The 57,671-nt window shown below is 39.5% G+C and carries 56 protein-coding genes and 1 riboswitch; of the genes, 25 read left to right on the forward strand and 31 right to left on the reverse strand.

Annotation, left to right across the window (positions count from 1 at the left end):
- Positions 1–141: 141 nt before the first annotated feature.
- A complete protein-coding gene (locus tag HWV58_RS03205) occupies positions 142–522 on the reverse strand; it encodes a VOC family protein (protein WP_175632717.1) in 381 nt (126 codons plus the stop codon).
- Positions 523–650: 128 nt separating this feature from the next.
- On the opposite strand from HWV58_RS03205, the gene HWV58_RS03210 reads away from it, so the two are divergent.
- The 4 genes from HWV58_RS03210 to HWV58_RS03225 all read left to right on the forward strand — a co-directional run bounded on the left by HWV58_RS03210 (position 651) and on the right by HWV58_RS03225 (position 5,005).
- Entirely contained in the window at positions 651–1,931 is a 1,281-nt protein-coding gene (locus HWV58_RS03210) for a replication-associated recombination protein A (protein ID WP_175632718.1), read from the forward strand.
- A 53-nt stretch (positions 1,932–1,984) separates the two neighbouring features.
- Positions 1,985–3,457 (forward strand): DUF5687 family protein, encoded by a 1,473-nt coding sequence (locus HWV58_RS03215; protein ID WP_175632719.1) that lies wholly within the window; start codon positions 1,985–1,987, stop codon positions 3,455–3,457.
- 2 nt (positions 3,458–3,459) lie between these two features.
- Entirely contained in the window at positions 3,460–4,152 is a 693-nt protein-coding gene (locus tag HWV58_RS03220; protein WP_175632720.1) for an ABC transporter ATP-binding protein, read from the forward strand.
- 175 nt (positions 4,153–4,327) lie between these two features.
- Positions 4,328–5,005: an OmpA family protein gene (locus tag HWV58_RS03225; protein WP_175632721.1), complete on the forward strand. Its 678-nt coding sequence runs from the start codon at positions 4,328–4,330 to the stop codon at positions 5,003–5,005.
- A 168-nt stretch (positions 5,006–5,173) separates the two neighbouring features.
- On the opposite strand, the gene HWV58_RS03230 is transcribed toward HWV58_RS03225, so the two are convergent.
- Complete coding sequence (locus HWV58_RS03230) at positions 5,174–5,518, reverse strand: hypothetical protein (RefSeq protein ID WP_175632722.1); 345 nt, start codon at positions 5,516–5,518, stop codon at positions 5,174–5,176.
- Between the two features lie 150 nt (positions 5,519–5,668).
- Between HWV58_RS03230 and HWV58_RS03235 the strand changes: the two genes are divergently transcribed.
- The 3 genes from HWV58_RS03235 to HWV58_RS03245 are packed head-to-tail and all read left to right on the forward strand — an operon-like array spanning position 5,669 to position 8,391.
- Positions 5,669–6,700 carry a Gfo/Idh/MocA family oxidoreductase gene (locus HWV58_RS03235; RefSeq protein WP_175632723.1) on the forward strand — a complete coding sequence of 344 codons (1,032 nt, stop codon included), beginning with the start codon at positions 5,669–5,671 and terminating at the stop codon, positions 6,698–6,700.
- 5 nt (positions 6,701–6,705) lie between these two features.
- Positions 6,706–7,488 (forward strand): M90 family metallopeptidase, encoded by a 783-nt coding sequence (locus HWV58_RS03240; RefSeq protein ID WP_317174765.1) that lies wholly within the window; start codon positions 6,706–6,708, stop codon positions 7,486–7,488.
- 12 nt (positions 7,489–7,500) lie between these two features.
- Positions 7,501–8,391 carry a DUF6263 family protein gene (locus tag HWV58_RS03245; RefSeq protein WP_175632724.1) on the forward strand — a complete coding sequence of 297 codons (891 nt, stop codon included), beginning with the start codon at positions 7,501–7,503 and terminating at the stop codon, positions 8,389–8,391.
- A gap of 45 nt (positions 8,392–8,436) precedes the next feature.
- Here HWV58_RS03245 and HWV58_RS03250 read toward each other — a convergent pair whose 3' ends face one another.
- From HWV58_RS03250 to HWV58_RS03270, 5 genes are all read right to left on the reverse strand, one after another.
- Entirely contained in the window at positions 8,437–9,423 is a 987-nt protein-coding gene (locus tag HWV58_RS03250) for an alpha/beta fold hydrolase (RefSeq protein WP_175632725.1), read from the reverse strand.
- Positions 9,424–9,549: 126 nt separating this feature from the next.
- Positions 9,550–10,392, reverse strand: coding sequence for a GIN domain-containing protein (locus HWV58_RS03255; protein WP_175632726.1), 843 nt, complete (start codon positions 10,390–10,392; stop codon positions 9,550–9,552).
- Positions 10,393–10,396: 4 nt separating this feature from the next.
- Positions 10,397–10,771, reverse strand: a complete 375-nt coding sequence (locus HWV58_RS03260) for a GntR family transcriptional regulator (RefSeq protein WP_175632727.1) — start codon at positions 10,769–10,771, stop codon at positions 10,397–10,399.
- An 18-nt stretch (positions 10,772–10,789) separates the two neighbouring features.
- The gene (locus HWV58_RS03265; RefSeq protein WP_175632728.1) at positions 10,790–11,599 is read right to left on the reverse strand and encodes a hypothetical protein; all 810 of its coding nucleotides are present in this window, start codon (positions 11,597–11,599) and stop codon (positions 10,790–10,792) included.
- A gap of 3 nt (positions 11,600–11,602) precedes the next feature.
- Positions 11,603–12,487: an ABC transporter ATP-binding protein gene (locus HWV58_RS03270; protein ID WP_235972638.1), complete on the reverse strand. Its 885-nt coding sequence runs from the start codon at positions 12,485–12,487 to the stop codon at positions 11,603–11,605.
- A gap of 234 nt (positions 12,488–12,721) precedes the next feature.
- On the opposite strand from HWV58_RS03270, the gene namA reads away from it, so the two are divergent.
- Entirely contained in the window at positions 12,722–13,801 is a 1,080-nt protein-coding gene (gene namA, locus HWV58_RS03275) for an NADPH dehydrogenase NamA (protein ID WP_175632729.1), read from the forward strand.
- A 295-nt stretch (positions 13,802–14,096) separates the two neighbouring features.
- Here namA and HWV58_RS03280 read toward each other — a convergent pair whose 3' ends face one another.
- Both HWV58_RS03280 and HWV58_RS03285 read right to left on the reverse strand, forming a co-directional pair.
- Positions 14,097–16,415, reverse strand: a complete 2,319-nt coding sequence (locus HWV58_RS03280) for a TonB-dependent receptor (protein WP_175632730.1) — start codon at positions 16,413–16,415, stop codon at positions 14,097–14,099.
- Between the two features lie 123 nt (positions 16,416–16,538).
- A complete protein-coding gene (locus tag HWV58_RS03285; protein ID WP_175632731.1) occupies positions 16,539–16,871 on the reverse strand; it encodes a hypothetical protein in 333 nt (110 codons plus the stop codon).
- A 149-nt stretch (positions 16,872–17,020) separates the two neighbouring features.
- Here HWV58_RS03285 and HWV58_RS03290 point away from each other — a divergent pair, with 149 nt between their 5' ends.
- From HWV58_RS03290 to HWV58_RS03310, 5 genes are all read left to right on the forward strand, one after another.
- Entirely contained in the window at positions 17,021–17,449 is a 429-nt protein-coding gene (locus tag HWV58_RS03290; RefSeq protein ID WP_175632732.1) for a hypothetical protein, read from the forward strand.
- A complete protein-coding gene (locus tag HWV58_RS03295; protein WP_175632733.1) occupies positions 17,449–18,021 on the forward strand; it encodes a TlpA family protein disulfide reductase in 573 nt (190 codons plus the stop codon). Before HWV58_RS03290 ends, HWV58_RS03295 begins: the two co-directional genes overlap by 1 nt.
- A gap of 95 nt (positions 18,022–18,116) precedes the next feature.
- Positions 18,117–18,620: a GNAT family N-acetyltransferase gene (locus HWV58_RS03300; protein ID WP_175632734.1), complete on the forward strand. Its 504-nt coding sequence runs from the start codon at positions 18,117–18,119 to the stop codon at positions 18,618–18,620.
- On the forward strand, positions 18,621–19,118 hold the full coding sequence (locus HWV58_RS03305; protein ID WP_175632735.1) for a MarR family winged helix-turn-helix transcriptional regulator: 498 nt from the start codon (positions 18,621–18,623) through the stop codon (positions 19,116–19,118). It abuts the gene before it with no gap.
- A gap of 78 nt (positions 19,119–19,196) precedes the next feature.
- On the forward strand, positions 19,197–20,255 hold the full coding sequence (locus HWV58_RS03310) for a nucleoid-associated protein (RefSeq protein WP_175632736.1): 1,059 nt from the start codon (positions 19,197–19,199) through the stop codon (positions 20,253–20,255).
- Between the two features lie 169 nt (positions 20,256–20,424).
- Here HWV58_RS03310 and HWV58_RS03315 read toward each other — a convergent pair whose 3' ends face one another.
- The 6 genes from HWV58_RS03315 to HWV58_RS03340 all read right to left on the reverse strand — a co-directional run bounded on the left by HWV58_RS03315 (position 20,425) and on the right by HWV58_RS03340 (position 26,655).
- Positions 20,425–21,771: a DUF58 domain-containing protein gene (locus tag HWV58_RS03315; RefSeq protein ID WP_175632737.1), complete on the reverse strand. Its 1,347-nt coding sequence runs from the start codon at positions 21,769–21,771 to the stop codon at positions 20,425–20,427.
- A 164-nt stretch (positions 21,772–21,935) separates the two neighbouring features.
- Entirely contained in the window at positions 21,936–22,913 is a 978-nt protein-coding gene (locus HWV58_RS03320; RefSeq protein WP_175632738.1) for an AAA family ATPase, read from the reverse strand.
- Positions 22,894–24,084: a DUF4350 domain-containing protein gene (locus tag HWV58_RS03325; RefSeq protein WP_175632739.1), complete on the reverse strand. Its 1,191-nt coding sequence runs from the start codon at positions 24,082–24,084 to the stop codon at positions 22,894–22,896. Before HWV58_RS03325 ends, HWV58_RS03320 begins: the two co-directional genes overlap by 20 nt.
- A complete protein-coding gene (locus HWV58_RS03330; RefSeq protein WP_175632740.1) occupies positions 24,081–24,812 on the reverse strand; it encodes a DUF4129 domain-containing protein in 732 nt (243 codons plus the stop codon). The genes HWV58_RS03325 and HWV58_RS03330 overlap by 4 nt, the downstream gene beginning before the upstream one ends.
- A 3-nt stretch (positions 24,813–24,815) precedes the next feature.
- Entirely contained in the window at positions 24,816–25,700 is an 885-nt protein-coding gene (locus tag HWV58_RS03335; protein WP_175632741.1) for a hypothetical protein, read from the reverse strand.
- A gap of 1 nt (position 25,701) precedes the next feature.
- Positions 25,702–26,655 (reverse strand): stage II sporulation protein M, encoded by a 954-nt coding sequence (locus HWV58_RS03340; protein ID WP_175632742.1) that lies wholly within the window; start codon positions 26,653–26,655, stop codon positions 25,702–25,704.
- A 153-nt stretch (positions 26,656–26,808) separates the two neighbouring features.
- Between HWV58_RS03340 and HWV58_RS03345 the strand changes: the two genes are divergently transcribed.
- Positions 26,809–27,549, forward strand: coding sequence for an RDD family protein (locus HWV58_RS03345; protein WP_175632743.1), 741 nt, complete (start codon positions 26,809–26,811; stop codon positions 27,547–27,549).
- Positions 27,550–27,557: 8 nt separating this feature from the next.
- On the opposite strand, the gene HWV58_RS03350 is transcribed toward HWV58_RS03345, so the two are convergent.
- From HWV58_RS03350 to HWV58_RS03370, 5 genes are all read right to left on the reverse strand, one after another.
- Positions 27,558–27,884, reverse strand: a complete 327-nt coding sequence (locus HWV58_RS03350) for a DUF2752 domain-containing protein (protein ID WP_175632744.1) — start codon at positions 27,882–27,884, stop codon at positions 27,558–27,560.
- A 6-nt stretch (positions 27,885–27,890) separates the two neighbouring features.
- On the reverse strand, positions 27,891–28,379 hold the full coding sequence (locus tag HWV58_RS03355) for a DUF5684 domain-containing protein (RefSeq protein WP_175632745.1): 489 nt from the start codon (positions 28,377–28,379) through the stop codon (positions 27,891–27,893).
- A gap of 88 nt (positions 28,380–28,467) precedes the next feature.
- On the reverse strand, positions 28,468–29,190 hold the full coding sequence (locus tag HWV58_RS03360; RefSeq protein WP_175632746.1) for an SGNH/GDSL hydrolase family protein: 723 nt from the start codon (positions 29,188–29,190) through the stop codon (positions 28,468–28,470).
- A 65-nt stretch (positions 29,191–29,255) separates the two neighbouring features.
- A complete protein-coding gene (gene lipB / locus HWV58_RS03365; RefSeq protein WP_175632747.1) occupies positions 29,256–29,984 on the reverse strand; it encodes a lipoyl(octanoyl) transferase LipB in 729 nt (242 codons plus the stop codon).
- Positions 29,985–29,996: 12 nt separating this feature from the next.
- A complete protein-coding gene (locus HWV58_RS03370; RefSeq protein WP_175632748.1) occupies positions 29,997–30,644 on the reverse strand; it encodes a 4'-phosphopantetheinyl transferase family protein in 648 nt (215 codons plus the stop codon).
- A gap of 71 nt (positions 30,645–30,715) precedes the next feature.
- On the opposite strand from HWV58_RS03370, the gene dcd reads away from it, so the two are divergent.
- The 5 genes from dcd to purD all read left to right on the forward strand — a co-directional run bounded on the left by dcd (position 30,716) and on the right by purD (position 37,761).
- A complete protein-coding gene (gene dcd, locus HWV58_RS03375; RefSeq protein WP_175632749.1) occupies positions 30,716–31,252 on the forward strand; it encodes a dCTP deaminase in 537 nt (178 codons plus the stop codon).
- Between the two features lie 312 nt (positions 31,253–31,564).
- Complete coding sequence (locus tag HWV58_RS03380; protein ID WP_235972639.1) at positions 31,565–34,255, forward strand: carboxypeptidase-like regulatory domain-containing protein; 2,691 nt, start codon at positions 31,565–31,567, stop codon at positions 34,253–34,255.
- Positions 34,256–34,423: 168 nt separating this feature from the next.
- A complete protein-coding gene (locus tag HWV58_RS03385) occupies positions 34,424–35,185 on the forward strand; it encodes an enoyl-CoA hydratase/isomerase family protein (RefSeq protein WP_175632750.1) in 762 nt (253 codons plus the stop codon).
- Between the two features lie 308 nt (positions 35,186–35,493).
- Positions 35,494–36,348 (forward strand): SDR family oxidoreductase, encoded by an 855-nt coding sequence (locus HWV58_RS03390; protein ID WP_235972640.1) that lies wholly within the window; start codon positions 35,494–35,496, stop codon positions 36,346–36,348.
- A gap of 141 nt (positions 36,349–36,489) precedes the next feature.
- Positions 36,490–37,761: a phosphoribosylamine--glycine ligase gene (purD, locus tag HWV58_RS03395; protein ID WP_175632752.1), complete on the forward strand. Its 1,272-nt coding sequence runs from the start codon at positions 36,490–36,492 to the stop codon at positions 37,759–37,761.
- 125 nt (positions 37,762–37,886) lie between these two features.
- On the opposite strand, the gene HWV58_RS03400 is transcribed toward purD, so the two are convergent.
- Positions 37,887–39,041 (reverse strand): TlpA disulfide reductase family protein, encoded by a 1,155-nt coding sequence (locus HWV58_RS03400; protein WP_175632753.1) that lies wholly within the window; start codon positions 39,039–39,041, stop codon positions 37,887–37,889.
- A 91-nt stretch (positions 39,042–39,132) separates the two neighbouring features.
- Positions 39,133–40,314, reverse strand: a complete 1,182-nt coding sequence (locus HWV58_RS03405) for a formimidoylglutamase (RefSeq protein WP_175632754.1) — start codon at positions 40,312–40,314, stop codon at positions 39,133–39,135.
- A 71-nt stretch (positions 40,315–40,385) separates the two neighbouring features.
- Here HWV58_RS03405 and HWV58_RS03410 point away from each other — a divergent pair, with 71 nt between their 5' ends.
- Positions 40,386–41,348 carry an NAD-dependent epimerase/dehydratase family protein gene (locus HWV58_RS03410; protein ID WP_175632755.1) on the forward strand — a complete coding sequence of 321 codons (963 nt, stop codon included), beginning with the start codon at positions 40,386–40,388 and terminating at the stop codon, positions 41,346–41,348.
- Positions 41,348–42,649, forward strand: a complete 1,302-nt coding sequence (locus HWV58_RS03415) for an HAD-IB family phosphatase (RefSeq protein WP_175632756.1) — start codon at positions 41,348–41,350, stop codon at positions 42,647–42,649. The genes HWV58_RS03410 and HWV58_RS03415 overlap by 1 nt, the downstream gene beginning before the upstream one ends.
- 227 nt (positions 42,650–42,876) lie before the next feature.
- On the opposite strand, the gene HWV58_RS03420 is transcribed toward HWV58_RS03415, so the two are convergent.
- On the reverse strand, positions 42,877–44,166 hold the full coding sequence (locus HWV58_RS03420) for a voltage-gated chloride channel family protein (RefSeq protein WP_175632757.1): 1,290 nt from the start codon (positions 44,164–44,166) through the stop codon (positions 42,877–42,879).
- Between the two features lie 16 nt (positions 44,167–44,182).
- A riboswitch (Fluoride riboswitch) is annotated at positions 44,183–44,245 on the reverse strand.
- Positions 44,246–44,524: 279 nt separating this feature from the next.
- Between HWV58_RS03420 and HWV58_RS03425 the strand changes: the two genes are divergently transcribed.
- Positions 44,525–45,589 carry a branched-chain amino acid aminotransferase gene (locus HWV58_RS03425; RefSeq protein ID WP_175632758.1) on the forward strand — a complete coding sequence of 355 codons (1,065 nt, stop codon included), beginning with the start codon at positions 44,525–44,527 and terminating at the stop codon, positions 45,587–45,589.
- A gap of 82 nt (positions 45,590–45,671) precedes the next feature.
- Here HWV58_RS03425 and HWV58_RS03430 read toward each other — a convergent pair whose 3' ends face one another.
- From HWV58_RS03430 to HWV58_RS03455, 6 genes are all read right to left on the reverse strand, one after another.
- Positions 45,672–46,136 (reverse strand): DUF4920 domain-containing protein, encoded by a 465-nt coding sequence (locus HWV58_RS03430; protein ID WP_175632759.1) that lies wholly within the window; start codon positions 46,134–46,136, stop codon positions 45,672–45,674.
- A gap of 448 nt (positions 46,137–46,584) precedes the next feature.
- Entirely contained in the window at positions 46,585–47,922 is a 1,338-nt protein-coding gene (locus HWV58_RS03435) for a carboxypeptidase-like regulatory domain-containing protein (protein WP_175632760.1), read from the reverse strand.
- 27 nt (positions 47,923–47,949) lie between these two features.
- Entirely contained in the window at positions 47,950–49,326 is a 1,377-nt protein-coding gene (gene radA / locus HWV58_RS03440; RefSeq protein WP_175632761.1) for a DNA repair protein RadA, read from the reverse strand.
- Positions 49,327–49,489: 163 nt separating this feature from the next.
- Positions 49,490–51,040 (reverse strand): Rne/Rng family ribonuclease, encoded by a 1,551-nt coding sequence (locus HWV58_RS03445; RefSeq protein WP_124558186.1) that lies wholly within the window; start codon positions 51,038–51,040, stop codon positions 49,490–49,492.
- Positions 51,041–51,323: 283 nt separating this feature from the next.
- Positions 51,324–52,202 carry a tetratricopeptide repeat protein gene (locus HWV58_RS03450; protein ID WP_175632762.1) on the reverse strand — a complete coding sequence of 293 codons (879 nt, stop codon included), beginning with the start codon at positions 52,200–52,202 and terminating at the stop codon, positions 51,324–51,326.
- A 12-nt stretch (positions 52,203–52,214) separates the two neighbouring features.
- Positions 52,215–52,517 (reverse strand): HU family DNA-binding protein, encoded by a 303-nt coding sequence (locus HWV58_RS03455; RefSeq protein WP_025143406.1) that lies wholly within the window; start codon positions 52,515–52,517, stop codon positions 52,215–52,217.
- A gap of 170 nt (positions 52,518–52,687) precedes the next feature.
- Between HWV58_RS03455 and mutY the strand changes: the two genes are divergently transcribed.
- The gene (gene mutY / locus HWV58_RS03460; protein WP_175632763.1) at positions 52,688–53,749 is read left to right on the forward strand and encodes an A/G-specific adenine glycosylase; all 1,062 of its coding nucleotides are present in this window, start codon (positions 52,688–52,690) and stop codon (positions 53,747–53,749) included.
- A 54-nt stretch (positions 53,750–53,803) separates the two neighbouring features.
- On the forward strand, positions 53,804–54,241 hold the full coding sequence (locus HWV58_RS03465; protein WP_175632764.1) for a single-stranded DNA-binding protein: 438 nt from the start codon (positions 53,804–53,806) through the stop codon (positions 54,239–54,241).
- A gap of 120 nt (positions 54,242–54,361) precedes the next feature.
- On the opposite strand, the gene HWV58_RS03470 is transcribed toward HWV58_RS03465, so the two are convergent.
- Positions 54,362–55,732: a DUF4270 family protein gene (locus tag HWV58_RS03470; protein ID WP_175632765.1), complete on the reverse strand. Its 1,371-nt coding sequence runs from the start codon at positions 55,730–55,732 to the stop codon at positions 54,362–54,364.
- Between the two features lie 21 nt (positions 55,733–55,753).
- Positions 55,754–56,578 (reverse strand): glycogen/starch synthase, encoded by an 825-nt coding sequence (locus HWV58_RS03475; RefSeq protein ID WP_175632766.1) that lies wholly within the window; start codon positions 56,576–56,578, stop codon positions 55,754–55,756.
- Between the two features lie 149 nt (positions 56,579–56,727).
- Here HWV58_RS03475 and panC point away from each other — a divergent pair, with 149 nt between their 5' ends.
- Positions 56,728–57,573 carry a pantoate--beta-alanine ligase gene (panC, locus tag HWV58_RS03480; protein WP_175632767.1) on the forward strand — a complete coding sequence of 282 codons (846 nt, stop codon included), beginning with the start codon at positions 56,728–56,730 and terminating at the stop codon, positions 57,571–57,573.
- Positions 57,574–57,671 lie beyond the last annotated feature (98 nt).

Raw genomic sequence — 57,671 nt, forward strand, 5'->3', positions numbered from 1 at the left:
GAGGTGGAAAACGAAGTAAATTGTTAGAGCAGCCATTAAAAATGAACTGCCCTAATGAAGCTAGCTTAGAGCTGCCTTGGACTACAAAATTAAAAATTAATTTGGATATCAACACAGAATCTCCGTGGCAGCAAGATGCCGCTACAAGTAATTACTCACCTCAATCAAATTCATATCCGGATCGCGGAGGTATATCGAAATAATTTTGCCATTGGCGCCTGTTCTTTCAACCGGACCTTCTTCAATTTCGATGCATTTCTCTTTAAGCTCTTCCATCACCACGAGTAAAGGAAAATCGGTAATGAAACATAAATCGGCTGTTCCGGGTGTAGGTTTAAAGGCTTTTGGCTCAATTTCACTTCCGTGATGATGGAGATTGATTTTTTGGTTGCCAAATTTTAGCGCCTTCCTGTTCTCGCCAAATTCAATAATTTCCATCCCTAAGGCCAGGCTATAAAAGCGGCAGGTACTTTCCAGATTAGAAACGGTTAGCACCAGGTGATCTAAGTTTTTAATATCCATAACTGTCTGTTAGAACTAAAGCCCGCATCTTTTTGTTTTACTATCGTATTAAAAGATTTACGCTTTCGATATTTGGTTAATCAAGATTATCGACCAACAAAATAATCAATTTTTATATATTTACCATTATGCAAAACCTGCCTCCTTTAGCTGAACGAATGCGCCCTCAAAATCTCGATGAATATGTTGGTCAACAGCATTTGGTAGGAGAAGGAGCTGTGTTGCGCAAGGCGATTGAGAGTGGCCAGCTGCCATCCATGATTTTCTGGGGGCCGCCGGGCGTAGGTAAAACCACTTTGGCTTATATCATTTCTCAGGCTTTAGACCGCCCGTTTTTTAATTTAAGCGCCATTAACAGCGGGGTGAAAGATATCCGTGAGGTAATAGACCGTGCAGCACAACTTAAAGACAGTTTTTTAGGCCTGCCCATTTTATTTATTGACGAGATTCACCGTTTTAGTAAATCGCAGCAAGATAGTTTGCTGGGGGCAGTAGAGCGCGGACTGGTTACCTTAATTGGTGCAACAACCGAAAATCCATCTTTCGAAGTGATTTCCGCTTTGCTTTCGCGTTGTCAGGTTTACATTTTAAAATCGCTTACCGAAGATGAGTTAGCAGGTTTATTGCAAACCGCAATTAAGAACGATAGCGTTTTATCAGCGAAAAAAATTACCATAAAAGAGCACGAAGCACTGATCCGTTTATCAGGTGGTGATGCCCGCAAGCTGTTAAATGTACTCGAAATTGCCATTAACGGTATTGGTGGAAATAAAATGGTACTCACCAACGAAAATGTTTTAGCACATGCACAGCAAAACCTGGCTTTATACGATAAAGCCGGTGAGCAGCATTACGATATTATTTCTGCTTTTATCAAATCAATCCGTGGCAGCGATCCCAATGCTGCGGTTTACTGGCTGGCCCGGATGATAGAGGGAGGTGAAGATCCATTGTTTATTGCCCGCCGCTTGCTGATCCTATCATCAGAAGATATTGGCAATGCCAACCCGAATGCCTTGCTGCTGGCCAATAATTGTTTTACAGCTGTTAACGTAATCGGCTATCCCGAAGCCAGGATCATTTTATCGCAATGTGTAACCTATCTGGCCAGTTCGCCGAAAAGCAATGCCGCTTACGAAGCCATAAATAAAGCACAGGCTTTGGTTAAACAAACCGGAAACCTACCAGTGCCGCTACATATCCGCAATGCTCCAACAAAACTGATGAAAAACATTGGTTATGGTAAAGATTACCAATACTCGCATGGCTATGAAGGTAATTTCTCGCCACAGGAGTATTTCCCAGATGAATTAAGCGGAACAAAACTTTATGATCCGGGGAAAAATGCGGCCGAAGAAAAGCTGAGAGAAAAGCTAAGACAGAACTGGAAAGACAAATACAATTACTAGTGTAACATTTCTTCAATAAGTGATACTAATAAATTAATTAACCTAAACATTATATGCTGAGTACTTTTTTAAGTCACCAAAGAAAATCTTTTTGGCGTTCGCGAAATAAGGGTGGGAGTATTGCAACGCAAATCATTATTGGTTTCTTTATGCTTTATTTTCTCGTTGTTGCTGTAGGGATTGGTTTCGGTATGACGATCTTTCTTCCCAAGATTTTCCCAAATCAGGGCATCATGACGAGCTTTAACGGAATAATTTTATTTTATTTCGCTTTCGATTTTCTCATGCGTTTGCAGCTGCAGGAAATCCCGACGCTGAGCATCATTCCTTACCTGCACCTCAAAATATCAAAAGGTAAAATCATCAATTTTTTAAATGCGAAAGCACTTTTTTCTGCATTTAATGTTTGGCCATTGTTTTTGTTTTTCCCATTTATTTTTATCGAAATAGGTGGGGTAGAGGGGCCATTGGTGGCATTAATGTACGTTATCGCCATCCTTTCAATCATGGTATTTAACAACTATTTTGTGTTATACCTTAAACGTAAATCGATTACCAACATTTTATTTACGCTAATTGGTTTGGCCATAGTCGGTGTATTTGCAACTTTAGAGTATTACAAGGTTATTTCGATCATGGCTGCATCTAATTTTGTTTTTAGCCAAATGACCAATAGGCCTTACCTGGGACTGGTTTTTCCGGGAGTGGCTGCTGCTATGTTTGTAATCAATTCGAATTACCTGCGCCGAAACCTTTATGTAGAAGAGATGGGTGCCAAACAAGAGAAAAAAGTAAGCACCGATTATCCTTTTTTAAACCGCTTTGGCAAGGCAGGCGAGTTGGCTGCACTCGAGCTTAAATTAATATTGAGGCATAAACGCCCGCGTTACTCGGTAATTATGGGTGCATTTTTCCTTTTGTACGGTTTTCTCTTTTACAAGGCACCATATATTGCAAGCGATTCTTTTGCCAAAATGATTTTCGCAGCCATCTTCATGACCGGTTTTTCTATCCTGAGCTACGGCCAGTTTATGTTTGCCTGGCAGAGTTCGCATTTTGATGGCCTGCTAATTAATAAAATTGATTTCAAAGATTATATTAAAGGCAAATTCCTGCTTTTTACCATAATATGCACCATTGTAACCGTTCTGGCCAGCTTCTACGCATTTTTAAGTCCGAAGCTCTTGTTGTTACACCTGGCTGCCTACCTATATAATATTGGATTTTGCACTGTTCTGGTTTTGTACCTGGCCACATTCAATTACAAAAGGATTGATATTACCCGGAGTGCCAGCTTTAATTTTCAGGGAATGGGTGCCACACAGTGGATTTTGATGATTCCTTTTGTTTTGCTCCCTTACCTGATTTATTTACCCTTTGGTTATTTAAACAGGCCTTATTTGGGCTTAATGGCCATTGGTTTCTTTGGTTTGGTAATGCTGGCCATGAGAAGTTACTGGATAAACTACATTGCCAGGAAATTAGAATTAAAACGATATAAAATAGCCGAAGGCTTTAGAGAATAATTATGATTTTAGAAGTTAAGAATTTACAAAAAGTTTATGGCGATAAAACCGTTGTAAACATCGATGATTTACAAATCGTAGCTGGCGAAACTGTTGGTTTGGTAGGCAATAACGGTGCAGGTAAAACAACTTTCTTCAGGATGCTTTTAGATCTGATTCGCCCTACACAGGGTGAGGTGCTATCAAAAGGTGAAAACGTAATGCAAAACGGCGACTGGAAAAACTATACCGCTTCTTTTTTGGATGAAGGTTTCCTGATCGATTATTTAACCCCTGAGGAGTATTTTATATTTATCGGTAGTTTGCACAACATGAGTGTGGCTGATGTATCGGCCTACCTTACGCAATACAGCGAGTTTTTTAATGGCGAAATTTTGAGCAGCGGCAAATACATTCGCGATTTTAGCAAGGGAAACCAGGTTAAAGTGGGCATTGCCGCGGCATTGATGCAAAAGCCCGAGATTTTAATTTTAGACGAACCTTTTGCTAATCTCGATCCTACTACCCAGATCCGCCTAAAGAATCTGTTGAAAGCACAGGCCGGCAACATGACTACTTTTATTTCGAGCCACGATTTAAACCATGTTACCGATGTGTGCCACAGAATCATTTTGGTAGAAAAAGGAAGAATAATCAAAGATTTCAAAACAGACGAAAATACATTGCAGGAGCTGGAGAGTTATTTCTCAGCGTAGTTTTTGTACTAAGAATGATACAATATGAGAGCGTCCACAGTAAACTGGACGCTTTTTTTGTCTAAAAAATAGTCTATTCCGTACGATAGGTCAAAAATAAGCCGAAAATGAAGCCCCTGTAATTTTTGGCATTGTGTTTGAACACAAGCTGTAGAAATTATAAATCTAGATTATTATGAGTATTTCAAAAGTAAGAATAGCGACATTAAGTATAGGGTTAGCAGTTGGTTCGATGGCATTCCAAAGCTGTGATAGTTTAACTAAAACACAAAAAGGAGCCGGAATTGGTGCTGCAGCTGGTGGTGTTATTGGAGCCTTAATTGGTAAGAAGGCCGGTAATACAGCAGTGGGTGCCTTAATTGGTGGTGCTATTGGCGGTACGGCCGGAGCATTTATCGGACGTAGAATGGATAGACAGGCAGCCGAAATCCAAAAAGCAATTCCTAACGCTGAAGTTATTCGTGAAGGTGAAGGTATTATTGTAAAATTCGACAGTGGTATTTTATTCGATTTTGATAAAACTGCGTTAAAAGATGCTGCAAAAACCAATATTCAGAGTTTAGCTTCATCATTAAATCAATACCCAGATACCGATATCAAGATTATTGGTCATACCGATAGCAAAGGTACTGAGCAATACAACCAGGGCTTATCTGAAAGAAGAGCAGCTGCGGTTAAAGCTTATGCCGTTTCGCAAGGTGTACCTTCAAGCCGTTTGGTTACCATTGGTAAAGGTTTTTCAGAACCAATTGCTGATAACGAAACTGATGCAGGCCGTGCAGCAAACCGTCGTGTAGAAATTGTAATCGTTGCTAACGACGCATTAAAAGCTACTGCACAAAAACAAGGATAATATCGCAATTCCCCTCTACCTATGAGGTCATTATAAATCCAGCCCCGGTGTACATCCACTGGGGGTTTTTGTTTCTTGAGGTCAGCGTCATTCCCAACTTGATTGGGAATCGTAATGCATGGCTTAAGATTTACTGCGGGCAGTTCGACTTACACCATCCAAAAGCTGTTAAGAATAAATATCTTCGAAATAACTCACTACCAGCGATTTCATCAGCATTTCCTGCTCCAGCATAGTATAAGGCGGAATGGCTTTAACCAGTTTCCAGTGCGGCCATCCATCCTGGTCTAAACCTTCTAGTTCGTAAAAACCCATTTCGCTCAATAAGCGGCAAGTGGCAATGTGCATCAATTCTTCCTTCTGGCGTTTACTGTATTTTTTCGGCCCTTTGCCCAGTTCCTGTACGCCAATCAAAAAAAGCATCACTTTTAAATCAGGAAAATCCGAATCAAATTCTTGTGAAATCTTCTCCTGTAAAACTTTCCACTTGGCATTAATCTCCGAAGGTTTCATGTATTGTTTTGTTAATTATTAATTTTTCAGATTTGATTCCAAAACTTGTGCAAAGATAGTGTAAAAAGGTGTAAGCAGCAGGTAAAAAGGTTGACGGTTTTAGTGCCAAAGCTTCCATCTTAATTGTATTTTTGGTTACATTTATAACTTATGGATACAAACAAAACAATCACTGCAGGAGTATTGGCTTATGGCATGTCGGGTAAAGTTTTTCACGCCCCGTTTCTAGATGCACACGCAGGCTTTAATTTAAAAGCAATAGTAGAACGCAACAAAAAAACAGCCGTTAACGATTACCCCAATATTATAAGTTATAATAGTGTTGATGAACTTTTAGCCGATGATGAAATAGAGCTGGTGGTAATTAATACCCCAAACAACCTGCATTACGAACATGCAAAAGCAGCCTTAAATAGCCATAAACATATTTTGGTAGAGAAGCCTTTTACTGCAACAACCACGCAGGCAAAAGAACTTTTTGAACTGGCCGATAGTGTAGGCAAACAGATTTTCTTTTACCAGAACCGCCGCTGGGACAGCGATTTTACCTCGGTTCGCAAAGTGATTGATAGCGGTAAACTGGGTAAGCTGGTTGAAGTACACATGCGCTACGATCGCTACCGCAATGTAATCGGGCCAAAAGCATTTAAAGAAAACCCCATCGAAGCCAGTGGCTTGTTGTATGATTTAGGCCCTCACCTTTTAGATCAGGTAATTGGTTTATTTGGTAAGCCTTTAAGCTACCATAAAATTTTAGGTAAAAACAGAGCTGGAACCTTAGTTGATGATTACTTTTCTATCCAGTTAAGCTATCCGGACAGTGTGAATGTATTTGTTACTTCGAGCATGTTGGTGGTAAACCCGCAGGCTGGATTTGTTTTACACGGCACAAACGGAAGCTTTATTAAACATAGAACCGATATTCAGGAAGAACAGCTGCTGGCAGGCATGAAATTAAGTGATCCGGCTTATGGTATTGAATCTGAAAGTAAAGATGGTGTATTAACAACCATTGATGCAGATGGAAACAAAACTGAGGAAACCATTCCGTCAGAAAGAGGGAGCTATCTGCCACTTTTCGAAGCGGTTTATCAGGGTATAATTAACAATAAACCTTATCCGGTAACACGCGAAGATGTTTTAGCTCAAATGGAAATTATAGAAAGCCCCGCAACTGCGTAATCCCGATGATGAATTCTCTTCCATTTGTTTACCTGATCCCTATTTTTCTAATCGCCCTTTATTTCATATTAAAGAAAAAGAAAGTGGCGATAGAGCCCTTAACCGATGTCGACAAAAAAATACTCGACGAATATGTAGACTATTACCATAATCTCGACTCGACCGATAAATTGAGGTTCGAAGAGAAAGTAGCTGCTTTTTTCAGCACGGTTAAAATTGAGCCTGTTGGTCTGGAAATGACTACGCTCGATGAGCTGTTAATCGCCTCCAGTGCCGTGATCCCGATTTTTGGTTTCGACGACTGGCAATACCAGAACTTAACCAGCGTTTTATTATATCCCGATACCTTTAACAAAGATTTTCAGTTTGAAGGGGGAGAAAGGAATATTATGGGTATGGTAGGTACGGGTTATATGAACGGACAGATGATTTTATCGCGATCGGCGCTGCGCCATGGATTTTCAAAAAGTGCAGGGAAAGAGAATACCGCTATCCACGAATTTGTGCACCTTTTAGATAAATCGGATGGTGCAACCGATGGGGTGCCGGAAAATTTAATGGCGCACGAATATACCTTGCCATGGATTAAAATGATGCGTGAGGAAATTGAAAAGATTGAAGATAATAAATCGGATATTAATCCTTATGCCACCACCAACGAGGCTGAATTTTTTGCGGTAGTTTCAGAATATTTTTTCGAAAAGCCAGAGCAACTGAAAGATAAACATCCAGAATTGTACCATCAGTTAAGCCGTATTTTTGCACAGCAACCAGCCGGAAAGTTTTAACAATAAGCAAGAATGAAAATAATTATCACATTTCTGTGCAGTTTGGCATCGCTTGGCGTATGGGCGCAAAAAACCTATTCGCTTAAGCAAAATTATCCTACTGGTAATAAGTATAATTTTTCGTTCATTTCAGATCAGATTATCAACCAGAAAATTAGTGGAAGGAGCATTAATTTAACGCAAAGCATCGGTACCGACTATACTTTTGATATTACTGAAGGGCATAATGGCGATAAAGATATCAAAGTAACCTACAACAGGTTGTTTATGAAATCAACAGCAATGGGAAATACCATGAACCTGGATTCGGACGAAGCAGACAGTACAAAGAAAGGACCCTTCGCCGGCTTAAAAGGCGCTTCTTTTTATATGACAGTTGCCTCAAACGGAGGTATTAAAACTGTGGCCGGTATTGACAGGATGCTGGATAATGTGGCAGGGAAAATGACAACCGATACCACTAAGTTGAAGGCCATCAAGAACGCTTTAAGTAAGCAGTTTAGTGCCGATGCGGTTAAGCAAACCATGGAATCTTCTTTTAAAATTTACCCCGAAAAACCAATTAAGATTGGCGATAGCTGGACCGTTGATACCAAACTGCAAATGAGCATGCCAATTGAAACCATTACCCAATATACTTTAAAAGAGGTGAATGGTAATACCGCCATCTTAAGCGTAAAAGGTACCTTAATTTCGAAGGGGAATTTTGAAGCGATGGGCAACCCTATGGAAACCGATTTAAAAGGGACCAACTCTGGAGAAACTGCCGTTGATTTAAAAACAGGCATTGTATTAAACAGTCACCTGCGCATTGAGCTGTATGGCAAAATGAAATCGATGGGTCAGGATATCGATTTTGAAATGCAGGGCATTAATAAAATTGTAGGGAAAGAGATTAATTGAAATTAGACCTTATAGGTTGTTAAAACCTATAAGATCTGGTAAAGATTACAAACTACCCGTTAAGGCCACCAGAAACTCAGTAGGGATTTCGATGTGCGGAATATGTCCGCAAGCATCAAACTCAATAATTTTGGCTCCAATAATTTTAGCTGCGGTTTGTTTACCCAACAACCTGTACTGGCCGTGTATCGCTTGCTGATCGGGCGAAAGCAAACCCTTACCGACAATGGTTTTATCTTCTTTACCAATAAACAGTACTGTTGGTACTTTAAGGTTTTGAAATTCGTAAATCACCGGTTGTTCGTAAATCATCGTAAATGTCATGGCAGCCACTTTAGCCCAGCGTGGATAATCGGCACTTAGCGTAACCCCTCCGGCAACACTCACCAGGTATTCGTACTCTGGTTTCCAGTAAGTAAAATAAGAACCCTGATAATATTTACGCACACTTTCTGCAGTAGTTTTCAGTTCTGTCTGGTATTGTTGCTCAGTAGTTACGTAAGGTACAAAGGTTTTATAATCTTCGAGCCCGATCGGGTTTTCGAGTAAAAGCTTTTCCGTTTTTTCGGGAAACATTAAAGCAAAGCGTGTGGCCAGCATGCCGCCCATGCTATGGCCCAAAACAACGGTTTTCTGAACACCCAGCGTATCCAGCAACCTGCTGTTCCAGGTGGCCATCTGGTGGAAACTATAATGGATAAAAGGCTTTGACGATTTACCAAAACCAATCTGATCGGGTACAATAACGCGATAGCCAATTTGGGTTAAGGCTTTAATTACGTTAGTCCAATAGTAGCCACCAAAGTTCTTGCCATGAAAAAGGATGGCCGTTTTGCCGTTGGCAGCCTGCGTAGGCTGAATATCCATATAGGCCATTTTAATATCCTGGCCTTCGATGTTTATCGGGAAATACTTTACGGGATAGGGGTATTTAACGTTTTCTAAATTGATAGATAGCGTATCGATTTTTTGTGCTTTAACCTGGCTAAAAACGAATAGAGAGAGGGCAAATAAAAAGAAAAACTTCTTCATGGATTGGGTATTGATATAAAAACTAAACTAATTGGCCCAAGTTATACTTTTGCCAATTAGTTAGCTTAAAAATCATGCCCTTTTTACATTGTCACGAATTAGATGTTAGTGTGGTGACGATTTGAATTAATCTTTGAGCATCTGCTTTAAATATTTTACAGGCATTGCGATAGTTGTTTCATCTGATAAACTCCCTGAAATTTTATCGATTTTAACTTTGTCTATCTTAATACTAGAATTTTCAAAAGTATTAACCGTTAAATTTTCAATGTTTGTGTTTTCCTTCTCCTCTGCCTCAATGTTTACGGATGAGTTTTTACAGCTGATATTTAAATTTTTGTAATTGTTGTTGCCAGAATTAAATGCTGCACTATCCAGGTTGATGTTTAACTTTTTAATTTCAGTTTGATTAATTACCCTTGTAGCCTTTACATTTGAACTAAATGTTATAGGTGAACCAAATGTTAGCCGTCCTGAATTTTTCATGTTAATGTTTAAACTGTCTGTTTTTGCAGTTAAAGTCAGGTTTGCTGCGTTATTCAAGGTAAGTTTATCAATATTTGGACTATATATTAAAATAACTACTTCGTATCGAATACGAGCTGATTTGCTTTCTTTGTCATCAAAATTAATTTGCAATACACCATTGCTATTCACATTTATTTTGATGTTTTCTTTCAGGCCAGCAGGTACCTTTACGCCTGAAACCGTACTTTTAATAAAGTGAAGTTCAAGGGCATTTCTTTGTGCATCTGGAATATTAACAGCGGTGAATGAAGTTTTGATTGGAATCGAAATTCTATCCTGACTCACCTTGTCAAAAGGTTCTGCATTTATCTCTTGCTCCTCTACAAAATTATCACCCGTTGATGGTTTATAATTCATTTTAACATTTACGGCCACAACTAGTATTGGGATAATAATGAGCAGTGCTGCAAGTGCGATTAGTAATTTATTACTTGTTTTCATTCTTTTAAGCGTTAAAGTTTTCTTTTACAAACGTTTTGTATTGGTTTTCCAGTTCATCAAAACCAATGTTTAGCAGGTAAATATTCCTGAAAACTGTAGGCAACTCATCTGTTATAAACTGTTGTTTGCGGTAGTTTTTTACATTATCCGCTGCTGCTTCATCTACAAAAAAACCTATTCCTCTTTTGTTGTTGATGATGTTTTTATTTTGCAGCAACTCGTAGGTACGCATTACTGTATTGGGGTTTACCTCCATTTCTACAGCCAGTTCCCGTACCGAAGGAACTTTCTCGTCAGCTTTCCATTTTCCTAGCAAAATATGCTCACAAACATACTCTGCTATTTGAAGGTATATCGCCTTGTTATCTCTAAATTCCATATCTATACCTTTTTAAAATTAAACTTCTTTTTCCTTAAGGCGAACATAAGTGATTAGCCAAATGATCAGGCTGAGTGCAACCGACGACCAGAAAAATATCGTAAACACGAAGTCCCTTTCAGTGGTGTTTATACTCTGTATACGACTTTTACCCTCAGTTACCCAACTTCCAAACTTGATGGTTAAGAAAATGACGCAAGAAAATATAGCTGTCACTGATACAGCTGTTTTAATGTAATGAAAGCGATTAAAATAGACCGAACCTAAAAGAAAAATACTGGTGACAAAGAATGGCAATGCAAACAGGTATTTAAACTCCCTTTCATCTGTCATATCATCTGCTATGGTTCCGAAAGTTATTAAAGTAAGTTTGTTAGTTTTATAGTTTATTTCTTGTCGACCTTCCCATAAACCGTTTAAATGGCTTAGAAATGCCTGATCGATTAAATAAAAAATGATTAAATAACTTGCAATGCTCAGGAGGGTGAAGAGAATGGCGCAAACAAATTTTTCTGTTATAGATGCCGGTGTCATAAGCTCCATAATTGCCTTTGGTTTTTGGCCTAGTAAATTAAAATAACTGCTTGCTTCTATACTGATAAACAAAAATCCAACGAGCAAAAAGATCAGAGGTCTGAAACCTAAAGTAACGTGGTTATGATTATCCCAACGAAGGTAGGGGGAATCGGTTTTTGGCATATTGAAAAAATAAAATCCAATTATAATGCCGGCTAATACCACCAGACTCATCAGATAAATTTTTCCAAATTCCAGCCATTGTCTTTTAAGCAATAAGCCAAATCGATTTATATTAAAAGTGTTGTTCATGGTTTAGCTGAATAGAGGTTTAAATTTGTTTTTTTCGGCAAGGATGGCATTAAATAGCAATTCTATATCCAGTTTACTTTCTTCGTGATGATAGTTTGGCATTACGGCATTGTAACCTGATAAGGAAGGCTCTGAATAAAAAATGCTTTCATCTATTTCTTTTACTTTTTTAAAAGTGAGTTTAGTGGTAATTTCTTCTACCGAAGCCTTTAGCGCAACATCATTTTCATCGAGCATGATTATGGTATCGATTAAGTTATCCAAATCCCTTACTTGATGGGTTGAAATGATGATGCAACGCTCATCGGTTAATGCAGAAGCCATAATTTTCCTAAACTGTGCTTTTGATGGAATATCCAAGCCGTTGGTTGGCTCGTCCATAATAACCAGTTTGGCCTGAGTAGCTAAGCCAAAAGCGATGATAAATTTTTTCTTTTGACCATAACTCATATCAATCAGTTTATTGGTTACCGGAATATCAAACTCTTTTAAAAGCGTGGCCAGGTATTGGTGGTCGAAGTTGGGGTAAAAAGGCGCATTCGCTTTGAGGTACGAATCGATTTTTACCGGTGGTAAATAAAATTCTTCGGGGATAAAACAAATTTGCGCTAATAAGGCCGGTTGTCTCTTTGCAGGATTAAAGCCCATTACATCGAGCTTACCACTTTGGGCATAAACCAAACCCGCAAGGTTTTTGAGCAGGGTTGATTTACCCGCACCGTTTTTTCCAAGCAAACCATAAATATGACCATTGCTTAAACGCATGCTCATATTTTTAAATAATGGCTTATGCTTGCTGTAGCCAAAATTCAGGTTGTTAATTTCGATCATATCTACTGTATTAGTTAAATAATACACTAAAGTATAATTGATTTTTGAATCTGCCAAATTTTTGACGATTTTTTTATTGGGCGGCAAAATAGTACCGCACTACGCTCTGCGCTCCATACTTTATAACACCTTTGTAAAATATAGATTAATCTCTGCGGTATTAAAACATCATTCGGCTACAGATTGTATGTTTGTCGAAAACACAATGTAATCTAACAGCAAAGAAATAATTAATGGCTTGGCGATTCTTCGCGAAAGCTTTGCGCACTTTGCGGTTAACAATTTAAAACTATGTCGAAATTATTTTCTCCCTTTAAAATAAAGGATGTAACCTTAAAAAATAGAATTGTTATTTCTCCAATGTGCCAGTACTCTGCTGTTGATGGTTTTGCTAATGATTGGCACCTGGTACACCTGGGGAGTCGGGCAGTAGGCGGTGCCGGATTAATTATCCAGGAGGCTTCTGCCGTAACTGCCGATGGCCGGATTACCCATGCAGACTTGGGGATCTGGAAAGATGAACACATCGAAAAATTAAAACAGATCGTTTCCTTTATTCACGATAACGGAGCCATTGCTGGTATTCAATTGGCACATGCCGGCAGAAAAGCCAGTTGCGAACTACCCTGGAATGGTGGCGAGCAAATTGCCGAAGGCGAAAATAGCTGGCAACCTGTTGCACCATCGCCCATTTCTTTTAAACCAGGCCAGGTGGTGCCACACGAGCTGAGCATTAAAGAAATCCAGGATATTGTTTTTGCTTTCAGGGCCGCTGCAAAACGCGTATTGGCTGCAGGTTATAAAGTTGTAGAAATACATGCTGCACATGGCTATTTGTTACACGAATTTTTTAGTCCGTTAAGTAATAAACGCAGCGATGTATATGGTGGAAGCTTTGAAAACAGGATTCGTTTGGTGATTGATGTAGTAGAGGCCGTACAATCGGTTTGGCCGGCAGAGTTACCTTTATTTGTACGGATTTCGGCTACCGACTGGACCGAAGGTGGCTGGAATGAAAACGATTCGCTGCAACTGACAGCAGTTTTAAAAGACCGTGGGGTAGATTTGATCGATGTTTCTTCTGGTGGGAATGTACCCGATGCCTTTATTCCGGCCGGACCAAATTATCAGGTTCCCTTTGCCGATAAAATCCGCAATGAAATTGGCATTTACACTGGCGCAGTAGGGGTGATTGTAGATGCACATCAGGCAGAAGAAATTTTGCAGGAAGAAAAGGCTGACTTAATCTTTATTGCCCGCGAATCGTTGCGCGATGCTTATTTCCCTACACATGCAGCACAGGTGCTTGGCGATGATGTTGAATGGCCGAACCAGTACGTAAGGGCAAAAAGAGAAACGTTAAAGAAATAGTTTGATTATTAAGATTTTGAGAGGTTTAAAATAAACAGGAGGATGTCTCAAAAATATAGAATTGCTATTCTTAGGAATAATTTATTGCATAAATCAATTAAGTGACAGCTCATCCAAGGTCGTCATTTCGAGCGGAGTGCAAGGTAGCCGAGAAATCTGCTTAAAGATCTCTCCATTTCGCTGCGCTTCAGTCGAGATGACGATTCTTCTATCGGGTCTGTCAATGATAGCTTGTCGAAGGACCTGTCGAAATGCTTTTGAAAGCCCTTCGACAGGCTCAACGTGACAAATTTTATTATTTAGCTACAGTAAAAGGGATGTAAAGCCCGAAAGTAATATTCCTTCCAGGGTTGTAAACGCCAAGATTAAGGTTTTGCGAATCGATACGTCCTGGTTTTAACCTGCTTAATGCATCGTAATATTTATGATCTAACAGGTTGTTTGCAGAAACAGATAATTTAACGGGTTGTTTGCCCAGATTAAAGGTTGCACCAATACCTGCATTTAACAACGTATAGCCACTGGTTGGTGTTTCGAAAACATCATCAACACGCGTTTGTTTAAAAGCCGAATTAATACCAACTGATAAATATGCATCATTTGTACCTTTTAGTTTAGGTTCAAAACGCAATTCGTTACGCAATGTTCCGGCCGGCGTAAATGCAAGCGGCCTGTTTAAGGTGTTGTTTTGCGCGTGCACATAACCAAAAGTATTTTCGAAGTGGATAAAGGGAACCGGATGTATGGTTAGGCTGGCTTCGGTACCAAAAAGGTTGGCATTTACCTGACCATAACGGTATACCGGATAATCGTCGCCTTCGGCTGTAATTCGCTCTCCGTTAGTTGATGCATAAATAAAGTTGTGGATGTAATTGTTGTAAATACTTACACTGGCACTCACAATTTTGCCTTCATACTCTAAAGCGGCATCAACCTGGTAACTGCGCTCGGGGTTTAAATTTGGGTTACCAATTTCATACCTGAAAGTTCCTTCATGCACGCCATTCGAAGCCAGTTCGGCCGGGTTAGGTGCACGGAAAGCCGATCCTGCATTTGCTTTAAAATTCAATTCGTCGTTAAACTGGTGCGTAAAACCTAAGGCACCGCTAACGTTCGAAAATTTATTCTGGAAAGGTGCAAATTGCTCCTCGCCATCTACAAACAATTGTTTTCCGTTATTTTTTCTGTAATCGTAACGGGCACCAATGCTAAAGGTGCTGTTCTCCCAGTTTTTCTTGGCATAAGCAAAAACACCAATACCATATGTGTTATAATCCGGGATCAAAAACTCATCATTTGCTTTGTTTTCACTGTGACCGGCATCTGCACTTACTCCAAATACCGGTTGCCATCCATTGGTTTCGTGGATATAATATTTCAAATCGGCATTGTAAGTTTTAAGGTCGAAGAATAATGATGGATCTGGTCCTTCTTCCAGTTCGCGGCGCTGGTTTTGCTGAAAACCAAAATCAGCCTTTAAATTGCCGTTGCCAATAATAAAATTGTTGTTTAAGGCTACTTTAAAGTGCCTGATATCCTGACGTGGGTAATCTAAAGTACGGCTTTTGTAATCATCGTTGGTAAAAGCACCCCCGTCTTCTTTAACAAAATTTCCGTTGTCATCTAAAGCGGGCTCGTAAAAACCAATGTTGTTGCGGAAATTCGAAACGTTTAAGTGTGTATAGCCCCAGCTTTTGTTTAAACCCACCATTCCGCTTAAATCGGTTTCGTTAAAGCCCGAATTAGGGAAATATCCGGTAGGTGTTTTAAAGGAATATGCGTTTTTATAAGTACCCCTTGCTCTCCAAACAAATCCGTTTTCGTTACCGTTTAACATTAACGAGTTTGCAGTAAGACCGTTATTGGTTGAGTAATTGGTTATAAACTCTCCTTTAACCTGACCTTCGGGTGCAGTACTTGGCTCCAATAAATTAATTACACCACCAAGCGCATCAGAACCATACATTAAAGAGGCTGCACCACGTAAAATCTCCACACGGTCTGATTTGAACTGGTCGATTTCAATGCCATGTTCATCGCCCCATTGCTGACCTTGTTGTTTAATTCCGTCATCTAAAGTTACAATACGGTTGTAACCTAAACCTCTGATTACCGGTTTAGAAATAGAAGGACCGGTTGTAATCTGCGAAACACCAGGAACCTTAGCTAAGGCATCAATTAAATTGTTAGCCGGTTGCAAAAGCTGATCCTTACCCACCACAGCCGATGAGGCACTGTTTCTTTTACTGGTACTACTGATCAAGCTTCCGGTAATTACAATTTCTTTGGTTTCGATAGCGGTAGGCTGTAGCGAAAACTGCAGGCCTGCACCGGTAGAAAGGTTAACCATTTGTGTGGCCGTTTTGTAGCCTACATAATGAACCTCAACCAGATAAGTACCTTTTGTAGGAAGGTTTTTAAGTGTAAAAGCACCATCGTTGTTGGTTACCGCTGTAACCTTTAAATCGGGTATAAAAATAGTAGCACCCGGTAATGTTTGTTTGGTACTGGCATCAATAACCTGACCTGTTATATCTTTTAATGCCGTGGCAAATGCTGTATTGCCCAATAATGTATATAGAATTACCAAGCCAATTAGCTGTAATTTTTTCATGAGAATGTGTTGTAAATAAGAAGGATAGAAAAACCGAAAACATAGCACAAAAGCTGGCTAATGTTTAGTCTTTCGTATAAATAATTTAATAAGCGCACGCAAATGGTGCAGGGGAGTAAAAAATCAGGCTAGGGGTGGTCCGCGTAAGCTTGTGCGCTTTACTTCGGTAAAGGCATTTTTTAAGGTAGGCTCTGTAGGGTTAAAAATCTTGGCGCACAAAAAGATCCTGTAAATATGATGTGCAGATACATAGTTTTTTTCAAAACTTGCATTACAGATTAGACAGGTATCGCCATGCGCCTGAAGGTGACTAACGTGTTTACAGCTCACCTCTTTTTCTACAACCGGAATAGGCGTATGACTGTGGAGTACGCTCCATGGTGTTAAAGCAATAGCAAAAACAACCAGCATAAATGCCGATAAATATTTTTTGATATTTTTCCTGTGCTTTTTCAACGCTCCAAAAGTAGCAATTCCTGAGCAATTATATATATTTGAAAAGTAACATTGCTTTGATGCGGGTATAATCTGAAATTTTAGCAATCGTTTAAGATAACGCATTGAGCTACAGTCTCCATAAATTAACGCAAATCGAAATTAACAACATGTCTATATTCGAATGGTTTTTTGAACGCGATAATCCCGGGCCTACAGGTACGGTGGAAACGTATCACCATAAATTACACTGGCCACGCATCTGGATTATCATTGCAGGCACTGCCGCTTTAATGGCATTATTGTATTTTATCTATAGTGTGCCTTTTAATCGTTTGGAAAGTTTTATTTTGAGGGATGCTTGCCTGGCAACATTTTTTACATTGGCTTACCTTGTGCTATCCTTTTACGTTTATATTAAGCCCGATTACGACAATATGGGCTACCTCGGTTTTATCGATAATCCGTTTAAATACACCGATGATGTTAACCGGTTTATGATGTTTTTCCAGTTATTATTAATGCCCGGTAAAATTATTGCTATACCAATTGTAAACATGTTTTCGTTATTTATTAACAGGAAAGAACTAAACCAATAATGGCTTTTATAAAGAAAAATCTCATTAATGCATTATTCATAGCTTTGCTATTGGCCATAATATTGGTACCCGATGCCAAAGCTTTTTTAATTAAAGGTTTGATGGAGATTGGCTTTTACAAACCAAAAATTGAAGCTCCCACAGCGCCTGGCATGAGCCTGAGTGGCATCCTTTTTAAAGATGCAAAAGGTAATGTGGTTGATTTGGGCGATTTAAAAGGTAAAGTAATTTTCCTTAATTTTTGGGCCACCTGGTGCCCGCCCTGCCGTGCCGAAATGCCATCCATTAATAAATTGTACAAACAGTTTAAAGACGATAAAAATGTGGTCTTCATTTTTGCAGATGCTGATGGCGACCTTGGTAAATCTACCCGCTTTATGGCCGACCGTAAATATGAACTACCCGTTTACAAGGTAGAAAGCGATGTTCCTGAACAGATATTTGCTGGCTCACTACCTACAACCATTGTTTTCGATAAACAAGGCCTGCTTTCTTTGCACCATGAAGGTGCTGCCGATTATGCGGATAAAAAAATCGTTGATTTCCTGAATAAACTTAGCCGTTCAAACTAATCAGGCTTTGCCCGGTTAAATTCTGATGATAAGATGATACTTGTATTTTGGATATATGTAGTTGACTACATATATTTGAAGCAAATTATTATACTATGCAAAATGAACTTAAAATAGAGCGGTTAAAAAATCAAAATTGTGAACAGGTTATTGGCTTAATTTTACCCATTCAGCAGATCGAGTTTAATGTGGATATTGATTTGGCGGCACAGCCTGATTTGTTAGATATTGAAACGAATTATGATGCTACAGGTGGAGCCTTTTGGGGAGCCTGGCTGGATGGTGAGCTTATTGGTACCATTGCTTTAATTGCGGTACCCGAACACCATTCGGGAGCAATTAGAAAAATGTTTGTGAAAAAAGAATTCCGTGGTAAAGCATTGGGGCTGGCGCAGGCCTTGTTAGAAACCCTCATTGCTTATAGCCTGGAGCACAACCTGAAAGAATTATACTTAGGCACTAAAGATATTTTACAGGCCGCATGCCGTTTTTACGAGCGCAATGGATTTGCACAAGTTGACATGGAAAAGCTACCTTCGTATTTCCCACGTATGGCTGTTGATAATGTTTTCTATAGCCTGGATTTAAAACCTGCTTAAATGGAACAAAATGTAATTGATACTTCGGGCTTATTGGCTATTTCTACCCGGTTACAGCGCTTGAGTGATCAAATCCGTAAGGATGGCTTATTAATTTATAAAGCCTTTGGCATCGATTTTCAGCCCAAATGGTTTCCGGTTTTATACACTTTATATAAAAAATCGACCATGACTGTGGTAATGCTCTCAGAAGAAATCGGTTATGCACACCCATCTACCATTAGTTTATTAAAAGAGCTGGAGAAAGAAAAACTCATCCGCTCCAAAAAAGATAAAACAGATACCCGCAAACGCCTGGTAGAGCTTACGGAAAAAGGGCAAACGTTGCTCTCAACTATGGAGCCGGTGTGGGAAGTTATTATTAAAGCTACAGCCGAAATTACCAATACGCAAAATAACCTGATGGCGGCCATAAACGAAGTAGAGGCTGGCTTAAAGGAAAAAAGCTTTTTACAGCGGGCAGAAGTTTATATGAAAAACGGTAGAAAGAACCATTAAATGAATGATGGATTGAATGGGAGATGAGTGCGTGAATTTTGAACGAGGTTAATCAATCATTTTGTTATTTTTGCCGCTATGATTTCATTTTTCGAAGCTTCACTGAAGCAACTTTCCATCCATCATACAGGCAACAAACTGCTTGAAGAATATTACAAGCTTTCTGATGCACCCTTAAAAATTGAGGATGAGGTGTTGGGCAATCTGTTGATGCAGTATTTTCTAAAGCCTTTCGAAAAGGTAAATGAGGTTTATCATTTTTACCATCCTAACGATAACCTGGAATTAAACGAAGTATTCCACTTTGTGCACGAAATTTTCGAAAACAATGAACTTTTTCATGAAGATTCGCAGCAGCTGGCAAAACATTTATATGATGTAGCCAATCACCCCAAAATTAAATCGGGCGAGTTATATGTGGCTTATTTTGAAAAGGTGCAGATTGAAGGTGAGCAGCTGGATGTAGTGGGAATATTTAAATCGGAGAACAAAGATACCTACCTGAAAGTTTACCCTGAACTGGATGGCTTTAATGTAAGTTATGAGCAGGAAGCCATTAGCATTAATAAACTGGATAAAGGTTGTTTGATTTTTAATGTTGAACGCGAACAGGGCTACAAAGTGGTGGTATTGGACCAGTCGAAAAGCAGCAACGACTCTGCCGTGTACTGGAAAGATGAATTTTTGAAGCTGAAAATCCGTAACGATAGCTATAACCAAACCAATAATGTTTTGGGCGTATATAAAAACTTTGTAACCCAAAAGCTGGATGATGATTACGAAATCAGTAAGGCAGATAAAATTGATTTGTTAAACCGCTCGATGAAATATTTCAAGGAAAAAGAAACTTTTGACATTGAAGAATTCGGGAATGAGGTAATTGGTAATGCCGAAGGGATTGAGTCGTTTAAAAATTATAAGAAAAATTACGAAGAAGAGTACGAAAGCCCCATTGCCGATCATTTTGAAATTGCCGAATCGGCTGTGAAAAAACAGGCCCGTGCCTACAAAAGTGTATTAAAACTTGATAAAAACTTCCACATCTATATTCATGGCAATAAAGACATGATTGAAAAAGGTTACGATGACGACAAATCAATGAACTTTTACAAGGTGTATTTCAGGGAAGAGGAGTAATTTTAGTTATGAGTCTGTAGTCTTTAGTGGGAGTCGTCTAGCGATAGCCAGGTTCATGCTATCGGTTTGTGTCTCCACAGACCGAAATATTGTGATTTTAAGGATCATTGCTAATTTTTAGTTCTGAGTCCGTAGTCTTGAGCTCAGATTTAAGGATCTGAACCCAAGACTAAATCCTCTGCTGTGCTTTTAATGCCAGGTATTGGTTAATTACGTTTACCGTTAATTTTTGTGGTGGGGTAAGGATGGCTAAGATCCCGTGAGTATTCAGTTCTTTAACCATGAGTTTTTTCTCGTAGATAAACTTTTCCGCAATGGTTTTATGGTAAATGCCTTCAACATCTTTGGCTGGTTCGCTGCTTAAGGCCTTTAATTCGGTATTTTCAAAAAACACGACCACCAGTAAGTGATATTTAGAAATCCGCTTTAAATAGGGGAGTTGCCTTTGTAAGGCCGATAAGCTTTCGAAATTGGTGAAAAATACCAATAACCCGCGCTGTTTTACCACCGAACGTACAGTTGCGTATAAAGCTTCGAGATTACTTTCTAGATACCTGGTTTTTTCTTTGTAGAGCACGTTCATAATGGTGCCTAGCTGCGCCGATTTCCGGTCGGCAGGCACAACAGCACCAATACTTTCTGATACAGTAATTAACCCCGCCTTATCTTCTTTAAGCATGGCCACTTTAGCCAGGGCAACAGTAGCATTGATGGCATAATCGAGCAGGCTTAAACCCTCAAAAGGCATTTTCATTACGCGCGATTTATCTATAATGCAGTAAATATTCTGCGATCGCTCATCGGTGTAGGTATTCACCATCAGACTGCTTTTCCGTGCTGTAGCTTTCCAGTTAATGGTGCGGATGTCATCGCCACCAACATAGTTTTTAATCTGATCGAATTCGCTGCTATGGCCAACCTTTCTGATCTTTTTAATACCGAAAGCTGTTAAGTGATGCGAAATAGCCATGAGTTCGTACTGTCCCAGATTAATAAAAGAGGGGTAAACAGGTAAAACTTTGGCACCATCAAAATTGTACCTGCGACTGATTAGACCCAGCGGCGAACTAATATATGCTCTGATAAAACCAAAATTATATTCACCACGCTTGGTTGGCCGCAAATTATAGTGGATCGATTTAATCTCAGCCGGTTTAATATGCAATCTGAAATCTTTATCCCGCAGTTGAAACTGAAAAGGAACTTCGTCAATTACCCTTGCGTTTACACCAAAACCATAACGGTTTCTGATTTCTATCTGTATCGGATTTTCGTCGCCATTACTTAACCGTTTCGAGGTAAATCTTTTGGCTTCAATACCCTCGTTTACGCGGTAGAGGATAAAAACATCAATCAAAAAGAGTATCAGCAATACGCCTGTGGCTATCTCGGGTATGTCGCCCAGCCAGGCGAAAAAGAATTTCAGCAAAAAAAGCACAACACAAAACCCAAGGGCCGTAAAAAGGCGGTCGGTTAGGAATAAATTGATGTAATATTGCTGAAAGAATTTTTTCAAGGTTGTTTAATCGGTTAATTATTGAAACTGGTTAATTTCTGAAGAGGTTGAATTGTTTTATTGCTAAATTGTTGGTATTTGGTTAACTGTTCAAACTGGTTAATCGGTTAATTGCTCTTGAAAATTACCAACTTTGAACCGCAAACTGATAACTGCAAAGCTGACTACCTCGGTACTTCAATTTTTTTAATAATCTGGTTTACAATATCGCTGGTGGTTAAACCTTCCATTTCTTTTTCGGGCGATAACAATATGCGGTGTGCCAATACCGGTCCTGCAACGGCTATAATATCATCTGGAGTTACAAAATCTCGGTCCTGAATAGCAGCAAAGGCTTTGGCGCTATGTACAATTGCCAGCGATGCGCGTGGCGAAGCGCCCAGGTAAAGCGATGGACTATTGCGTGTTTCGTGCACAATTTTGGCAATAAACTCCAGTAATTTAGGCTCAACAAATAAATTGCGGATAATAGCCCTGGCCTCCTGGATCTGCGCTACAGATAGTACGGGCTTCACATCGTTTAGTAAAGTTTTATTTACCAGTGTGTGCTGTGCCGTTAATATGGCGGTTTCCTCTTCTAGCGAAGGATACTTTACTTCTATTTTGAAGAGAAAACGGTCTAGCTGTGCCTCCGGTAAGCGGTAGGTACCTTCCTGTTCAATCGGGTTTTGAGTAGCCAGCACCATAAAAGGCTCATCCATTAAATAAGTTTCGCTATCAATGGTTACCTGGCGTTCTTCCATTACCTCGAACAAAGCAGATTGGGTTTTGGCAGGGGCACGGTTAATCTCATCAACCAGGATAATATTACCGAAAATAGGCCCTTTCCTGAATTCGAAATCGCCGGTTTTGGTATTGAAAATGGGTGTACCCAAAACATCAGAAGGCATTAAATCGGGCGTGAACTGTACCCGCGAAAATTGCGCAGCGATTGATTTGGCCAGTAATTTGGCGCTAAGTGTTTTGGCCACGCCGGGTACACCTTCTATTAAAATATGTCCATCGGCAAGCAAACCGACAATTAAGAAATCAATAACCTGTTTTTGTCCGATAATGATATTTCCAAGTACGTTTCTGATCTGGTTTACCGCTTCATTTAATGCGCTTAAATCTGTACGTGGGTTAAACTGTTCTTGTTCCATTGCTATGCGTATATTTATAAAACTGTTCTATGCTTTCATTTAAGCCAATCAAATCGTTGTCGCTTAAATAGTTTATTTGGGGTATCTGAATAAAATACCGGGTTAATGTTTTAGCCAAAGCCTCATTGATACCGGTTTTATCAATTAATAACTGCGTAAAGTCCTGATCAATTTCTGTTGTTTTAATGAAATACCTGCTGCGGAGGTACTCCATAAAATAATTGATTTTTTTCAGTGCGATATCATGGTTATTGCGCTCCTGGTAATATACACTGCCAACTACATAGGTAAATGCCAGCGACGAATTTGTGTTTGGATCGGCCAGTGGGATAATCCTTTGCCTGCGTTTAACTTCAAAAAGCACAAAAATGAGCAGGCTGAAGATAGCCAGGTAATAAGCAAATTTTAGTTCGGGATGCTTAAAAAACACCCTTAAAATATCAGTTGATGTGTTTTTTTGCCCTGTAAAATACTCATCGAAAATGAGGGTTTTATTGCCTTGTAAATAACTCAGCGTTTTGGCCGCATATTCGGCACCATACTTATTAAGCAGGTTAAAATTGGTATAAAAACCAGGCTCGGCAATTAGATACAGAAAACCTTTACCATAAGGATAACGGATAAAATTTGGCTTACCGTTGCCGTTTACGCCCAAAACGGTTGCTTTGGTAGAATCGGTTTGGCTAAAAAACTGCGCACCAATACCTCTTTCGAAACCATAGCTCGCATCTGTTTTGAAGTTGGGGTTCGTAAAGTTTAGTGTATTGCCTGCGGCATTTAAGGAAGTGCCTGTTTTTAACTTCAGTTCCTTTTCCATTTTGCCAAAATCATAACTGGCAATAAAAACATCATTGCCGGTTTGCATGTATTTAATGAGTTCGGCTAAATCGTACTTGCTGATGTCTACCTGCTGGGCTACAATTAAATAAGCTGTTTTGTTAAAATGCTTCGATTTTAGCGTATTGTAAACGGCCAGCTGCGAGGTTTTAACAGCGGCGTTGGGTAAAATGTCTTTTATCTGGTTGAATAAAATATAGGTACCATAGGGTATTTTATCCTTTGCTGCATAGGTTGGTGCCCAATTGGTTGGGGTAGGTTTGTTGTATTGTGCAACCAGATAAGCCACAATTAAAATGCAGCCGATTATTAAATATGCTTTATATCCTTTCATCTAATCTGGCTGTTAAAGTGATTAAATGATTGGTTAATCGGTTCGAACCGTGTAGCATCGATCGGGAAATCGCCATACCAGATATAATCGAACTGAAGGGTAAGTTTACCAAAATCGTTTTTCAGCGTTGGCTCACGCAGCTCGGTTAAATAATGATAATTTGTTTTTTCGGGTTGCCACTGGATCAGTTCGGCATCGCTCAGTTTTTTTAAAGCCCTTAAATACAAAAGCCTTACTGCCAGGCGGAATTTTCCTTCCGCAATTAAACGCTGCAATTCCTGCTCATAGTCAATTTCGTGGATGTTCTCGGTCAAAACATCGTAAGGCAGGATAGTTTCTTTGGATTTCCGGCTGAATATATTTTCCGAACCGATTAACTTAAGCACAATGAGTATCACCACGCTAACACCCAGGCCAATAAAGATATACCGCGAAATGGGATTAGCCGCTGCACCCTGAAATAAATCGCCTACCATGCGCCAAAACTCCAGCCAAAACCTGTCCCACAGCGAGAGTTGTTGCTGACCAATTTCATCGTACTGAAATTCTTTTTGTGCTTTATATTTGCTTATCGCTTCTTTGTCGAATTTTGCCGGTGTAACGTTGCTATTGGTATCAATGCGCACAATCGTATTACCAGGTTTAGGTTTTACAGCCTGAGCATTGCTTATTACCGGAGTAAAGAACAAGAGGAATATGAGAATGTTTCTGATTAAAGCGCGGTGCATCTGCTAATATTCTTCTGGTCTGGTATCAATTGGTTTTTCGTTGTTGCCAAAATTCGAAATGCGTTCCATTAAACCTGTATTTTCCTTTTGCTCAACCAAGCTGAAATAAACCAGTGCAATGGTAATAACCGGGATAATGGTAAATACCTGGCAAAGCGATTGAAGTACTGTAGTTATCATCATTAGGGTTACATTCATCCGTGGGGTTTTGCTCGAAAACATGGTTACCATATTGAGCAGGCTGGTTGGCAGTACAATCATACTCATACAGGCTGAAACAATAATCCACACCACAAGCAATGTACCAAAGGTTACCCAGAAATTATCTTTAATAATTTTGAAGCTCCTGCTAAAAGAATAACCCAGCGATCCGTTTTCTAATACCATAATCGGGAACATCATGGCCACAAAAGGTGCAAGCCAAAAACCTGGTACCAGGCAGAATATAAACGCAACCACAAGCATTAAAATGAGTAATATGGAGCTACCGAAAACCCGGAAGAAGTAGTATTTAAAATAACCCCAAACTTCATCAGTAGTAGGTGGTTGGTTGCCCTTGCGTACATATAGCGCTATATAAGAAAGTACAGCAACCGTCATACTCGAATAACTGGCCATAGAGAACAGTAACGATAAAAAATATTCAATACCATAAATAGATCCGATACCCAAGCCTTTTCCATATCTGTTACCAATACCTGTATTTATTATATTAACCGTTTTATATTGTTGCATCAGCATAGTGGCCATGCTGGCCAAAACAAACAGCCCGCAAAAAGTAAAGTAGGTTTTAATTAGCGGCTTAAAATTTTGTCGTATAAAGGTGAAGGAGTCGTTAATAACCTGTCCGAAATCTCTTCTTTTCTTAAATTCTAATTGGTTTACCATTTTAATTACTTTCGGGTTGTTGGAGCTTAATTTTAGCGGGATAAATGAATACGTACCAGACGATAAAGGCTGCCGATGATAACAGGATGCAGGCACTTAATACAAGCGGCATTTCGGTATGGCGGGTAACAAAACTTTCGAAAAAAGCAGCTACAATAAAGATGGGGATCAAACCGATTACGATTTTTAAACCATCTTTTGCTCCTCTCCAAACCGATACCTTGCGCGAATAGGTTTTGGGGAACAATAAGCTGTTACCTAAAATAATACCGGCAGCACCTGCCAGCACAATGGCCGATATTTCGAGCGTTCCATGAATCCAGATTACCATTACAGATTGAAAACCGAGGCCTTTGCTGAAAAAGAAGTATTGAAAAGAGCCGAGCATCACCCCGTTGCGGAAAATAGAAACAATAGCGCCGAAAGAAAAAAGGATGCCTAAAACAAAGGTATAGAGGGCAACGTAAATGTTATTGATGCCGATCTGAAAGAACATCATAAACTCGTTCTGTTGCTTATATACGCCAAAAGGATCGCCTTTGGCAATGTTCTCGTTGGTCATATTTACGTAGCCATCGCCCATAATCAGGCGTACAAAAGTATCGTCGTATTTTGCTGATAGGGCACCAATGGCACAAGAGATGATAAAAAATGCAAATGCATACCAAATCTGTTTTTTATACTGAAAGAATACCAGTGGAAGCTCAGTTTTCCAGAACTGGATAAACCGGTTAGTTTTCTCCTTTTTGTTTTTGTAAACCGACTGATGTAATTTGGAAGCCAGCCCGTTTAAATAGGCTGTTGTTTTCGAGTTGGGGTAAAATGTTTTGGCATAAGCCAGGTCGTTGGTAATTTCGATAAACTGGTTGGCCACCTCATCAGGATTGGCCTGTTGCATGGAATCGTAATGTTGCCACTTCTCCGAATGCTGTTTAACAAATAATGCTTCTCTCATGTTAAGGCGTTACCAAATCTTGGGTTAAAATAGTTAATTTTTTATGTATAAAGAATCAATAAGGTAAAATGACAGCAAAATATGAGAAATGTTTAGTTAAAAAATTAGCAGTTGATATACAGCGATTATCCTTAAAAAAAATTATGTTTGAATATGGATAGTATCAAAATTAGCACTGCTCAAAATATCGATATCTCTTATGAAATTGCCGGCCTGGGCGAGCGCATCGCAGCCAGATGCATAGATTTGGGCATTTTTCTGGTATTGGGGATAATTGCGCTGATTTTGATGGGGGCCAGCGAGGCAACCATGTCGGGTGGCGGAAAGATTATCTTTATTGTATTCCTCGCTATTTTTGTTTTTTACGATTTGGTTTGTGAGCTCATTATGGATGGGCAAAGTTTAGGGAAGAAGGTGCTTAAAATAAAAGTGATTAGCCTTGACGGCGGACAGCCAACCCTGAGCCAGTATATTTTAAGGTGGCTTTTCAGGACAATTGATTTCGGTATTCCCTTAGGCTGGGGTGTAGTAGCGCTGATATCGGTAATCGTAACCAAAAACCACCAGCGTTTAGGTGATATCTTAGGCAAAACAACTTTGATTAAAACAAATCCAAGAACACAGTTTACCAACATGGCCTTTAGCTTTAGCCTGCCCGAAACCTACGAAGCCCAGTTTAAAGATGTACTCCATTTAAATGACCGCGAGATCGAACTCATTCACGAAGTGTTAACAAGCTATTACCAAACAGGCAATGCCGAGCTGATTTATACCATGGCCGCTAAAACAAAAGCCCACATTGTGGTAAGCATTCCGGCGGGTATGAATGAGTTACAATTTTTAGAAACGGTACTTAAAGATTATAAACACCTAACCTCAATGGTGAATGTTTAAATTCGGTACTAGTGCAACAACATTTTGTACAGGTAAGAAAGCATTACAAAGTTGCCAACAACAATGATCAGTATTCTTAGAATCAGAGATTGGTTTTTAATGGGGAACTTATAAAACAAGCCTGCTGCAATAAATAAGATCAGTAAAGGAATAGTTGGCGGATAGAGCAGCCAGCTTTTGGATAGATCGCCTTGAATTAGTGCAATAAAAGAACGTTGAAACCCACACCCGGGGCAATCTATACCGGTTAAAGCTTTAAATGGGCAGGAGATTAAATGATTTTGCAGCCAATCAACCAGGTTGATTAAGCTGCAAAATATAAAAAGGATAAACATAATCGCTTATACTACCGGTGGTGGTGTATCGCTTGGTTTATCTTGATTTCCGAAAGGATTATTAAAAGGGTTGTTTGGATTGTTGAATGGATTGTTTCCAAAACCACCATTTTGAGCCTCAGCAGCTGATGGGCCTAAATAAGTAGCCGATCCAAAACCTAAAATTGGCCAGAAAATGTATGGGAAGATAATAAGGCCTGCGGTAAAGCCTTCAGATTTACCAAAACTTTTAGCTACCAGGTTGTAAAGCCAGATGGCAAATACAAAATTTACACAAGGGATAATCAACCATAAAATCCAGATCATTGGTTTACCAACAATTTCTAGTAAAATGATTAAATTATAGATGGGAATAATTGCAGCCCAGCCTGGTTTACCGGCTTTTTCGAACACTTTCCACATGCCAACAATCATAACTACGATTATTGCCAAATAAAGAATTACAGCTCCTGCACCAATTCCGGCTAGTACACCACTTGATTCATACTCATTCATAATTTTAAATGTTTTTAAAGGTTATTAATTTAAATAGTTAAACTAATGTAATTTTTTTAATTTAAAAACAGATAAACAGGGAGTTAAATTATTTCAACACAGTGGCCACCTTTGTTAATAACGCATCGGCCCATTGGCCATACATTTTGCCGCTGGGGTGTAAGCCATCACTTGCAATCAATGCATTATCGGTTGCTGCATTTCTCGATGCCTGCGTAATGTTGGTATAGTTTACACCAGCTGCAACCGTGATTTCCTGGTTTGCAGCATTAAAACTATCTATTTCAGCAGCAATAGCCTTGGTATCTCTTCCAGAGTTTTTGCCAAAAGGTGTAACACCCCAATCGGGTATAGAAACCACAAAAACTTTCTGCTTATCGCCACCTGCAAAAGCAATGGCCTTTTGTAACAATTCTGCGAACTCTTGGCGGTAAGTGCTAAGGGGATAGCCGCGGTACTGGTTGTTTACACCAATGAGCAGCGTAACAAAATCGTAAGTTCCGCTTAAGTTTTCTTTTTTAATACCAGCCTGTAGTTCATCGGTAGTCCAGCCGGTTACCGCAATAATTTTAGGATTGGCCACCCTGATATTTTTGCCTTTTAGTAAGTTTTGCAGTTGATAGGGGAAAGATTCCTCTTGCTTAACTGCTTCGCCAATTGTGTATGAATCGCCCAGCGCCAGATAGCTAAAAGTGCTTCCTCCGGTAATGGGATTTGTAATAGGATTATCCGTATTTGCAGGCATGTTTTCGTGCTTAGTACAGCCCGAAGTTAATAAAGAAAATAAAATGGCGCTTAATAAAATCTTCATACCTTAATTTACGAAGTAAATCCGGCATTAGTTTTATTCGGCTGCTGTAATATGTTTTACGGCAACTAAACCAGTTTCATTTTAAACAGGCTGGCAATATGATTTTTTAGCTTTGTTTTCACTTCTTCCATGTCGAGCTTACGGCCAAGTTCATGCTGTAAAGAAGTAACTGCTTTATCGTCTATTCCGCAGGGTACAATGTTTTTGAAATAATCGAGGTCTACATTTACATTAAAAGCAAAACCGTGCATGGTTACCCAGCGACTGCAGCGAACGCCCATGGCACAAATTTTCCGGGCTTTTTCGTTATCTGCATCCAGCCACACACCGGTGTAGCCCGGATAACGGCCGGCCTCGATACCATAATCTTTCAAAGTTAAAATTACAGCTTCTTCGAGAGTGCGCAGGTAAAGATGGATATCGGTGAAAAAATTGTCGAGATCCAATATCGGGTAACCTACAATCTGCCCCGGACCATGATAGGTAATGTCACCTCCACGGTTAATTTTATAATAAGTAGCCTGTTTATCTTTTAAGCCCTGCTCATCAAGCAAGAGGTTTTCGGGGTGACCGCTTTTGCCCAGGGTATAAACATGTGGGTGTTCGCAAAAAATCAGGTGGTTGGGGGTAGTCGTGTGCGTGTTGTTTACGCGGTTGGCCGTTTTAATGGCAACCGTTTGGTTCAGCAGGTCTTCCTGTTTATCCCAGGCCTGCTGGTAGTCGGTTAAGCCCCAATCGGTAAAAACTGTTGGCATTAAATCTTTGGCAATTACTTTTTCTGCAGTCTCGTTCATCTCCATTTGTGTTTAATAATTGCCGGCTACGTAGCCCAGCATGTAGCCATCTTTGGTTTTAAAATAATTAACGGTTAGCTCGCGTGTACCTGTTGGCAACTCTACCAAGGCGTTTAAGGCACCTTCATTTTTTAATTTAAAAGGCTTAATGTGGATATGCTGCTTAAACTCCAGTCCTTTTTTGCCATGCCATTTGTAGATGGCTTCTTTAGCACACCAGGCAACATAAAGACCATCGGTATTATCGCCAATTTGCCTTTGTGCCAGCTCTACATCGCTCAAAAACTTGTGCTTGATGCTTTTTATCTTATGCTTAATCAGTTCAATATCAACCCCAACAGCATAATCTTTGCTAATCATTACCGCGGCGTAATCGTAAGAATGGCTTAACGAAATGTGGTAATCAAAATTAACCAGGTAAGGTTTACCATGCTCATCAAACTGGCAATCGATATACTCGGTGGTATTGAGCATAGTGCGGAGTAAAAGCCTGGTGCTGAGCCAGTGCAGCAACCTTTTGCCACTGTTTAACGATGAGATGATATCATGTTCGTGCTGTTTGAGTTGCAGCCCTGCCAACAATTCATCTTCTGTTTCTTCAATTTTCCAGATGGCTAAAACAGCATGTGCATCAATATTTTGGTTGTAAATTATTGGCATTGATTAAATTGGAGATTACATGCAAAATTATCTTAAATAAATGATAATTTAGGCCAAAAATACGCATAAAAATGATATTATCTGATAGCAGGATATTAGAAGAAATTGAGAAGGGTACCATCATCATTGAGCCTTTTAAACGCGATTGTTTAGGAACAAACTCTTATGATGTACATTTGGGGAAATATTTGGCTACCTATAAAAGCCGTGTGCTGGATGCCAAAGCCCATAATGAGATCGAACATTTTGAGATTCCGAAAGATGGTTATATCCTTCAGCCCGGAACGCTTTACCTTGGTGTTACTTTAGAGTATACCGAAACGCATGGTCACGTACCTTTTCTGGAAGGAAAAAGCAGTACAGGCCGTTTAGGGATCGATATTCATGCTACCGCAGGAAAAGGTGATGTAGGTTTCTGTAATACCTGGACATTGGAAATATCAGTTGCGCAACCCGTAAAGGTTTATGCAGGTATGCCCATTGGGCAGCTCATCTATTTTGTGGTAGAAGGCAATATCGGCACCATGTACAACACTAAAGGGAATGCTAAATACAACAATAAAACCACACGTCCGGTTGAAAGTATGATGTGGAAAAACAAATTTTAAATGATTTGGCACTGCACATAGCGGCAGGCTTTCATGACCCTCATGATTTGGTGCTGCATACTGCAGGGAGGTTTCATGACCCTCATGATTTGGCGCCGCATACTGCAGGAAGGTTTCATGACCCTCATAATTGTTTGCCGCACACTGCAGGAGCTTTTCATGAGTAAATACCACAATTAGTAAGATTGGTTAGATATACCAACCCTTCAATCTTAAACTAGAAATTTAGTATTATATTCAAATTTCATGTGTTCTTCATAAAAATATGCCTCAGGTTTTGTACCTTGAGGCATATTTATTTTACCTAACCACATGAAACCCAGAATTATTCTCGCCCTCAGTTTTGTATTGCTATTAATTGGCTTCACGGCATTTAAAATGGACGATGATCCTTTTAGCCAGCTGTTACAGAAGCTGGAAGATTATACCACGAAGTATCCTCAGGAAAAAGTACACCTGCATTTAGATAAACCTTATTATGCCATTGGCGATGATATCTGGTTTAAAGCCTATGTTGTAAATACCAAAACATCGGCTCCTTCCAGCATGAGCAAAATTTTATATGTAGAGCTCATTAACGAAAAAGATTCGCTTAAAAAACTGGTTAAACTCCCCTTAATGGGCGGCATTACCTGGGGCGATTTTAAACTCACCGATTCGCTGAGCGAAGGAAATTACCGGATCAGGGCCTACACCAATTACATGCGTAATTTCGGAACAGCATTCTTTTTCGATAAAACCATTAAAATTGGAAACAGTTGGGCCAATAAAGTATTTACCAAAACCACCTACAACTTTACTAAAGAGAACAACACCGATAAAGTAACAGCTACCATTCATTTCGAAGATAAAAACGGTATTGCCTACAGTGAAAATGAGGTGAGTTACGATGTTCAGCTCGATTACCGGAGTGTAGCCAAAGGCAAGGTAAAAACCAGTTTAACCGGCGATGCCGTAATCAGTTTTACCAGCAATCAGTCTTTTCAAAATAAATCAGGGAAAATTGTTGCCTCCATTACCCTCGATAATAAGCAAAAGGTAATCAAATCGATCCCGATTACCTCAACTTCGAATGATGTAGATGTACAGTTTATGCCCGAAGGTGGTACCCTGATTGAAGAATTACCTCAAAAAATTGCCATTAAAGCCGTTGACCCCAGTGGCAAAGGCGAAGATGTGCAGGGCGATATTGTAGATGAAACCGGAGCTACTGTAACCAGTTTTGCCACCAGCTACCTCGGCATGGGTAACTTCGTGTTCAACAGCCAGTCAGGTAGGGTTTACTCGGCAAAAGTTAAATTCAAAGATGGTTCTGAAAAAACATTCAAGCTTCCTTTGGCTGCTAAAAGTGGTTATGCCATTTCGTTAAATAATACCGATACCGCTAAAGTATCGCTAAAGATTATGGCCAGTACCGATTTGGTTAATGGCGATGAACTAAAAGTAGTTGCACAACATGGCGGCACAGTATATTACGTTTCGAAAGCCAAAATGGATAAACAGGTATTAATGGCCAACATTCCTAAAAAGAACCTACCGGCCGGGATTGTACAGTTTACCCTCTTTTCTGCAACCAACCAACCCGTTGCCGAGCGATTGGTTTTTGTAACCAACAAAGCCGATTTAATTGATGTATCGCTAAATATCGGCGATGTGGCCACTTCCAGAAAGGGGAAAGCCAGTTTTAGTTTCGATGCATCCAGTGAAGGTAAACCTGTATTGGGCAGTTTTTCTGTAGCAGTTACGAATGCAACCAAGGTAGCTCCAGATCCGGATAATGAAACCAATATCCTCACTTCGCTTTTACTTACCTCTGATTTGGTTGGTTATGTAGAAAAACCGAACCATTATTTTTTAAAGGATGATGTTCAAACACAAAGAGAACTCGACAACCTGATGCTTACCCAGGGTTGGAGACGGTTTACATGGAAAAATATCATCAATAATGTAGGCCCTAACATTACCTACCAGCCAGAGCAATCTATTACCATTAGTGGTACCGTAACCAAAGGCAACAAACCTGTGGCCGGTGGTAAAGTGATGCTGATGGCTACAAAAGGTACGCTATACATTTTAGATACCGTAACCAATGCCGAGGGTAAATTCGTTTTTGATAACCTGAGCTTTGGCGACAGCACTAAATTTGTAGTACAGGCCCGTACCAAAACCGAACGTAAATTTGTGGATATTAACCTCGATATAGTGCCCGGACAAATTGTAACCAAAAGTAAAAATGGAGCCGATATCGATATTAACGTAAACAATACTTTAATGAAATACATTAAAGAAAGCGATAATTATTTTAACGAAATGACCCGCCTGGGCTTGTTAGAACGTACCATTAAACTGGAGGAAGTAACTATTACCGAAAAGAAAAACCCGGCTAAAAATTCTTCGAACCTGAATGGGGCAGGAAGGGCCGATTTCGTGTTAACTGCCGATCAGCTCTCGACTTGCGTTACCCTTTCGCAGTGTTTACAGGGGCGCTTACCGGGAGTAATTTTCAGGGGAAATATTCCATACCTGATGCGCAGCCAAAATATACCTATTCAGCTGATTGTAGATGGTATGCGAATGGAGGCCGATTTTCTGGATAATGTAGTGCCATCAGATGTAGAATCGATAGAGCTGTTAAAAAGCATTGGTAACACAGCCATTTATGGTTCGCAAGGTGGGGGTGGTGTAATCATCATTACGACCAAACGTGGTGATGGAGGCAGAAGTTCCGATCGCTATGCGCCGGGCATAGTTACATTAAGTCCTAAAGGATTTACAGTTTCGAGGGAGTTCTACTCACCTAAATACGATGCAGCAAGTACCAGCAGCCGAGCCGATTTAAGGACAACCATTTACTGGAACCCACAAGTAGTTGCCGGGGCCGATGGCAAAGCTAAGTTTGAATTTTATAATGCCGATGAACCAGGAAATTACCGCGTAGTAATAGAAGGAATCGATGCGCTCGGTCATTTGGCAAGAAAAGTTTACACTTATGATGTGAAATAAAGAAAAATAGATAAATTTGAGTTGTTATGCAAGCATAGCTTGTGGTGGCGGTTTTGATAATTCTATCCTGATACAGTATCAATACTTTAGTCTTGATATTCCCATCTAGAATCTTGATACTCGTCATAGCTACTTTACTTGCTACTCAAAACCTGATACTATTTTACCATGAACACCATAAAAGTAAGCGTTAAAGATCGTTTAGCTACGATAACATTAGATAGAGGAAAATCGAACGCCTTAAACCGCGAACTGATTACCGAACTGGATGATATGCTAAAAAATATCGCTGCCGATGATAACATTGGTGGCGTTATTTTAACCGGTACAGCTCCTTTCTTTTCGGCTGGACTAGACCTTGTAGAGCTCTATAATTATGATGAAGCCGAGGCCAAATCTTTTTGGGAGCTGTTTTTAGGCTTTACCGCAAATCTGGTTTCCTTCAAAAAGCCAATGGTGGCTGCAATAAGCGGACATAGCCCTGCGGGTGGTTGCGTAATGGCATTAGCTTGCGATTATCGCGTGATGGCCGAAGGACAGTATATTATTGGTTTAAATGAAGTGCCGGTAGGTATTATTGTGCCTAACAGCATTTTTCAGTTGTATGCTTTCTGGATTGGCAAGGCCGAGGCAACCCGCAGCTTGCTTTCGGGTAAGTTGTATAATCCCGAAGAAGCGCTTAAAGTGGGTTTGGTAGATGAACTGGTACGGAACGAAAGCCTGCTCACTGCTGCCGAACGCAAGATTAAGAAATATATGGAGCTTGAAGGCAATACCTGGTCGCAGAGCAAACTTAACATTCGCGAAGAACTGATTGCTGCGGTAACCGCCGATCAATCGGCTACCTTAGCAAAAATGCTTGAACAATGGTGGTCGCCGGCAACACGACAAATTTTAAAAACCATTTTGGCTAGTCTGCAACGGAAGTAATTTAGGTTGGCAGTTTTCAGTTTACAATTGGCAGTGTGCAGTTGGTAGTTTGCAATAAACAGTTAACCAGTTAACCAGTTTCAACGATTAGCCAACTTGAGCAGTTAACCCGTTTAACACAACCCAACAATTTAGCAATAAAACAAGTTCAACGATAAATAGTTAACCAATAAACCAGTTTCAACGATTAACCAACTTGAACAGTTAACCAATTTAACAAAACCCAACAATTTAGCAATAAAACAAGCTCAACAATAAAAGAGTTAACCAATTAACCCACACAGCTTATGTTCAGTTATAATTCACCTATGCTTAGAGACGACGCTTTAAAAGGAAAAACCATTGTAATTACCGGTGGCGGTACCGGGCTTGGCAAAGCCATGGGCGTTTATTTCCTGAAATTAGGTGCCAATCTGGTAATCACCAGCCGTAAGCAGGATGTTTTGCAAAAAACAGCCGACGAAATGGAAGAGAAAACCGGAGGTAAAGTATTGGCAGTAGCTTGCGATGTAAGGGAGGTTGCACAGGTAGAAAATGTACTGACCAAAACACTCGAAAGATTTGGTTCAGTTGATGCACTGCTAAATAATGCGGCAGGTAACTTCATTTCACCAACCGAACGCCTGTCGGCCAATGCCTTTTCTTCCATTATCGATATTGTTTTAAAGGGAACGGTTAACTGCACGCTTACCTTTGGTAAACACTGGATTGCAGCAAAGCAGCCGGCTACGGTGCTAAATATCATTACAACTTATGCCTTTACCGGCTCGGCTTATGTGGTGCCATCGGCCTGTGCCAAGGGTGGGGTTTTGGCCTTAACCCGGTCCTTAGCAGTAGAGTGGGGTAAATATGGTATCCGTACCAATGCAATTGCCCCCGGACCATTCCCAACCAAAGGCGCCTGGGAGCGTTTATTGCCCGGCGACCTGGCCAAGAAATTCGATTTTAAAAACCGTGTGCCACTAAAAAGGGTAGGCGACCATCAGGAACTGGCCAATCTGGCTGCGTTTTTAGTGAGCGATTTCTCCGGTTATATTAATGGCGAAGTAATTACAATTGATGGAGGCGAATGGCTGCAGGGCGCTGGTCAGATGAATGGTTTAGAAGCAATCCCGAACGAAATGTGGGATATGCTGGAACAAATGACGAGAAGCGCTAAGTGAGGTAAGATGGATGATGTAGGATGGAAGATGTAATGATTACTATTAAGGAACAACCTCCTCCATTTTCCATTATCCGTCTTCCATTCCCCATGTTCCATCTTTTTTCCATTTTCCATCCTTCATTTATTATCTTTGCCCTATATGAATATCTTACTTTTAGGTTCAGGCGGCAGAGAAAGTGCATTTGCCTGGAAAATGAGCCAGTCTTCGCACTGCGATAAATTAATTATTGCACCCGGAAATGGTGGTACAGGTGCATACGGTACCAATATCAACATCAATGTAAACGATTTTGATTCCATTAAGAAAGTAGTTCTTGCCGAGAATATTGAACTTGTTGTAGTAGGGCCAGAAGAACCTTTGGTAAATGGTATTCACGATTTTTTCCTTGCCGATCAGGCGATTGCACACATTCCCGTTATCGGGCCTAAAAAAGAAGGTGCTATTTTAGAAGGAAGTAAAGATTTTTCTAAACAGTTTATGGAGCGCCATGGGATTCCAACCGCGGCATCAAAATCTTTCACCCCCGAAACATTGGAAGATGGTTTAGCTTATTTGCAGAACCATGCTTTGCCAGTGGTTTTAAAAGCCGATGGGTTGGCTGCAGGTAAAGGTGTATTAATTTGTACCGAAACTGTAGAAGCACAGGAAGAATTGAAACTGATGCTAGGCGGTAAATTCGGTGCAGCCGGAGCAACGGTGGTTATCGAAGAATTTTTAAGTGGAATTGAACTTTCGGTATTTATTTTAACCGATGGCGAGAATTATGTTACCCTTCCATCAGCCAAAGATTATAAAAGAATTGGTCAGGGCGATACTGGTTTAAATACAGGTGGTATGGGTTCGGTTTCTCCGGTTCCGTTTGCAACGCCAGAGTTTTTGGCTAAAGTAGAGGAGCGTATTATTAAACCAACAGTAGATGGTTTGAAAAAAGATAACATCGATTATACTGGTTTTATTTTCTTTGGCTTGATCAAAGTAGGCGAAGAACCTTATGTAATTGAGTACAATGCACGTATGGGCGATCCGGAAACTGAAAGTGTTATTCCGCGTATCGAAAACGACTTGTTAGAATTGTTTCTCGCCAGTGCCAACAAACAGTTAAATCAGGTGAACCTGGTTATTTCAGAGCAAACTGCTGCTACAGTAATGATTGTTGCGGGTGGTTACCCAGGCGAATATTTAAAAGGTAAAGCCATTACGGGCATCGAAAACCTGCGTCACTCTAATGCTTTCCACGCCGGAACACTTTTAGAAAACGATGTGGTTAAAACCAACGGTGGTAGGGTAATTGCAATTACCAGTTTGCAGAAAGATTTATTTACCGCTTTACAATCGGCCACTGCCGATGCCGGAAGAATCTACTTTGATGGAAAATACTTCAGAGAAGATATCGGCTTTGATTTGGTTTAAATGCTAAATTTATATAAAAAGAAACCCGCAGATTTTATTGATCTGCGGGTTTCTTTATTCGTCATGCAGGCAAAGGATCGTCATTTCGAGCGAAGCCGAGAAATCCAGTCGATTGACAGATATCCTTACTTCGATTTACTTCCCAATAACTCCTGAAGTTTATCTTGCAAGGCCTGCTCTCTTAATCCTTTGGCAACGATTTTTCCGTTTGGATCAATTAAAAAGTTAGCAGGGATAGATTGAATACCATACATTTGGGCTACTTCGTTGCTCCATCCTTTTAAATCAGATACATGCGTCCAGGTTAATTTATCGGCTTCAATTGCTTTTAACCAACCTTCTTTAGTGGTTCTGGTTGTTCCGCCATCTAAAGAAACACCCAATACCGTAAAGCCTTTATCTTTAAATTTATTGTAAGCCACAACTACATTTGGGTTTTCCTGACGGCACGGACCGCACCATGAAGCCCAGAAATCTACCAATACATATTTACCTTTAAAATCAGATAATTTTACCGGCTTGCCATCAGCGTCGTTTTGGGTAAAATCCATAGCGGTTGCACCAATAGCAGTTTTTCTACTGGCCTCAAATATCTTTGCAATTCTTTTACCAGTTGATGTCGCTTTTAAATCAGCAGATAAGCCAGTAAAAGCTTTTTCTGCCAAAGGGGCCTGATCAGGATCTGAAGCCAGCTGGCTAAGCGCTGTTAAGCTGATATACGACTTAGGGTTATTGCTTGCGTATGTCAATAAAATAGGGTTTAGTGCAGCCGTTGCTTTTTCATACCGGCCCATTGCATCTTCTCTTACTTTTGGATCTTTTTGCTGCTCTGGCGTAAGTTTCGAATACTCTACATTGATGGCGTTGATCTGATCATCAACAGGCTTGGTCAGGGCCTTTAATTTTTTGCTGTCATCGTTGATCACCGATCCACTGATCGCTGCGGTTTTGATCGAATCTGTGCCGATTATCTTGATGTCAGCAGTTTCAAGAAAAAGGGGGGTATAATCAAGTATCTCGCCTTTTGCCGGACGGTTAACGTAGGGGTTTTTGTTAAGAAATAGGTTTCCGGCAGCTGGATCCACTAAAGTACCTTTAAATATAAAAGTACCTTTATCAACCGTTACTGAATCTGTTACTGATTTATCATCTGCACGGTAAATCAGGTATATCTTATCGCCATCTTTCAGGCCTTTAATATAACCTGTAACAGTAAACGGCTTTTGCGCCAAGGCTGCGAGTGGCAAAAGTGCCATTGCAAATAATAATGTCTTTTTCATAAAATTGAAGTTAGTCTAATTGGTTCAAATATAGGACTTAAAACGTTAAGGCCTGTGTAAAATTATATTAGCCCATTCGGGTAAGGAGCTTTTAGTTTAATTTCTGATAGGTGCGCCACCATAAATCAGGCATTTCGCCATTAACTGCAGTTTGGTAATCATCGTAACGGCAAGGCACCAAATGATAACGCTCATTTTTAGATTGGCCCGATGGGTATGGCACCTGCATCCACCAGCGGTCTGATTTTTTACTTTTAACAAAGGTCATTTCGCCCGAGCCATCTTTCAAACTCGTTCTGTAAATAATAAACTGAGATTTTGGTGTAAGTGGAAAGTCTTTTTTGCGGGCATAAAACCCATCAACAAAATACCAAACCATTTGAGCCAGTAAAAAAGCAGTTTGTCCGTTATTATCGTAAGCAGGATTAAATTCGTAAAAACCGATTGAGGTTAGCTTGTCATTCATGCCGGCATAGCGTGCCAATCTGCAGGCTTCCTCGCCATCAAAACCATTTGGTGTGGTGTTGGCATTGGCTGCGGCATCGGCTGAGCGAATAGCACCGATATCAAAACTGATCATGTTGGCGTTGCGGATAATCGGTTCGGTTAGTGTAATATCCTGTGCAAATTCGCCAAGGCGGTGTACATCAAAATAAAGCTTATCCATTACACTTAAACTCTCCTGATTTACAAAATAGGTTTGGTAACCCACATTGCTAAAGTTGAAGAGATAATTGGGCTGGTGTAAAAAAATCTTGTTCAGATAGCAGTCAGAGCGGGTAGCAATCCCTTCATGGTCGTCATCGCCAATATCGAACTGATTGTCGATAATTACCAGGTCTACCTTTTGCTCGAGGTCTTCGTAACCTAAATATTGCGCATAGGTTAAATCCTGTCCGCCACCGATAATAACCGGTATAATGTTCATTTTGATCAGCTCCGTCACCACCATTTTAACCGCAATGTAAGTATCGGCAATGGTTGCGCCATGTTTAATATTACCTAAATCTACGATCCGGCTGGTAAAAGCCCCTTCGTTAAGGCGGTAAAATTTTTCCCTGAAATAATCGGGTGCGAGGGCAGTACCTTCATTGTTTACTGCGCCACGGCCATCGAGTACGCCAAAAATGGCCAGATCGTAAGTGTTCTCTTCAAAATCGGGGAACGATTCGGTATAAATTTGCGCTTTTAAACCCAACTGACTTGTAAAAAATCCTTGTTTTGGGGTAAAACTATCGGCGTTTATGGGCGAAAAAAAATCCGTTAATGACATATATTTAAAACTCTCGGCTCAAATATCTATTTTTGAATGCGTATTTCCACATATAGCTCGAAAAAAATAAAATGATACTGGTAACCGGAGGCACGGGATTTTTAGGATCTGAACTGATTAAACAATTAACCAATAAAGGTTTACCTGTTCGGGCGTTAAAGCGTGCGCATTCTAAAATTCCGGTTTTAATTAGTAACAACCCGTTAATAGAGTGGTTTGATGCCGATATTAACGAAACTGCAGCCCTCGAAGATGCATTTGCGGGGATTACAAAAGTTTATCACTGTGCGGCATTTGTATCTTTAAATTCGAAACATAAGAAACAGCTTTTTCATGTCAACATTGATGGTACATCGAATATTGTAAACCTTTGTGCCGAAAATAATTGCCGCTTGCTGCATGTGAGCTCTATTGCGGCGCTTGGTAATGCTAAAAAAGATAATAAAATAACCGAAAAAGATTTTTGGGAATATGATGCTCAGGCGCATGCCTACGGCTTATCCAAATACGAGGGCGAAATGGAGGTTTGGCGGGGCATTACCGAAGGGCTTGACGCTGTAATCGTTAATCCATCTGTTATTATTGGTAAAAATGCTGGTTTTGAAGGAAGCGGAGCTATTTTCAAGCTGGTAAAAGATGGTTTTTCTTTTTATACCGATGGAGCCTCGGGTTTTGTAGATGTGGAAGATGTAGCTAAAGCCATGATTTTATTGATGGAAGCCGAAGTTTCGGGCGAACGTTATATTATTTCGGCCAGTGACTATCATTATAAAGATCTTTTTACCGATATAGCTAAAGGTTTTTCGGTTAAAGCACCAACCAAAGAAGCTAAACCATGGATGCTGGGATTAGCCTGGAGGGCACTTAAATTTGTTTCTCTTTTTACCGGCAAGCAGCCTTCAATAACCAAAGACACTGCCAAAAGCAGCATAACACTCAGTTATTACAGCAATAATAAGATTATAGCGGAAACTGGAATTACATTTAAACCGGTATCCCAAAGCATACAGGAAATTACCCAACACTTAAAATAATGCCCAAACAAAAAGCTTATTACATTATCGATTTCGATAGTACTTTTACTCAGGTAGAAGCACTTGATGAACTCGCGAGGATCTCTTTAAAGAACCACCCAGACAAAGAGGCCATTTTCCAAAAAATTGAAGACTATACCAACTTTGCCATGGAAGGCAAAATGTCTTTCTCCGAGAGTTTAGCCCAGCGTGTTAAACTTTTAGAAGCCAACGAAGATCACCTGAAACAGTTGATTAAACATTTAAAAAAGAAGGTGTCTACATCTTTTTCGCGTAATGCGGCTTTCTTTAAAAAACATAGCGACGAAGTTTTAATCGTTTCGGGGGGATTTAAGGAGTTTATTACGCCTGTGGTGAGCCAGTACCACATTAAAAAGGAAAACATTTATGCCAATACCTTTGTAACCACCGGCGACGGAAAAATTATCGATTACGACCATGCCAACCCGTTAAGTGAAGAAGGCGGAAAAGTAAAACTGCTTCAACATTTAAAACTGGAGGGCGAATTATTTGGTATAGGCGATGGCTATTCTGATTTTCAGCTGCGCGAGAGTGGCTTAATTAATAAGTTTTTTGCTTTTACCGAGAATATTGCCCGCGAAAGCATTGTGGCAAAAGCAGACCACGTTACGCCGAGCTTTGATGAATTCTTATATGTTAACAATCTTCCGCGTGCCATTTCCTATCCAAAAAACAGGATTCTTTGTCTGGTAATTGGTGATGTTGATCCTTTAACCATTTCGATTCTTAAAAATGATGGTTTATCTATCAGGCATAAAACTACTTTCGAAGAGAAGTATGTTAAAGATGTTGGGATTATCCTTTTGGCAGATGGCGAAAAGCTAACCAAAGATCAATTAAAAAATGCAGTTAAGCTTAAAACTATAGGTTATTTAGGTAATGCAAAAAATAAGATCGATTTAGATTTATGTACCAAACAGGGTATTGTAGTTTTTGATGATCAAAAGAACAACCCGCGTAACCTCGATTTTATCCCGAAAAGGGTAACCGATTTTATGAATACCGGTGCTACTTATTTAAGCAGCAATTTCCCGAATTTGCAGTTACCTAAAATTGATAAATCGCATCGTTTAATCCATATCCATAAAAACGTTCCGGGTATTATGGCTAAAATCAATACGGTTTTCGCCAAGCACGATATCAATATTGTAGGCCAGTTTTTAATGACCAATTCTGAAATTGGTTACGCCATTACCGATATTAACACCGAATACGATAAACAATTGTTCAAATCGCTTAAAAAGATTGAGCATACCATTAAGTTTAGGGTGCTTTATTAATCCCTCTAATCGTCATTTCGAGCGGAGTGCTCAGCGAAGCTAAATCTATTTAAAGATCTCTCCATTTCGCTGCGCTTCAGTCGAGATGGCGACTCTTTTAAACTTTAAGGGCTGAAATGTGAAAAAAGATGACGGAATTAGTTCTTCTTCGATCAGCAAAATCTGCGGGATACAGCTAAATTGTGGCTTCCCGCTGATTTTATCTTTAGCCCAGCGCCATTCCCTGCTTATTTCAGAAACTGATGCCTTTTCAATAACAAATGTTTGGGTGCACCAATAACCTGTGATTTGTAAATACCTGTATGGCCCGAAAATAAATAAGCGGTAACGCAAGCCAGGGCAACGTAAATTCCGGATGAGGTACCAAAGAGTTCTACGCCCATAAAAATACAAGCCAAAGGCGTATTGGCTGCGCCGGCAAAAACGGCCACAAACCCCATTCCAGCTAACAAGCCATAAGGTAGCGGTATAAACAGGCTGATAAAGCTGCCCAATGTTGCGCCGATGAAGAAAAGAGGGGTAACCTCGCCACCTTTAAAACCGGCTCCTAATGTTAATGCCGTTAAAAATAATTTAATGGTGAAGGTATAATAGGGCTCTTGTTGCGTAAAAGCTTCTGATATAACCGGGATACCCAGGCCAATATAGCGGGTACTACCAATGAGGTAAATAAGTGCAATTAAAATAAACCCACCAATAAACGGCCGAAGGGGAGGATAGTTAACCTTACTGAAAAGCTTTGAAATCCCATGGTTCATAGAAGAAAATAGGCGTGCTGTTAATCCAAACAATATTCCGGCACCTAGCGATAGGAATAAATTAATGGCGTTCATGTCGGGCACGCTGGCAATGGCATAATGTGTGTGTCCAACTCCCCAGGCTTTACAGGTATAGTCGGCAATTACGGCCGTAATAAACGATGGTAGGATAGCACTGTAGATCACCGAACCCACAACAAAAACCTCCAAACCAAAAACTGCTCCTGCCAGGGGGGTACCAAAAACAGAGGCGAAACCTGCGCTGATGCCACAAATGAGGATAATTTTCCGGTCTCTGGGTTTAAGTTTAAATATTTTGGTTAGCTGGTCGGCAAAAGCCCCGCCAATTTGTACTGCAGTTCCCTCTCTGCCTGCCGAGCCTCCAAACAAATGCGTAATAATCGTACCGGCATAAATTAGGGGAGCCATAATTAACGGAATAATCTTTTTCGGCGATTGCAGTTCTTCTATTAACAAATTATTCCCTTTTACAACTGCTGTACCCCAATAATAATAGGCCAGGCCAATAAGTAAACCGGCAAGAGGCAAAAATGCAATAATCCACAGGTGCTGCTCGCGGTAATTTGTTGCCCAGTTAAGGCTTACCAGAAACAATGCTGAGGCAGAACCGATAATACTGCCAAGTACAAGCGAAATAAGCAGCCATTTCAGGGTGCTGGTTAATATTAAACCGAAATCTTTTTTAATGAAGTGGTTGAAAGACAGCAAAAATCCTTCACCTAATTTTTTAACAGGCATTTAAATCAATTTTAATAAAATCGTAGGAGTCATCAGCCTGTTTTGGCGGTTTTGGCGGTACCCCATCGCCCTGATTCCAAATGTATAAAATTTACTTATTTGTTGCAAAATCTTTATGGGCGTATCCTAGCTGGGTTTGAAGAAAGTACTAACCTGTGAGCGCTTGCTTAGTGTACTTAAAACACTCAAAAACAAAGATTAATATTAGAAAAAACTATTAAAAAAGCCTGTTTTTTCTTAATTTGCGCAAAATAATTAATGATTGAATTAAAGAATGATAGAATTAATGAATTATTGAATTAGCCGATAAGAAGCTTTCAATAATTTAAGCATTCAATTATTCAAAATTAAAAGAAGTATGACCGAGACATTGGATATAAAAATCAGCAAGGCAGATCAAACACGTTTGACTGTTACTGATTTTTCGCAATTACCGTTCGGTAAGGTTTTTACCGATCACATGTTTACTGCCGATTTCGAAGACGGCGAGTGGAAAAATTTACAGATTCTGCCTTATGGACCAATTCCAATGAGTCCGGCAATTTCTGCCCTTCATTACGGACAGGCAATTTTCGAAGGATTAAAGGCCTACCGTCAGCCTGATGGGAAAATTAGTGTCTTCCGTGCAGATAAAAACTTCGAACGTTTTAATAAATCAGCGGCAAGGATGTCGATGCCAACCATTCCTGAAGAAATTTTTATGCAAGGTTTGGCTGCATTAATCAACGTTGATGAGAAATGGGTGCCATCTCAGGAAGATTACGCACTATATATCCGTCCGGTAATGTTTGCAATGGACCCTTATTTAGGTGTAAAAGCTTCTGATACCTATAAATTTGTACTTTTAACTACGCCAACCGGACCATATTATAGCAGTGCCTTAAAGGTTAAGATCGAAACTGAATATACACGTGCCGATGATGGTGGTGTTGGTTTTGCCAAAACTGCAGGTAACTATGCCCGTTCTTTATATCCTTTCGAACAAGCTAAAAAAGAAGGTTTCGATCAGTTAATCTGGACAGATTCGGTAACACACGAGTTCATCGAAGAAGCCGGAACAGCCAATTTACTTTTTGTAATTAATGGTAAACTGGTTACTCCATCAGTGCGTAGCACGGTTTTAGATGGCGTTACACGCGATACTATCATCAAACTGGCTAAAGAAGCTGGTGTTGAAGTAGAAGAACGCAGGGTATCTGTTAAAGAAGTAATAGAGGGGATTGAAAACGGTTCGCTTACCGAGGCTTTTGCTGCCGGAACTGCTGCTACCGTAACACACGTTGGCGAAATGGGTTACAATGGTCAGACTTATAAATTAACTGATCCTGCAACAAGGCACATTTCAAACGGTATTGCTAAAAAATTAAACGATATCCGTTATGGCTTAGCTCCAGATGAGTTTGGCTGGAACTGGGTTTTATAATTAGAATAAAATCAACAAAAAAACCGGTGCAAATGCTGCATCGGTTTTTTTTATGCTTTAAGCTTTAGTCTTTCCGCTTTTCCTATTTATCAAGTATCACCACACCTTTGGCCTCAAAAGCAAGTTCTTTTTTAGGGTCGGTAATTTTAGCAACTTCCTCAGGGGTCTTTTTTGCATCTTCTGCGTAGTGACGCAAGGTTTCAACAGAAATGGTCTGTTTTTTAGCTAAACCATCCAGAATCACATTTTTACCCACAATATCTTTTGGCATAAAGAAGGCATAATCCTTAAAGGTTACGCGCATGGGGTCGCCATTTGGCATTTCCAAAGTCATCCAGCATCCTTTTTTCTTGCATACATCAACTACTTTGCCTTCTATTTTCATCTCGGCTGTTTTTTTGTCGCCCATAGCAGCTTCCATTTTAGCAGCTGGTTTAACATCGCCGGGTTTAACTTCTTCGCCAAATTTCTGACCGGTATAGGCCGTTTGAGCAAATGCAATAGCACCAAACAGGCAGAAGCTAATGCTTAAAATAATCTTTTTCATTTTTTATGAATTTAGTTCCAGTTATTATCTGTTCAAAGTTATTTAAAAAAAGTCTAAATAGCTAAAAAGGAAAAAACCCCGCTAGCATCCACTAACGGGGCAAATCATCCCTATTTCGAACTTAGTTATTAAATCAAACCAATGAGTGATATATAACTAGCTAAGTCCTTTAAGGCAAACGTTATTCCATTTTGGAGTGTCAACCTGGAATTGTTTGTAATTATTTGTATTTCAGCAGCTTAATGCTTTTTGCGCTGTATTTATGCCAGATTTTAAAGTGGAAAATTTATTCATCAATTTGGGGAAAGTTGTTGAAATGTTTCCCCAAGTTTATTTTTACGCGACACCATTCCGAAAACTTACTCTATTTAACTAATTGTTTTAATCTTAAATTATCGTTAGAAATATAAATTGCTTCAAAGCATGATTGTCCCTTCCATACTCAAATTTACATAGGAGCATAATCAATAGGAAGTAGGTCGCCAAGGCGCAATTTAGCCCAGTAGCGTTCTAATTTCAGATTCATTGGATTAACAATTACACCATTCCAGTCAAAAAAAACATTTCCATTTAAAATCGAAATTAAACTAGCCATCTTATCCATTTCAGGGGTGGGAGCAATAGATGATGACGGACGATAAAGAGATTGATAAGTTTTTTTTGACTTTTCAGGTATGTACTTTATATAAGTAACGTACAATGAATTTTTAAATTGGCAAGTATCGCATCTGAGATCAGTTCTTTTTATGCCATGGACTTTGATAGATGGCCACCTATTCACATAATTGGTATCGGTAATTATTCGAAGTGAGTATAATCCCTTTCGATCAGTTAGATGAACAACCTGCTTTGTTTGCAACTTTGTCGTGTCTAATACCTCAATATATTTAGGTTGTTGTAACATACTTGTCCAGAAAAAGAGAGAATCTTGATCTGTCTTACTGTGTTTTTCCTTAAATAAGCTGATTTTTTTATTGATAATTAAATCTGGCAGACGATACATATTCTCCATCCGCGTGTCTGTCATTACTAAAAAACCAGTCTCTTTATATTTGTTAATATTATTTCCCAGCAACGAACGGAGAAAGTGCTGTAGTGAACCTGAATATGCTTCAATTCGTTTTTCATTCCATTCTTGCTGCTGCTTTTCACTTCCTTTCATCGCCTCAAATAAAACATAGCCTACATAGGATATAAGTTCCGTTTTTTCATTCCGTTCAAAGTTTTCAACCAAATACTTCAAACGATACCCAAGGGCCTTATTATCGATAATCATGAAATCTGTAGAGTAAGCCGTCAATTTGTTTTCTTCCTTATCGAAATTAAGTTTTATAACTTCAGGATTGATGATACGGCATTGTTTGCCAAATTCAGAAGTACCTAATATTTCGTGCTTGAACATCTCTATATACCTACTGCCTAATTTCTTAGTCTGTGTAATATTGACATCAATTAAAGGAATCACTTTTTCTTCCAAGATTATTGTTGGTACTTTTTTATCAGCATGTTGCACATATACTTGAGCATTATAGGTTCTAAAACCTACCATGGAAAAGATCAGCTCATAATATCCAGCTTTTACATTATGAAGTATAAAGTTGCCATGTTTATCAGTTTTTGTTCCATAACTAGTCGTATTAACAAATACTGTAGCGCTTTCTAATGGTAAATTGTTTGATGCATTTAATACTTTGCCCGTAATTGAATATTGCGCAAAGCATAGATTGGAAATTGATAAAAAAAATAAAGCAATAAATATGCAACTAGCAGGTTTCGATATCTTCATTTGAGTGAGAGGCCTATCTTTATAAATTTAACCAAAAATTAGCTCAAATACTTCTTCTATTTTACTTACAGCTTTAATCTCCAGATTGTATTTAGAAACGTCAATACCTTTTAAATTGTACTTAGAAATATAAATGCATTCAAAACCCAGTTTATCAGCTTCGGCAATGCGTTGTTCCACTCTGTTTACAGCCCTTATTTCACCTGATAGGCCAACCTCTGCTGCAAAGCAATTTTTTGACGAAATGGCAATATCCTGATGAGATGAAATAATAGCAATAAGTACTGCCAGATCGATTGCAGGATCTTCAACCCTGATTCCTCCAGCAATATTTAAGAAAACATCCTGTGTGCTGAGCCTGAAACCACAACGTTTTTCTAAAACAGCCAGTAGCATATTCATCCGTCGGGTATCAAAGCCGGTTGCCGATCGTTGTGGAGTACCATAAGCCGCATGGCTCACCAAAGCCTGTGTTTCAATAAGCATGGGCCGGGCACCTTCTAACGTTGCTGCTATGGCTATTCCGCTTAATTCTTCATCGCGTTGCGAGAGTAAGATTTCTGATGGGTTTGAAACTTCTCTGAGTCCGCTTCCCTGCATTTCATAAATGCCCAGTTCAGCTGCAGCTCCAAACCTGTTTTTAATCGATCGCAGAATGCGGTAAACATGATGCCTGTCGCCTTCAAACTGTAAAACGGTGTCAACCATGTGCTCCAGTATTTTCGGGCCAGCAATAGCGCCATCTTTCGTGATATGGCCAATTAAGAATACCGGCACTCCGGTTTCTTTCGCAAAACGTAGCAATTCGGCTGTACATTCTCTTACCTGCGATACACTGCCCGGTGTAGAATCGATATGCGAGGAGTGCAGGGTTTGGATCGAATCTACTACCAGTATTTCGGGCTCGAGTATTTCAATCTGCTTAAAAATGTTTTGGGTCGAAGTTTCGGTTAGGATATAGCAATCAGAAGAAGGACTTTCTTTAATCCGTTCGGCCCTCATTTTAATCTGTTGCTCACTTTCCTCGCCAGAGATATACAGTAACTTTTTCCCTTTGATGTTCAATGCCAGCTGTAGCATTAAAGTTGATTTTCCTATGCCAGGCTCCCCACCGATTAAAACCAGCGAGCCTTCTACCAAACCTCCGCCTAAAACACGGTCAAGTTCCTTATCTCCGGTTAGTATACGCCGCTCTGTAGAAGATTGTATCTCATCTACTTTACTTGGTTTACTTAGCTTTCTGCTGGTATTGTCGTTTTTCCAGGTTGGTACAGACGCAGGGCTTTTCTCTACGATTTCTTCAACAAAAGTATTCCACTGGTTACACGATGGACATTTACCCAGCCATTTTGCCGATTCGTAGCCACAGCTCTGACAGAAATATGCAGTTTTTGATTTTGCCAATTGATTGAAATTTAGACTACGAATTTAACCTTTCAGGATTGAAAGTGTTTTTATTTTTTTGAACAATTAAGCGTTTTGTGAATTGGTGTTTCTGCTTTGAAGCGTACTTAAACAAGAAAGCCCGGACTTTTAAAATCCAGGCTTTCTGTTAAAATGTTTTGAGTTATAATTTAATCTCTTCATCCTTTGCTGAGATGAAGTGAAACTCAGTTAAGTAATATGATGATTGTGCCTTCACTTTAATCCACTGGCCATATTTAAAGAACCAGCGGCGTTGAAGGTTGAAAATACCTTTTGTAATGTAAGCTTCGATGTAAGGGTGAACACATAATGTTACGCCTTTTTCATTCTGCTCTCTTAAAATATAATTAAGGTTGTTCTCAATATCATCCATTAAAACGATACTCGCTTTAATTTCTCCGGTCCCGTCGCAGGCCGGACATTTTTCTACCGTAACAATGTTCATTTCCGGACGTACACGTTGTCTGGTAATTTGTACCAAACCAAATTTGCTCGGAGGCAAAATGGTATGTTTGGCTCTATCCAATAGCATCAGCTCACGCAAATAATCGAATAGCATTTTACGGTTTGTTGGTTTGTGCATATCGATAAAATCGATTACCACAATACCGCCCATATCGCGCAGTCGCAATTGACGGGCAATTTCTTTAGCCGCCTCTTTGTTTACCTGTAAAGCATTTTCCTCCTGGTTTTCTTTACTGGCAGTACGGTTTCCACTATTCACGTCTATTACGTGGAGTGCTTCGGTGTGCTCTACAACCAAGTAAGCGCCACCGGGTAAGTTTACGGTTTTGCCGAAAGCATTTTTAATCTGCTTTTCAACACCAAAATGATCGAAGATTGGTTCTTTCTGTTTATACAGTTTCACAATTTTTTCCATTTCCGGAGAAATATCATGAACATAAGAACGGATATCGTCGTACAGTTCGGGTGTACTTACGTAAACGTTTGTAAAATCAGGGTTCAGAATATCGCGTATTAATGTCGATGATCTGTCCATTTCTCCCCAAACTCTTTTTGAGGGTTCGGTTGATGGCACTTTTTTAGTGAAGTTTTCCCACTTTGCAATCAGGTCTAAAAGATCTTTTTGCATTTCGGCAACTCCTCTGCCTTCAGAAACGGTTCTGATAATAACCCCAAAATTTTGAGGCTTAATACTTTCGATAATCTTTTTTAAACGATTACGTTCGGTATTACTTTTAATTTTTTTTGATACGGATATGGTATTGGAGAATGGCACCAGTACCACATACCTGCCGGCAATAGATAGGTCGGAACTTAAACGCGGTCCTTTGGTAGAAATTGGTTCTTTAGCAATTTGTACGGGCAGGAGCATGTTTTTACTCAGCACATCAGAAATTTTGCCTGCCTTATTAATATCGGCTTCTAGCTTTAAATTGTCTAATAATGTGCCTGTAACCGAGCCATTACGCTTGATCTTAGTTAGCTTAATTAAAGATTGCACCTGAGGGCCCAAATCAAAATAATGCAAAAATGCATCCTTTTCATAACCAACATCCACGAAAGCAGCATTCAGGCCGGGCATAATTTTTTTAATGCGGCCTAAATAAATATCGCCTACGGCGTAGTTATTATTGATTTGTTCTTTGTGAAGCTCAACAAGTTGTTTGTCTTCAATCAACGCTATGGTAACTCCGGCAGGAGTCGAATTGATAATTAATTCTTTTACCAACAGCTACAGATTTAAGGCTTTCGCCTATTAACAAATGGATAGTAATAAACAAGAAAAATGATATAGCCGCTTCTTTACGAAATAAAAATCGTATAAATACTTTAAACCTCACAGTATTCACTATGAGGTTTAAAGGGGCTTTATCAAAATAAGAAACTATTTTTTCTTATGTCTGTTTTTTCTTAAACGTTTTTTACGTTTGTGGGTAGCCATTTTATGTCTTTTTCTTTTTTTACCGCTTGGCATAATTTTAAGGTTTTAAATGTTTTTATTAATCTGTTAATTAATTTTTATTTTTTAGCTCAGCCACTTTCTTATCAATGAAAGAAGATAAGGTTGGGTTTGCCGCTAATTTTTTGCTTGCTAAATAGGCGTTAACCGCTTCTTTATTTCTGCCTAAGTTTTCTAACGCTGTACCTAAATAAAAATAGGCTTCAGGAGTTGGAGCAGTAGCAATTACCGTGTTAAAACGCGGAATAGCCTTGTCAAACTGACCTGATTTAATAGAAAATAAACCTAAATTCATATTGGCTTTAACATTTTTAGGTTCTTTAGCTACAACCTCAAGCAACATCGCAATACCTTGCATTGGTGCTCCTAAGCCGTTTACTATTGTTACTCCTAAGCCTGTTTTAGCTTCAATGTTTGTAGAGTCTTTCTCTAATGCGTTTTTGTAAGAAAGATTGGCTTTCTGCAATAAAGCAGGTTGAGCCAAACTATCTTGTGTACTTTCAAAAGCTTTTATAAACTGATTACCTGCGGCCAACCATGTTTTAGACGATGGTTCTCCCTGGGCAACAATCTCTAAATAAAGTGCTGATGGGGTAATTTGCTCAACATCATCCCATTTTTGGGCCAGTTGTTTTGCTAATGCTACTTTCTCTGCACCGTTTGCGCCTTTGTAACTATTCTCTAAAGCTGTAATATCTGTAGCTAAATTTTTGTTTAGTACATTTTTTGCAGCTGTAGAAGAAGTCTCGATGTTTAGTACCGTTGAAGTTGATGCTGCTCCTGCTTCTGCCATTTGGCCGCTTGAAGGCGTTTTACCATTTTCTTCAGTTGGTTTAACTAAACCCTTAATGTCTCTTGTAAATAAGAACGCAACAAGCAATACAATCGCTCCAATAATAATGGTTTGTTTTGATCTGATGCTGCTACTCATACGACTTAAGAATTAGGCTTCTACGTTAATTTTTTTTGAATTACTTTTTACTTTGTCAACAAATACTTTTGCTGGTTTAAAGCTAGGAACGAAGTGTTCTGGGATAATTATTGCAGTATTTTTAGAGATGTTTCTCGCAGTTTTTTGCGCTCTCTTTTTAACAACAAAGCTTCCGAAGCCTCTTACATATACATTTTCACCGCCAATCATGCTGGTTTTGATAACCTTGAAAAATGCCTCAACTGTTTCCTGTACATCAACCTTCTCAATTCCGGTTTTTGTTGATATTTCTGAAATAATATCTGCCTTAGTCATATTTTATTATTTATTATATTATTATGTTTTAATATTACTACTGTTTTGGGGTTGCAAAAGTATTGCTTTTTAATGAGATAGGGAAATAAAAGATGATTTTTTTATCTCCAGACTTATCAGCCAAATGCAACTTTTTTTTTAATCGGATAAATTGGCCGTAATTTGCAGTAATGACATTTCAAAATGAACTCATCAATTGGTACCTGGTAAACAAGAGAGATTTGCCCTGGAGGCACACCAACGATGCTTATACCATCTGGTTATCAGAGGTTATATTACAACAAACAAGGGTAGAACAAGGGCTTCCTTACTTTAATAAGTTTTTAGAAAATTTTCCGACTGTTACCGATTTTGCCAATGCTACCGAGGCAAGGGTTTTAAAGCTTTGGCAGGGTTTAGGTTACTACTCAAGGGGAAGAAATATGCATGCCACCGCGCAAATTGTGGTGAATAATTACCGCGGAATCTTCCCGAATCTGCACGATGAGCTGATAAAATTGAAAGGAATTGGTGAATATACCGCTGCTGCAATCTCTTCTTTTTCTTCGGGCGAGGCACGTGCTGTGGTTGATGGAAATGTGTTTAGGGTACTTTCGCGCTATTATGGTATTCATACCCCTATAAATTCGCCTGCCGGTAAAAAAGAATTCTATGCGCTGGCTAACGAATTGCTTTATCAGGAAGATCCGGCGCTTTATAATCAGGCCATTATGGAGTTTGGGGCCATGCAATGTAAACCTAAAAGCCCTAATTGTAGCATTTGTCCGCTGATTCAAAGCTGTTATGCTTATCAACAGGAGCAGGTTAATACTTTGCCTGTGAAAATAGGTAAGATTAAACAAAAGCACCGCTACATCAATTATTTTGTGTGTACAGAAAACGATCAGGTATTGGTTAAAGAAAGGCAGGCAGGCGATATATGGCAGCATTTATACGATTTTCCGAGCCTGGAGACAACAGAAGGCCATGGAGTTAACGACACAGCCTTTTTAGCGGCGGTACAGTCTGCTTTTGGTGAGGCAGTTGAACTGACATTAATCAGCACAAAAAAACATCTCTTAACGCACCAAATAATCCACGTGCAATTTTTTGCATTAAAAAATTATATATTTAACTTTAATAAACAAAAGGAACTTAATTGGGTTTCTTTAGATAAGTTAGATGAGTTACCGCAACCAAAAGTTATTCATGATTTTATTCAGGGATACTTTTATAAAAATGATATGGAGTAACTAACCATCTTAGTGGTAAGCATTTTTATACAAAACAACTAACCAAAAATATTTATGTCAGGGATTAACAAAGTTATTTTAGTAGGCCACTTGGGTAAAGACCCTGAGGTGCGGCATTTAGACGGTGGCGTAACTGTAGCCAGTTTTCCATTAGCTACATCAGAAACATACAACAAAGACGGGAAAAGAGTAGAGCAAACAGAATGGCATAATATTGTGCTGTGGCGTGGGCTGGCAGAGGTAGCATCTAAATATTTGCAGAAGGGTAAGCTGGTTTACATTGAGGGCAAACTAAGAACGAGATCTTTTGAAGATAAAGAAAAGGTTAAAAAGTATGTAACAGAGATCGTTGCAGAGAACTTTACCATGCTGGGACGAAAAAGTGATTTTGAGCAAAGTCCGGCAGCGCCTGTTCACCAAAATACCGAATCTAAAATTGAAGATGAATTTACCATTGGCCCGTCTGACGAGAACGGTGATTTACCTTTTTAAGATATAAACTCATTTAACAACAACGGCTAGCTGATAACAGTTAGCCGTTTTTTTTGCCCTCTAAAACAAAAAACTCCTGCAGGTTTAGCTACAGGAGTTTTAAAATTTCGTTTATTACTATTAATTAATTTTAGTATAGTAAATATTGAGTTTCACTTTATTGGTAGTGTTTGTACTTGCTCCAAATACCGATCTTTCTGCAGTGATGGCAGTCGGAACTACCTGATAAGCATCAATTCCGGTTGGTGCGATGAAAGTACCATAATCTTTTACAGTTTTATCAATCAGGGCCTGTACATAATTAGTTACAATAAAGATGTATCTATTTTTAAGCGAATCGTAATAGCCACCAATCACCCCAGGACTTGTAGTGCTATAATCAGGCGTTGTGGTGGGCTGGTTTGCAATATCCCAGCGGTATAAAGAAAGGCGTTGAATTGGTGTAAAAGGATAGGTATATGTTCCTGCGCTTAAATCAACCACTAACTCTGCTTTGTTTACTACAACTTTACCATACGTGCTGGTAAATGCATCCAGCTGAGGAAAAGAAATCTTTGTTTTAACGCCTGCTAACCCTTGCGTATAAGTTACGGTATAAGGTGAAGGAAAGCTTGTTGGTGGATTCTTTAACTGTGTGTCAACTGCTGTGCCGGTATAATCGTGCACAATTGTTGCCGCAGAAGCAGAACTGGAAACAGGGAAATTAATAGAGGTTGTGTCTATTCCACTGCTTGAATTGGTTTTCTTGAATACCAGTTGCAAATAGGAGTCGTTTAATTTAAAAAATGCAACTCCTCCAACGCCTGTTGAGGTATTTTTATTTACCTCGGCATACAAGCCTTTAAAATAATCAACAAACTTAGCATTGGTTGATGTACCTGTTGTAGGTAAGCTCAATATCTGTGACTGGATAAATGTTTTATCCAATGGAATTCTGATTTGTGCTTTTAGGGTTTTTAAAGTATCCGCCTTTCCGGGTACAATATCGTAAACTTTAATTGGTGTACTTGGATACAGTTTCTTTTTTACGTTGCCCAGTAATTGTGCATTGTGCGCCTGAACGTCAGAACTTTTGTATGTGGTAACCTTATTGGTTAACTGATACACGTCAATGCTGTATTGAGACGAGATCGTATCGCCATAAAATTTGTTGACGGTAGTATCAATTTTTAAAACCAGAATAGCCGAATCCAAAACCGGCGAGGTGCCAAAATCGTAGCTCAATTGGTTTGGTATAATGGTCATGGCCACACTTGATTTGGTTGTACCAAAAACAGGATCAACCATATAGCCCAATGGGTAGCGCGTTAAGCTTTGCGTGTTGGCGGCAGGTTCGGCTATTGTTTCCGATCTAACTTCGCTGGTTACCAAAGTACCGGTAATTGCTGTACTTGGATCAACATCTAAACCAACACCATCAGGGTTTTTGCACGATGCAAAAAGAAAAAGACCTATCAACAGGGTTAATAAGTCTTGTTTTGTAAATTTCATATTTAAAATAATAATACCTAATTAAGCAAGTGAAACCAATTCGTCATTTGAAATTTCTTCATAAAAAGTATAGAAGTTTTCAAAATTCTCGGTTAAGTTAAATGCTAATGTTGGCTTATTTGAATCTTTAACAAATTTTAACAAAGCGGTATCCAGGTTTTCGTCGCCTAAAACCACTGCGTCTGAATGTGTTACCGCACCAATATGCATGCTGTTGCAATCTGCCGGAACGAAAGCTTTGGTATCATCTTCAGTCATGTTAGCCATTACTGCTTTTTTAGCGAAATTATCGTTTAATTTTTCAGTAAAGCCATCCTCATAAATAGAATATACTACTTTCGAATTTTTAAAAGTAGGATCGTTTTTATAAGTAGTTTTAATATAAGCAGGTACTAAAGAGCTCATCCAGCCATGGCAGTGAACAATATCTGGTGCCCAGCCTAATTTTTTTACCGTTTCTAATGCACCTTTGCAAAAGAAAATGGTACGCTCATCATTGTCGTCGAAGAATTTTCCACTCGCATCTCTAAATACTTGTTTGCGTTGAAAATATTCTTCATTGTCTAAGAAATAAACCTGCATACGTGCAGCTGGGATGGAAGCTACTTTAATAATTAACGGGTTATCGTTGTCATCGATGATGATGTTCATTCCCGATAAGCGGATTACTTCGTGTAAACGATTTCTTCTTTCATTAATGTTACCGAATTTAGGCATCAAGATGCGGATTTCGAATCCTTTTTCTTGCATTGCTTGAGGTAATTGGCGTGTAATTTCAGAAATTTTAGTAAGCTCGAGGAAAGGCGACATCTCGTGTGTAACAATCAGCAGCTTCGTTTTTGCCATCTCCATATTCTAAGAAAATATTAAGTTAAATAAAAGATAATGAGCTGCAAAGGTAAGCATAATAATACTATTTATCAATATCGCAAGCATTTGTTTGGTTTCGTTTAGATTAATTTACACCTTTACGGCTTTAATTTAGATTGTCCGAATTGGAAATATTTAAAACAAAAGCAGCCCTTAAAGCTTTCTTAAAACCTTTAAAGGCTTCAGGTAAAAAAATAGCACTCGTGCCTACTATGGGTGCGCTGCATAATGGCCATATATCACTTATTAAACTGGCCCAGCAAAATGCCGATATCATTATCTGCAGTATTTTTGTTAACCCAACTCAGTTTACCGATCCTAAGGATCTGGAAAAATATCCGCGACCTATAGAACACGATCTGGCCATGCTTCAGGATGCAGGCTGCAATGGCGTTTTTATGCCCAATGTAGAGGAGATGTATCCATCGGGTGCCGATGAAAAATGGCATATTGATTTAGGAAGTGCCGAATTCCTGTTGGAAGGCGCTTTTAGAAAAGGGCACTACCAGGGGGTAACCCAGATTGTGAAAAAACTGTTTGATGCAGTTGAGCCTGATGTAGCCATGTTCGGGCAGAAAGATTTCCAGCAGGTACTGATGATTAAAAATATGCTTGCTCACTTTAACCTTCCCATAACCATTATTACCTGCCCGATTATCAGGGAGGAGGATGGTTTGGCCATGAGTAGCCGCAATATTCACTTAACCCCCGAAGACCGTAAACACTCACTGGTATTGAGTAAATCGCTGCAGTTTGTAGTAGATCATTTTGATGCGTACACCTTAGCCGAACTCGAAAGCCGTGCAAAAGCATTATATAACGATATAGATGGGGTGGAGCTGGATTACTTTACCATTGCCAATGGCGATACACTAGAGCCTGCCCAAACGAAAGAAGCTAACAACCTGGTTGCTTTAGTGGCTGCAAAAGTGGGCTCAACCCGGTTGATTGATAATATGATTATTAAATGAGGTAAGATGGATGATGTAAGATGGATGAGGGATGTGTAGTGTATAGCCATATTGTTCGTGGTGTTGTGGTTTTGGCCATCGGCTATTAAACCATTAAC

The organism is Pedobacter ghigonis (assembly GCF_903166585.1).
GTDB lineage: Bacteria > Bacteroidota > Bacteroidia > Sphingobacteriales > Sphingobacteriaceae > Pedobacter > Pedobacter ghigonis.

What these genes read in the sequence shown, in the direction of transcription:
- HWV58_RS03205 (WP_175632717.1), bottom strand. Translation starts at nt 522, where the DNA reads ATGGATATTAAAAACTTAGATCACCTGGTGCTAACCGTTTCTAATCTG.
- HWV58_RS03210 (WP_175632718.1), top strand. Translation starts at nt 651, where the DNA reads ATGCAAAACCTGCCTCCTTTAGCTGAACGAATGCGCCCTCAAAATCTC.
- HWV58_RS03215 (WP_175632719.1), top strand. Translation starts at nt 1,985, where the DNA reads ATGCTGAGTACTTTTTTAAGTCACCAAAGAAAATCTTTTTGGCGTTCG.
- HWV58_RS03220 (WP_175632720.1), top strand. Translation starts at nt 3,460, where the DNA reads ATGATTTTAGAAGTTAAGAATTTACAAAAAGTTTATGGCGATAAAACC.
- HWV58_RS03225 (WP_175632721.1), top strand. Translation starts at nt 4,328, where the DNA reads ATGAGTATTTCAAAAGTAAGAATAGCGACATTAAGTATAGGGTTAGCA.
- HWV58_RS03230 (WP_175632722.1), bottom strand. Translation starts at nt 5,518, where the DNA reads ATGAAACCTTCGGAGATTAATGCCAAGTGGAAAGTTTTACAGGAGAAG.
- HWV58_RS03235 (WP_175632723.1), top strand. Translation starts at nt 5,669, where the DNA reads ATGGATACAAACAAAACAATCACTGCAGGAGTATTGGCTTATGGCATG.
- HWV58_RS03240 (WP_317174765.1), top strand. Translation starts at nt 6,706, where the DNA reads ATGATGAATTCTCTTCCATTTGTTTACCTGATCCCTATTTTTCTAATC.
- HWV58_RS03245 (WP_175632724.1), top strand. Translation starts at nt 7,501, where the DNA reads ATGAAAATAATTATCACATTTCTGTGCAGTTTGGCATCGCTTGGCGTA.
- HWV58_RS03250 (WP_175632725.1), bottom strand. Translation starts at nt 9,423, where the DNA reads ATGAAGAAGTTTTTCTTTTTATTTGCCCTCTCTCTATTCGTTTTTAGC.
- HWV58_RS03255 (WP_175632726.1), bottom strand. Translation starts at nt 10,392, where the DNA reads ATGAAAACAAGTAATAAATTACTAATCGCACTTGCAGCACTGCTCATT.
- HWV58_RS03260 (WP_175632727.1), bottom strand. Translation starts at nt 10,771, where the DNA reads ATGGAATTTAGAGATAACAAGGCGATATACCTTCAAATAGCAGAGTAT.
- HWV58_RS03265 (WP_175632728.1), bottom strand. Translation starts at nt 11,599, where the DNA reads ATGAACAACACTTTTAATATAAATCGATTTGGCTTATTGCTTAAAAGA.
- namA (WP_175632729.1), top strand. Translation starts at nt 12,722, where the DNA reads ATGTCGAAATTATTTTCTCCCTTTAAAATAAAGGATGTAACCTTAAAA.
- HWV58_RS03280 (WP_175632730.1), bottom strand. Translation starts at nt 16,415, where the DNA reads ATGAAAAAATTACAGCTAATTGGCTTGGTAATTCTATATACATTATTG.
- HWV58_RS03290 (WP_175632732.1), top strand. Translation starts at nt 17,021, where the DNA reads ATGTCTATATTCGAATGGTTTTTTGAACGCGATAATCCCGGGCCTACA.
- HWV58_RS03295 (WP_175632733.1), top strand. Translation starts at nt 17,449, where the DNA reads ATGGCTTTTATAAAGAAAAATCTCATTAATGCATTATTCATAGCTTTG.
- HWV58_RS03300 (WP_175632734.1), top strand. Translation starts at nt 18,117, where the DNA reads ATGCAAAATGAACTTAAAATAGAGCGGTTAAAAAATCAAAATTGTGAA.
- HWV58_RS03305 (WP_175632735.1), top strand. Translation starts at nt 18,621, where the DNA reads ATGGAACAAAATGTAATTGATACTTCGGGCTTATTGGCTATTTCTACC.
- HWV58_RS03310 (WP_175632736.1), top strand. Translation starts at nt 19,197, where the DNA reads ATGATTTCATTTTTCGAAGCTTCACTGAAGCAACTTTCCATCCATCAT.
- HWV58_RS03320 (WP_175632738.1), bottom strand. Translation starts at nt 22,913, where the DNA reads ATGGAACAAGAACAGTTTAACCCACGTACAGATTTAAGCGCATTAAAT.
- HWV58_RS03325 (WP_175632739.1), bottom strand. Translation starts at nt 24,084, where the DNA reads ATGAAAGGATATAAAGCATATTTAATAATCGGCTGCATTTTAATTGTG.
- HWV58_RS03330 (WP_175632740.1), bottom strand. Translation starts at nt 24,812, where the DNA reads ATGCACCGCGCTTTAATCAGAAACATTCTCATATTCCTCTTGTTCTTT.
- HWV58_RS03335 (WP_175632741.1), bottom strand. Translation starts at nt 25,700, where the DNA reads ATGGTAAACCAATTAGAATTTAAGAAAAGAAGAGATTTCGGACAGGTT.
- HWV58_RS03340 (WP_175632742.1), bottom strand. Translation starts at nt 26,655, where the DNA reads ATGAGAGAAGCATTATTTGTTAAACAGCATTCGGAGAAGTGGCAACAT.
- HWV58_RS03345 (WP_175632743.1), top strand. Translation starts at nt 26,809, where the DNA reads ATGGATAGTATCAAAATTAGCACTGCTCAAAATATCGATATCTCTTAT.
- HWV58_RS03350 (WP_175632744.1), bottom strand. Translation starts at nt 27,884, where the DNA reads ATGTTTATCCTTTTTATATTTTGCAGCTTAATCAACCTGGTTGATTGG.
- HWV58_RS03355 (WP_175632745.1), bottom strand. Translation starts at nt 28,379, where the DNA reads ATGAATGAGTATGAATCAAGTGGTGTACTAGCCGGAATTGGTGCAGGA.
- HWV58_RS03360 (WP_175632746.1), bottom strand. Translation starts at nt 29,190, where the DNA reads ATGAAGATTTTATTAAGCGCCATTTTATTTTCTTTATTAACTTCGGGC.
- lipB (WP_175632747.1), bottom strand. Translation starts at nt 29,984, where the DNA reads ATGAACGAGACTGCAGAAAAAGTAATTGCCAAAGATTTAATGCCAACA.
- HWV58_RS03370 (WP_175632748.1), bottom strand. Translation starts at nt 30,644, where the DNA reads ATGCCAATAATTTACAACCAAAATATTGATGCACATGCTGTTTTAGCC.
- dcd (WP_175632749.1), top strand. Translation starts at nt 30,716, where the DNA reads ATGATATTATCTGATAGCAGGATATTAGAAGAAATTGAGAAGGGTACC.
- HWV58_RS03380 (WP_235972639.1), top strand. Translation starts at nt 31,565, where the DNA reads ATGAAACCCAGAATTATTCTCGCCCTCAGTTTTGTATTGCTATTAATT.
- HWV58_RS03385 (WP_175632750.1), top strand. Translation starts at nt 34,424, where the DNA reads ATGAACACCATAAAAGTAAGCGTTAAAGATCGTTTAGCTACGATAACA.
- HWV58_RS03390 (WP_235972640.1), top strand. Translation starts at nt 35,494, where the DNA reads ATGCTTAGAGACGACGCTTTAAAAGGAAAAACCATTGTAATTACCGGT.
- purD (WP_175632752.1), top strand. Translation starts at nt 36,490, where the DNA reads ATGAATATCTTACTTTTAGGTTCAGGCGGCAGAGAAAGTGCATTTGCC.
- HWV58_RS03400 (WP_175632753.1), bottom strand. Translation starts at nt 39,041, where the DNA reads ATGAAAAAGACATTATTATTTGCAATGGCACTTTTGCCACTCGCAGCC.
- HWV58_RS03405 (WP_175632754.1), bottom strand. Translation starts at nt 40,314, where the DNA reads ATGTCATTAACGGATTTTTTTTCGCCCATAAACGCCGATAGTTTTACC.
- HWV58_RS03410 (WP_175632755.1), top strand. Translation starts at nt 40,386, where the DNA reads ATGATACTGGTAACCGGAGGCACGGGATTTTTAGGATCTGAACTGATT.
- HWV58_RS03415 (WP_175632756.1), top strand. Translation starts at nt 41,348, where the DNA reads ATGCCCAAACAAAAAGCTTATTACATTATCGATTTCGATAGTACTTTT.
- HWV58_RS03420 (WP_175632757.1), bottom strand. Translation starts at nt 44,166, where the DNA reads ATGCCTGTTAAAAAATTAGGTGAAGGATTTTTGCTGTCTTTCAACCAC.
- HWV58_RS03425 (WP_175632758.1), top strand. Translation starts at nt 44,525, where the DNA reads ATGACCGAGACATTGGATATAAAAATCAGCAAGGCAGATCAAACACGT.
- HWV58_RS03430 (WP_175632759.1), bottom strand. Translation starts at nt 46,136, where the DNA reads ATGAAAAAGATTATTTTAAGCATTAGCTTCTGCCTGTTTGGTGCTATT.
- HWV58_RS03435 (WP_175632760.1), bottom strand. Translation starts at nt 47,922, where the DNA reads ATGAAGATATCGAAACCTGCTAGTTGCATATTTATTGCTTTATTTTTT.
- HWV58_RS03450 (WP_175632762.1), bottom strand. Translation starts at nt 52,202, where the DNA reads ATGAGTAGCAGCATCAGATCAAAACAAACCATTATTATTGGAGCGATT.
- HWV58_RS03455 (WP_025143406.1), bottom strand. Translation starts at nt 52,517, where the DNA reads ATGACTAAGGCAGATATTATTTCAGAAATATCAACAAAAACCGGAATT.
- mutY (WP_175632763.1), top strand. Translation starts at nt 52,688, where the DNA reads ATGACATTTCAAAATGAACTCATCAATTGGTACCTGGTAAACAAGAGA.
- HWV58_RS03465 (WP_175632764.1), top strand. Translation starts at nt 53,804, where the DNA reads ATGTCAGGGATTAACAAAGTTATTTTAGTAGGCCACTTGGGTAAAGAC.
- HWV58_RS03470 (WP_175632765.1), bottom strand. Translation starts at nt 55,732, where the DNA reads ATGAAATTTACAAAACAAGACTTATTAACCCTGTTGATAGGTCTTTTT.
- HWV58_RS03475 (WP_175632766.1), bottom strand. Translation starts at nt 56,578, where the DNA reads ATGGCAAAAACGAAGCTGCTGATTGTTACACACGAGATGTCGCCTTTC.